This window comes from Streptomyces sp. NPDC041940, assembly GCF_055589465.1.
Genome location: NZ_JBVJBP010000022.1, coordinates 112647 through 163249, shown reverse-complemented (window position 1 = coordinate 163249; position 50603 = coordinate 112647). Strand labels below are relative to the sequence as shown.

At 70.2% G+C, this 50603-nt stretch carries 44 protein-coding genes (1 of these 44 only partly in view); 31 read left to right on the top strand and 13 right to left on the bottom strand.

The genetic code is table 11. The features are described from left to right. Positions 1-119 precede the first annotated feature (119 nt). From ACZ6I3_RS30995 to ACZ6I3_RS30970, 6 genes are all read right to left on the bottom strand, one after another. A complete protein-coding gene (locus tag ACZ6I3_RS30995) occupies positions 120-1142 on the bottom strand; it encodes a PAC2 family protein (protein WP_469419085.1) in 1023 nt (340 codons plus the stop codon). 157 nt (positions 1143-1299) lie between these two features. Continuing rightward, on the bottom strand, positions 1300-1971 hold the full coding sequence (locus ACZ6I3_RS30990; RefSeq protein WP_184597459.1) for a FadR/GntR family transcriptional regulator: 672 nt from the start codon (positions 1969-1971) through the stop codon (positions 1300-1302). A gap of 121 nt (positions 1972-2092) precedes the next feature. Next, a complete protein-coding gene (locus ACZ6I3_RS30985) occupies positions 2093-3709 on the bottom strand; it encodes a glycerol-3-phosphate dehydrogenase/oxidase (RefSeq protein WP_469419084.1) in 1617 nt (538 codons plus the stop codon). Positions 3710-3717: 8 nt separating this feature from the next. Further along, positions 3718-5256 (bottom strand): glycerol kinase GlpK, encoded by a 1539-nt coding sequence (gene glpK / locus ACZ6I3_RS30980; RefSeq protein ID WP_469419082.1) that lies wholly within the window; start codon positions 5254-5256, stop codon positions 3718-3720. Between the two features lie 76 nt (positions 5257-5332). Continuing rightward, positions 5333-6127, bottom strand: a complete 795-nt coding sequence (locus ACZ6I3_RS30975; RefSeq protein ID WP_469419080.1) for an MIP/aquaporin family protein — start codon at positions 6125-6127, stop codon at positions 5333-5335. Between the two features lie 266 nt (positions 6128-6393). Then, positions 6394-7167, bottom strand: coding sequence for an IclR family transcriptional regulator (locus ACZ6I3_RS30970; RefSeq protein ID WP_399021134.1), 774 nt, complete (start codon positions 7165-7167; stop codon positions 6394-6396). A 305-nt stretch (positions 7168-7472) separates the two neighbouring features. Here ACZ6I3_RS30970 and metH point away from each other — a divergent pair, with 305 nt between their 5' ends. The 4 genes from metH (at position 7473) to ACZ6I3_RS30950 (ending at position 15521) form a co-directional block, all read left to right on the top strand. Next, the gene (metH, locus tag ACZ6I3_RS30965) at positions 7473-10988 is read left to right on the top strand and encodes a methionine synthase (protein WP_469419079.1); all 3516 of its coding nucleotides are present in this window, start codon (positions 7473-7475) and stop codon (positions 10986-10988) included. Between the two features lie 126 nt (positions 10989-11114). Continuing rightward, complete coding sequence (locus ACZ6I3_RS30960; RefSeq protein WP_469419077.1) at positions 11115-11816, top strand: HAD family hydrolase; 702 nt, start codon at positions 11115-11117, stop codon at positions 11814-11816. Between the two features lie 408 nt (positions 11817-12224). Then, complete coding sequence (locus ACZ6I3_RS30955) at positions 12225-13829, top strand: ABC transporter substrate-binding protein (RefSeq protein WP_469419075.1); 1605 nt, start codon at positions 12225-12227, stop codon at positions 13827-13829. 108 nt (positions 13830-13937) lie between these two features. Then, positions 13938-15521, top strand: a complete 1584-nt coding sequence (locus ACZ6I3_RS30950) for an ABC transporter substrate-binding protein (protein ID WP_469419073.1) — start codon at positions 13938-13940, stop codon at positions 15519-15521. A 76-nt stretch (positions 15522-15597) separates the two neighbouring features. Here ACZ6I3_RS30950 and ACZ6I3_RS30945 read toward each other — a convergent pair whose 3' ends face one another. Further along, a complete protein-coding gene (locus ACZ6I3_RS30945; protein ID WP_018570356.1) occupies positions 15598-16269 on the bottom strand; it encodes a response regulator in 672 nt (223 codons plus the stop codon). A gap of 14 nt (positions 16270-16283) precedes the next feature. After that, the gene (locus tag ACZ6I3_RS30940; protein WP_469419071.1) at positions 16284-17276 is read right to left on the bottom strand and encodes a RecB family exonuclease; all 993 of its coding nucleotides are present in this window, start codon (positions 17274-17276) and stop codon (positions 16284-16286) included. 198 nt (positions 17277-17474) lie between these two features. Between ACZ6I3_RS30940 and ACZ6I3_RS30935 the strand changes: the two genes are divergently transcribed. From ACZ6I3_RS30935 to ACZ6I3_RS30925, 3 genes are all read left to right on the top strand, one after another. Continuing rightward, the gene (locus tag ACZ6I3_RS30935) at positions 17475-19082 is read left to right on the top strand and encodes a site-2 protease family protein (RefSeq protein WP_469419070.1); all 1608 of its coding nucleotides are present in this window, start codon (positions 17475-17477) and stop codon (positions 19080-19082) included. Between the two features lie 40 nt (positions 19083-19122). After that, on the top strand, positions 19123-20025 hold the full coding sequence (locus ACZ6I3_RS30930) for a tRNA (adenine-N1)-methyltransferase (RefSeq protein ID WP_033311897.1): 903 nt from the start codon (positions 19123-19125) through the stop codon (positions 20023-20025). Between the two features lie 357 nt (positions 20026-20382). Continuing rightward, entirely contained in the window at positions 20383-20961 is a 579-nt protein-coding gene (locus ACZ6I3_RS30925; protein ID WP_469419068.1) for a hypothetical protein, read from the top strand. 59 nt (positions 20962-21020) lie between these two features. On the opposite strand, the gene ACZ6I3_RS30920 is transcribed toward ACZ6I3_RS30925, so the two are convergent. Next, positions 21021-21326 (bottom strand): ferredoxin, encoded by a 306-nt coding sequence (locus ACZ6I3_RS30920; RefSeq protein ID WP_469419066.1) that lies wholly within the window; start codon positions 21324-21326, stop codon positions 21021-21023. A gap of 246 nt (positions 21327-21572) precedes the next feature. Here ACZ6I3_RS30920 and arc point away from each other — a divergent pair, with 246 nt between their 5' ends. The 5 genes from arc to prcA all read left to right on the top strand — a co-directional run bounded on the left by arc (position 21573) and on the right by prcA (position 27450). Next, a complete protein-coding gene (arc, locus tag ACZ6I3_RS30915; protein ID WP_469419064.1) occupies positions 21573-23339 on the top strand; it encodes a proteasome ATPase in 1767 nt (588 codons plus the stop codon). A gap of 234 nt (positions 23340-23573) precedes the next feature. Continuing rightward, on the top strand, positions 23574-25085 hold the full coding sequence (gene dop, locus ACZ6I3_RS30910) for a depupylase/deamidase Dop (RefSeq protein WP_469419062.1): 1512 nt from the start codon (positions 23574-23576) through the stop codon (positions 25083-25085). A 178-nt stretch (positions 25086-25263) separates the two neighbouring features. Then, the gene (locus ACZ6I3_RS30905) at positions 25264-25482 is read left to right on the top strand and encodes a ubiquitin-like protein Pup (protein WP_019757212.1); all 219 of its coding nucleotides are present in this window, start codon (positions 25264-25266) and stop codon (positions 25480-25482) included. 301 nt (positions 25483-25783) lie between these two features. Continuing rightward, positions 25784-26629 (top strand): proteasome subunit beta, encoded by an 846-nt coding sequence (gene prcB / locus ACZ6I3_RS30900; protein ID WP_469419060.1) that lies wholly within the window; start codon positions 25784-25786, stop codon positions 26627-26629. A gap of 59 nt (positions 26630-26688) precedes the next feature. Next, the gene (prcA, locus tag ACZ6I3_RS30895; RefSeq protein WP_469419059.1) at positions 26689-27450 is read left to right on the top strand and encodes a proteasome subunit alpha; all 762 of its coding nucleotides are present in this window, start codon (positions 26689-26691) and stop codon (positions 27448-27450) included. A 78-nt stretch (positions 27451-27528) separates the two neighbouring features. Here prcA and ACZ6I3_RS30890 read toward each other — a convergent pair whose 3' ends face one another. Further along, positions 27529-28545, bottom strand: coding sequence for a LacI family DNA-binding transcriptional regulator (locus ACZ6I3_RS30890; RefSeq protein ID WP_469419058.1), 1017 nt, complete (start codon positions 28543-28545; stop codon positions 27529-27531). A gap of 89 nt (positions 28546-28634) precedes the next feature. On the opposite strand from ACZ6I3_RS30890, the gene ACZ6I3_RS30885 reads away from it, so the two are divergent. The 17 genes from ACZ6I3_RS30885 to ACZ6I3_RS30805 all read left to right on the top strand — a co-directional run bounded on the left by ACZ6I3_RS30885 (position 28635) and on the right by ACZ6I3_RS30805 (position 46065). Continuing rightward, positions 28635-29894 (top strand): MFS transporter, encoded by a 1260-nt coding sequence (locus tag ACZ6I3_RS30885; protein WP_469419057.1) that lies wholly within the window; start codon positions 28635-28637, stop codon positions 29892-29894. A gap of 9 nt (positions 29895-29903) precedes the next feature. Further along, positions 29904-31265, top strand: a complete 1362-nt coding sequence (gene pafA, locus ACZ6I3_RS30880; RefSeq protein ID WP_391106859.1) for a Pup--protein ligase — start codon at positions 29904-29906, stop codon at positions 31263-31265. 130 nt (positions 31266-31395) lie between these two features. Next, positions 31396-32403 carry an FKBP-type peptidyl-prolyl cis-trans isomerase gene (locus tag ACZ6I3_RS30875; RefSeq protein ID WP_469419055.1) on the top strand — a complete coding sequence of 336 codons (1008 nt, stop codon included), beginning with the start codon at positions 31396-31398 and terminating at the stop codon, positions 32401-32403. Between the two features lie 61 nt (positions 32404-32464). Continuing rightward, positions 32465-32836: an FKBP-type peptidyl-prolyl cis-trans isomerase gene (locus ACZ6I3_RS30870; RefSeq protein WP_189726573.1), complete on the top strand. Its 372-nt coding sequence runs from the start codon at positions 32465-32467 to the stop codon at positions 32834-32836. Between the two features lie 126 nt (positions 32837-32962). After that, positions 32963-33940 carry a helix-turn-helix transcriptional regulator gene (locus tag ACZ6I3_RS30865; protein ID WP_469419053.1) on the top strand — a complete coding sequence of 326 codons (978 nt, stop codon included), beginning with the start codon at positions 32963-32965 and terminating at the stop codon, positions 33938-33940. Between the two features lie 18 nt (positions 33941-33958). Then, on the top strand, positions 33959-34996 hold the full coding sequence (locus ACZ6I3_RS30860) for a helix-turn-helix transcriptional regulator (RefSeq protein WP_469419051.1): 1038 nt from the start codon (positions 33959-33961) through the stop codon (positions 34994-34996). A 207-nt stretch (positions 34997-35203) separates the two neighbouring features. Further along, positions 35204-35497 carry a hypothetical protein gene (locus ACZ6I3_RS30855; RefSeq protein WP_469419049.1) on the top strand — a complete coding sequence of 98 codons (294 nt, stop codon included), beginning with the start codon at positions 35204-35206 and terminating at the stop codon, positions 35495-35497. Positions 35498-35541: 44 nt separating this feature from the next. Continuing rightward, positions 35542-35736, top strand: coding sequence for a hypothetical protein (locus tag ACZ6I3_RS30850; protein WP_469419047.1), 195 nt, complete (start codon positions 35542-35544; stop codon positions 35734-35736). Between the two features lie 260 nt (positions 35737-35996). Then, positions 35997-36281 (top strand): Sec-independent protein translocase subunit TatA, encoded by a 285-nt coding sequence (tatA, locus tag ACZ6I3_RS30845; protein WP_399021114.1) that lies wholly within the window; start codon positions 35997-35999, stop codon positions 36279-36281. Positions 36282-36328: 47 nt separating this feature from the next. Beyond that, positions 36329-37291 carry a twin-arginine translocase subunit TatC gene (gene tatC, locus ACZ6I3_RS30840; protein WP_469419045.1) on the top strand — a complete coding sequence of 321 codons (963 nt, stop codon included), beginning with the start codon at positions 36329-36331 and terminating at the stop codon, positions 37289-37291. Between the two features lie 31 nt (positions 37292-37322). After that, positions 37323-38213: a diacylglycerol kinase gene (locus ACZ6I3_RS30835; RefSeq protein WP_469419043.1), complete on the top strand. Its 891-nt coding sequence runs from the start codon at positions 37323-37325 to the stop codon at positions 38211-38213. A gap of 56 nt (positions 38214-38269) precedes the next feature. Next, positions 38270-41119 carry a DEAD/DEAH box helicase gene (locus tag ACZ6I3_RS30830; RefSeq protein ID WP_469419041.1) on the top strand — a complete coding sequence of 950 codons (2850 nt, stop codon included), beginning with the start codon at positions 38270-38272 and terminating at the stop codon, positions 41117-41119. Between the two features lie 329 nt (positions 41120-41448). Further along, positions 41449-43089 (top strand): ATP-binding protein, encoded by a 1641-nt coding sequence (locus tag ACZ6I3_RS30825; RefSeq protein WP_469419040.1) that lies wholly within the window; start codon positions 41449-41451, stop codon positions 43087-43089. Beyond that, a complete protein-coding gene (locus ACZ6I3_RS30820) occupies positions 43086-43493 on the top strand; it encodes a roadblock/LC7 domain-containing protein (protein WP_030848665.1) in 408 nt (135 codons plus the stop codon). Before ACZ6I3_RS30825 ends, ACZ6I3_RS30820 begins: the two co-directional genes overlap by 4 nt. Beyond that, positions 43490-43888: a DUF742 domain-containing protein gene (locus ACZ6I3_RS30815; protein ID WP_469419038.1), complete on the top strand. Its 399-nt coding sequence runs from the start codon at positions 43490-43492 to the stop codon at positions 43886-43888. Before ACZ6I3_RS30820 ends, ACZ6I3_RS30815 begins: the two co-directional genes overlap by 4 nt. After that, positions 43869-44489: a GTP-binding protein gene (locus tag ACZ6I3_RS30810; protein WP_469419036.1), complete on the top strand. Its 621-nt coding sequence runs from the start codon at positions 43869-43871 to the stop codon at positions 44487-44489. Before ACZ6I3_RS30815 ends, ACZ6I3_RS30810 begins: the two co-directional genes overlap by 20 nt. A 76-nt stretch (positions 44490-44565) precedes the next feature. Continuing rightward, positions 44566-46065 carry a cytochrome P450 gene (locus tag ACZ6I3_RS30805; protein WP_469419035.1) on the top strand — a complete coding sequence of 500 codons (1500 nt, stop codon included), beginning with the start codon at positions 44566-44568 and terminating at the stop codon, positions 46063-46065. Here the strand turns inward: ACZ6I3_RS30805 and ACZ6I3_RS30800 are convergent. Next, on the bottom strand, positions 46059-47045 hold the full coding sequence (locus ACZ6I3_RS30800; protein WP_469419034.1) for an RluA family pseudouridine synthase: 987 nt from the start codon (positions 47043-47045) through the stop codon (positions 46059-46061). The two genes, ACZ6I3_RS30805 and ACZ6I3_RS30800, sit on opposite strands and share 7 nt — an antisense overlap. Positions 47046-47126: 81 nt before the next feature. On the opposite strand from ACZ6I3_RS30800, the gene ACZ6I3_RS30795 reads away from it, so the two are divergent. Further along, positions 47127-47708, top strand: a complete 582-nt coding sequence (locus ACZ6I3_RS30795; RefSeq protein ID WP_469419031.1) for a GNAT family N-acetyltransferase — start codon at positions 47127-47129, stop codon at positions 47706-47708. A 22-nt stretch (positions 47709-47730) separates the two neighbouring features. Here ACZ6I3_RS30795 and ACZ6I3_RS30790 read toward each other — a convergent pair whose 3' ends face one another. Continuing rightward, positions 47731-48573 carry a siderophore-interacting protein gene (locus tag ACZ6I3_RS30790; protein WP_469419029.1) on the bottom strand — a complete coding sequence of 281 codons (843 nt, stop codon included), beginning with the start codon at positions 48571-48573 and terminating at the stop codon, positions 47731-47733. Between the two features lie 123 nt (positions 48574-48696). Continuing rightward, a complete protein-coding gene (locus ACZ6I3_RS30785; protein ID WP_469419109.1) occupies positions 48697-49626 on the bottom strand; it encodes a 5'-3' exonuclease in 930 nt (309 codons plus the stop codon). Positions 49627-49824: 198 nt separating this feature from the next. On the opposite strand from ACZ6I3_RS30785, the gene ACZ6I3_RS30780 reads away from it, so the two are divergent. Next, positions 49825-50603, top strand: partial view of a quaternary amine ABC transporter ATP-binding protein gene (locus ACZ6I3_RS30780; RefSeq protein WP_469419028.1) — the 5' portion only. It continues 313 nt past the right edge of the window; only the first 779 of its 1092 coding nucleotides appear in the window; the start codon lies at positions 49825-49827; its stop codon lies off the right edge, out of view.

Here is a 50603-nt window from a genome sequence, read left to right as displayed (position 1 = left end):
AGCTCCCGGTGTCTTCTCCCGCGCGGGGGACCCTCCCCTCGCGCTCGCGCCGCGCCCAAGAACCGAAAGAGGGGGCGCCTCCCGGCAGGAAACCCCCCCTTCTGCTGTGCCTACGTGCCTCAGTCCTCCGACGACTCCTCGTCGTCCGTCCCCGGCTTGGGCTGGGCCGACGACTCCCCGTCGTCCGTGCCCGGCCTGGGCGGCTTCGGCGGTCGCGTACGGCCGCCGGGACTGTCCCGCAGATACGACGTGCTGTCGCTGCCGTCCGCCGTCGCGTGCCCGCCGGAGGCGGTCGGTCCGCCGCCGTCCCGGCGTCTCAGATAGCGCTCGAACTCGCGCGCGATGGCCTCGCCCGAGGCCTCCGGCAGCTCGGCGGTGTCCCGGGCCTCCTCCAGCGACTGGACGTACTCGGCGACCTCGCTGTCCTCGGCGGCCAGCTGGTCCACGCCCACCTGCCAGGCGCGCGCGTCCTCGGGCAGCTCGCCCAGCGGGATGCGCACGTCGATCAGGTCCTCCAGGCGGTTCAGGAGAGCCAGCGTGGCCTTCGGGTTCGGCGGCTGCGAGACGTAGTGCGGCACCGCCGCCCACAGCGAGACGGCGGGCACGCCCGCGTGTGTGCACGCCTCCTGGAGGACGCCCACGATGCCCGTGGGGCCCTCGTACTTGGTCTCCTCCAGGTCCATCCGGCGGGCCAGGTCCGCGTCGGACGTCGTCCCGCTGATCGGAACCGGACGGGTGTGCGGGGTGTCACCGAGCAGGGCGCCCAGGACGACCACCAGTTCCACGCCCAGTTCGTGTGCGAAGCCCAGCAGTTCGTTGCAGAACGAGCGCCACCGCATGGACGGTTCGATGCCCCGGACGAGGACGAGATCGCGGGGCTTGTCCCCGCCGACCCGGACCACCGACAGCCGTGTCGTCGGCCAGGTGATCTTGCGAACGCCCGCTTCCATGAACACCGTGGGGCGGTTCACCTGGAAGTCGTAGTAGTCCTCGGCGTCCAGCGCCGCGAACACCTCGCCCTTCCATTCCCTGTCGATATGAGCGACCGCGGTGGAGGCGGCGTCGCCGGCATCGTTCCAGCCCTCGAACGCGGCCACCATGACCGGGTCGACCAGCTCGGGAACCCCCTCGAGCTCGATCACCCAGTGCCTCCTTCCGACGTACCCTCGCGAACATCCCAACCTTACGGCGTGCCAGGGAGACGCCCGCAGCCCCCTCGCAGGGGGAGTGACCCCATCACTGCCCCGTGATCCGCCCCTGAACACCCCGGATTCATCCGAGCTGTCCGTGAGGCTCCGGTCACAGCGTGGAACGCAGCCACTGCTCCACGCTCGCGATGTGCACGGTCGCCCACGAGCGCGCCGCCTCGGCGTCCCGGTCGCGCAGGGCCGCGAGGATCGCCCGGTGCTCGCGCAGGGTGCGGGCGACGGCGTCCTCCTGGGTGAGGCCGCGCCAGATCCGCGCCCGGGTGGTGGGGCCCGAGAGACCGTCGAGCAGCGAGCAGAGCACGGAGTTGCCCGAGCTGTGCACGATGCCCCGGTGGAACTCCAGGTCGCAGGCGACGAGATCCTCCACGGACGGGGCGTCGCCGAGCTTGTCCAGCTGAGCCGTGAGCGCGTCCAGCTGCTGCTCGCTGATCCGCAGCGCCGCCATGGCCGTCGCGGCCGGCTCCAGGATGCGGCGTACGGCGAGGAACTCCAGGACCGTGTCGTCGCGGTGGAAGTCCACGACGAAGCTCATCGCCTCCAGCAGGAGTTGCGGGTCGAGACTCGTCACATAGGTGCCGTCGCCCTGCCGGACGTCCAGGATGCGGATCAGGGACAGCGCGCGGACGGCCTCCCGCAGGGAGTTGCGGGACAGGCCGAGGTCGGCGGCGAGTTCGCTCTCCTTGGGCAGCCGGTCGCCCGGGCGCAGCGCGCCGGAGACGATCATTCCCTTGATTTTCTCGATCGCCTCGTCGGTGACTGCCATGGCCGGCCTCCTGTCGCTTAAGACCTCCGACGTATCACGTCATTATGCGGGGACGGACACGCGGAGGGGGCGGCTCCGTCGGCGTGGAGCCGCCCCCTCGGGTACGGGTCGAGAATTCGGCCTACTTCTTGTCGAGCAGATCCTGGACCTTGGCGCGGACGTCGTCCGTGGCCAGGCCGCGGATCGTGAGCGTCGTCCGGCGGCGCAGCACGTCGTCCTGCGTCTCGGCCCACTCGTGGTCCCGGGCCCAGGCGACCTGCGCCCAGATCTCCGGGGCGTCCGGGTGCACGCGCTCGGCGAGCTCCGGGTTGTCGTTGGCCATGCGGGCGATGTCGAACGCCAGCGAGCCGTAGTGCGTGGCCAGGTGCTTGGCGGTGTCGGCTCCCATGCGGGGGCCGGGCGCCGGGCGGTCGGTGAGCAGCCGGTGGGCGACCGCGCGCGGGTTGGCGATGCCGGGCAGCGGCAGCTTCTTCGGCAGCGAGCTGATCGGCTCGAAGTCGTCGCCCAGCGGGTGGCCCGGCAGTGACTCCAGCTTCTGCATGATCGTACGGCCGATGTGCCGGAAGGTGGTCCACTTGCCGCCCGCGACGGACAGCATGCCGCCCTTGCCCTCGGTCACGACCGTCTCGCGCTTGGCCTTGGAGGTGTCTCCGGGGCCGCCCGGCAGCACCCGCAGGCCCGCGAAGGAGTAGGTGATGAGGTCGCGGCTCAGCTGCTGGTCGCGGACGGAGAAGGCGGCCTCGTCGAGTATCTGGGCCGTGTCCTTCTCGGTGACGGAGACATCCGCCGGGTCGCCCTCGAACTCCTCGTCGGTGGTGCCGAGGAGCAGCATGTCCTCCCAGGGGAGGGCGAAGGTGATGCGGTACTTGTCGATCGGGGTGGCGAGCGCGGCCTTCCAGGGGGAGGTGCGCTTCAGGACCAGGTGGGCGCCCTTCGACAGCCGGATGGACGGCGCGGCGTTCGCGTCCTCCATCTTGCGCAGGTGGTCGACCCACGGGCCGGTCGCGTTCAGCACCAGCCGGGCGCTGACGCCGAACTCGTCGCCGGACAGGCGGTCCTTCAGCTCGGCGCCCGTGACGCGGCCCTGGGTGAAGCGCAGGCCCGTCACCTCGGCGTGGTTGAGGACGACCGCGCCCGCCTCCACGGCGCCGCGGACCGTCATCAGCGCCATGCGCGCGTCGTTCATCTGGTCGTCGCCGTACACGGCCACGGCCTTGAGGTTCTCGGTGCGCAGCTCCGGCACGTCCTGCGCGGCCTTGGCCGGGGAGAGCAGGTGTCCGACGCCGTCACCGAAGGCGGAGAGCGCGGAGTAGGCGAAGACGCCCGCTCCGAGCTTCGCCGCGCCGTGCGGCCCGCCCTTGTACACGGGCAGGTAGAACGTGAGCGGGTTCGCCAGGTGGGGGGCCACCTGGCGGGAGACCGCACGGCGCTCGAAGTGGTTCTCCGCCACCAGCTTCACCGCGCCGGTCTGCAGGTAGCGCAGACCGCCGTGGAGCAGCTTGGAGGAGGCGGAGGACGTGGCACCGGCGAAGTCGCCGGCGTCGACCAGAGCCACCCTGAGGCCGGACTGCGCGGCGTGCCAGGCGGTGGAGATGCCCAGGATGCCGCCGCCGATCACGAGAAGGTCGTACGACGCCTTGGCGAGCTGCTCCCTGGTCTCGGCTCGGCTCGGGTTCGAGCCGGAGGCCGGGCGCGTCCCCAGGGCAGGTACGGACTGCAGGGTGGACTGAGTGGTCATGCTGTTTCTTACTCCTCGTCCTCGAGCCAGCCCATGGTCCGCTCGACGGCCTTGAGCCAGCTCTTGTACTCACGGTCGCGGTGCTCCGCGTCCATGCGGGGGGTCCACTCGGCGGCCCGGCGCCAGTTGGCGCGCAGGTCGTCGGTGCTGTTCCAGAAGCCGACGGCGAGGCCGGCGGCGTAGGCGGCGCCGAGGCAGGTGGTCTCGGCGACCATCGGGCGCACCACGGGGGCGTCCAGGAAGTCCGAGAGCGTCTGCATCAGCAGGTTGTTGCTGGTCATGCCGCCGTCGACCTTGAGGGCGGTCAGCTCGACGCCGGAGTCCTTCGTCATGGCGTCGGCGATCTCCCGGGTCTGCCAGGCGGTGGCCTCCAGGACGGCGCGCGCGAGGTGCGCCTTGGTGACGTACCGGGTCAGGCCGGCGATCACACCGCGGGCGTCGGAGCGCCAGTACGGGGCGAACAGGCCGGAGAAGGCCGGCACGAAGTAGGCGCCGCCGTTGTCCTCGACCGACAGGGCGAGGGTCTCGATCTCGGCGGCGGTGGAGATCAGGCCCATCTGGTCCCGCATCCACTGCACCAGCGAGCCGGTGACGGCGATCGAGCCCTCCAGGGCGTAGACCGTCTTCTGCTCACCGATCTTGTAGCCGACGGTGGTCAGCAGGCCGCTGTACGAGTTGATGATCTTGTCACCGGTGTTCATCACCATGAAGGTGCCGGTGCCGTACGTCGACTTGGTCTCGCCCTCGGCGAAACAGGTCTGGCCGAACAGGGCCGCCTGCTGGTCGCCGAGCGCGGAGGCGACCGGGATGCCGCCGAGCAGGTCGCCCAGCTTGCCGCCGGTGATCTCGCCGTAGACCTCGGCGGAGGAGCGGATCTCGGGCAGGATCCGCGTCGGCACGCCGATGGACTCGCAGATCTTCTCGTCCCACTGCATGGTGTGCAGGTTCATGAGCATCGTGCGGGAGGCGTTGGTGACGTCCGTGACGTGCTTGCCGCCGTCGACACCGCCGGTCAGGTTCCAGATGACCCAGGTGTCCATGGTGCCGAAGAGGATGTCGCCCGCCTCGGCGCGCTCCTGGAGGCCCTCGACGTTCTCGAGCAGCCAGCGGGCCTTGGGGCCGGCGAAGTAGGAGGCCAGAGGGAGGCCCGTCTCGCGGCGGAAGCGGTCCTGGCCGACATTGCGGCCGAGCTCGCGGCAGAGGGCGTCGGTGCGGGTGTCCTGCCAGACGATGGCGTTGTGGACGGGCTCACCGGTGTTCTTGTCCCACAGCACGGTCGTCTCGCGCTGGTTGGTGATGCCGATGGCCTTGATGTCGTCGCGGGTGATGCCGGCCTTCGCGATGGCCCCGGCGACGACCTCCTGGACGTTCGTCCAGATCTCGGTGGCGTTGTGCTCGACCCAGCCCGGCTTCGGGAAGATCTGCTCGTGCTCCTTCTGGTCGACGGAGACGATCCGGCCGTCCCGGTCGAAGACGATGCAGCGGGAGGAGGTCGTGCCCTGGTCGATGGCGGCGATGAAGGGGCCGGCGGTGTGCGCGTCGGTCACTGTGTGCTCCTGGAAGTTCCGTGTTTATGGGGCTTTACGTACGGCGCGTGCTGAGAGTTTCGCGAGGAAGCGCGCTCTAGGCGAATGCGACGTTGTAGATGCCTGCGGCGATGGCCCCGCCGATGAGCGGACCGGCCACCGGGATCCAGGCGTAGCCCCAGTCGGAGCCGCCCTTGTTGGGCAGCGGCAGCAGGGCGTGCACGATACGCGGACCGAGGTCACGGGCCGGGTTGATCGCATACCCCGTCGGGCCGCCGAGGGACAGACCGATGGAGACCACCACGAGCGCGGTGATCAGGGCACCCAGGGTGCCCAGGCCGTTGCCCTCGTCGTTCAGGCCCTGGGTGAGCACGGCGAGCACCAGCACGACGGTGCCGATGATCTCCGTGGCCAGGTTCTGCCAGGCGACCCGGACCTCGGGCCCGGTGGAGAAGACGCCCAGCACGGGGCCGGCGCCCTGCTCCTGGGCCTCGACGGCCTTGGCCGCGGTGTCCTGCGCACCCGGACCGCCGACGATCTCGCGGTCGGTGAGGTGGGCGTGGAACTGACCGTAGTAGGCGATCCAGACCAGGCCCGCGCCGATCATGGCGCCGAGCACCTGTCCGGCCCAGTAGACCGGGACGTTCTTCCAGTCGCCGTCCTTGATGGCGATGGCAAGTGTCACGGCCGGGTTCAGATGGGCGCCGGACAGCGGCGCCGAGGTGTAGACCGCCGTGAGCACCGCGAAGCCCCACCCGAAGGTGATGGCGAGCCAGCCGGCGTTACGGGCCTTGGAAGCCTTCAGTGTGACGGCGGCGCAGACTCCGCCGCCGAGGAGGATGAGTATGGCGGTACCGATGGTCTCGCCGATGAAGATGTCGGAGCTGGACACCCGCGACTCCTTTGTCCTTCGTCCAGGGGGGAAGTTCGATACCGGCCTGGCGTTGTCCCACTCTAACGCGTATTGCCGGTAGCTGTTCGACAATGTCGACCGATGGACGGGAGTCTTGCTTCGGGGTTACGAGCACGTCAAGGGCTCTGATGTCGAAAACACGATCGTTACTGATCGCTGCCCGTTCCGTGGGTCTCCGACGCCCGTGATCGCGGACATGCCGAAGACCGGAACGCCGTACGACGCCCCGGTCCCGCTGTGTCCCGTCAGAACCGCCCGGCGCCCAGGTCCCGCGACACCGCGCGGGCACAGTCCCGGACGGCCGCGATCAGCTCCGGTCGCACCACGCCCTCCTCGTCGGACCGGCACAGGCGCTCCACGGCGCCGGTGATGCCGACCGCGCCGACGGGCATGCGCCGCCGGTCGTGGATCGGCGCGGCCAGGGAGGCGACGCCCTCCCAGGTCTCCTCGACGTCCGCCGCGTAGCCACGCGCGCGGGTGAGGTCGAGGAGGTGCTCGAAGTCCTCCGGGTCGCACACCGTCCGGTCGGTGAACGCCTTGCGGTCGTTCTCCAGGGCCTCGCTGTGCGCCACCGGGTCGTAGGCGGACAGCACCTTGCCCAGGGCCGTGGAGTGCAGCGGCTGCATGGCCCCGATCTCCAGGACCTGCCGGCTGTCGTCGGGCCGGAAGACGTGGTGCACGATCAGCACGCCCTGCTGGTGCAGGACGCCCAGGTAGACGCTCTCGCCGCTGGAACGGGCCAGGTCGTCGGCCCACACCAGGGCGCGCGCCCGCAGCTCGTGCACATCGAGGTAGGTGGTGCCGAGGCGCAGCAGCTCCGCGCCCAGCTGGTAGCGCCCGGAGGCGTCGTCCTGCTCCACGAAACCCTCCTGCTGGAGGGTGCGCAGGATGCCGTGGGCGGTGCCTTTGGCCAGGCCCAGCGACGAGGCGATGTCCGACAGGCCGAGCCGTCGCTCGCCGCCCCCGAGCAGCCGCAGCATCGCGGCCGCCCGTTCGAGCGACTGGATGTTCCGTGCCATCGCCGTACTGCCTCCGTCCCCTTCGACCGCCGACAAGCGGCGCCGCAGCCCTTGTTCGGCAATGTCGAACACTACCGGTCGTTGCCGACCTCTCGCTAATGGCCGGACGCCATTTGTTGCGGCACAGAGGGTTCATCGGACGCCCGACATCCGCCCCGCCGCCATCGGCGTCCGCGTCGTGGACGCGCTGCCCATCCAAGCCGACTCCCGGTTACGCTGGCGCGGTGCGCCCTTCCCCGGATGCCCCTCCGGATGTCCGGGAAGCCGCAAAGCCGACAGCCGTCGCATCCGAGGGAGCCCTTTACATGGCCTCGTTGCCGCTGACCCCTTCCGCAGACAGCCGGACCCGCGTGTCCGCCCTCAGAGAGGCCCTGGCCACCCGTGTGGTGGTGGCCGACGGAGCCATGGGCACCATGCTCCAGGACCAGGACCCCACGCTCGAGGACTTCGAGAATCTCGAGGGCTGCAACGAGATCCTGAACCTGACCCGGCCGGACATCGTCCGGTCCGTCCACGACGCGTACTTCGCGGTGGGCGTGGACTGCGTCGAGACCAACACCTTCGGCGCCAACCACACGGCCGCGGCGGAGTACGAGATCTCCGACCGCGTCCACGAGCTGTCCGAGGCGGGGACCCGGATCGCCCGCGAGGTGGCCGACGAGTACGCGGCCCGGGACGGCCGGCCGCGCTGGGTGCTCGGCTCCGTCGGACCCGGCACCAAGCTCCCCACGCTCGGCCACGTCGCGTACGCCACCATCCGCGACGGCTACCAGGCCAACGTCGAGGGCATGCTCGCCGGCGGCGCCGACGCGCTGCTCGTGGAGACCACGCAGGACCTGCTCCAGACGAAGGCGTCCATCCTGGGCGCCCGCCGGGCCATGGAGGCCACCGGCGTCGACGTGCCCCTGCTGTGCTCGATGGCCTTCGAGACCACCGGCACCATGCTGCTCGGCTCCGAGATCGGCGCGGCGCTGACCGCGCTGGAGCCCCTCGGCATCGACATGATCGGCCTGAACTGCTCCACCGGCCCCGCCGAGATGAGCGAGCACCTGCGCTATCTGACGCGCCACTCGCGCATCCCGCTGCTGTGCATGCCCAACGCCGGCCTGCCGATCCTGACCAAGGACGGCGCCCACTTCCCGCTCGACGCGGAGGGCCTGGCCGACGCCCAGCAGACCTTCGTCCAGGACTACGGCCTGTCCCTGGTCGGCGGCTGCTGCGGCACCACCCCCGAGCACCTGCGCCAGCTCGTGGAGCGCGTCCGGGACGTCACCCCGGGCGAGCGCAGCCCGCAGCCCGAGCCGGGTGCCGCCTCCCTCTACCAGAGCGTGCCGTTCCGGCAGGACACCTCCTACCTGGCCATCGGCGAGCGCACCAACGCCAACGGCTCGAAGAAGTTCCGCGAGGCCATGCTGGAGGCCCGCTGGGACGACTGCGTGGAGATCGCCCGGGAACAGATCCGCGAAGGCGCGCACATGCTCGACCTGTGCGTCGACTACGTCGGCCGGGACGGCGCCGCCGACATGGAGGAACTGGCCGGCCGCTTCGCCACCGCCTCCACCCTGCCGATCGTGCTGGACTCCACCGAGATCGACGTCATCCAGGCCGGCCTGGAGAAGCTCGGCGGCCGCGCGGTGATCAACTCGGTGAACTACGAGGACGGCGACGGCCCCGAGTCCCGCTTCGCCAAGGTCACCCGGCTCGCCAAGGAGCACGGCGCCGCCCTCATCGCGCTGACCATCGACGAGGAGGGCCAGGCCCGCACCGCCGAGAAGAAGGTCGAGATCGCCGAACGGCTCATCGACGACCTGACCGGGAACTGGGGCATCCACGAGGAGGACATCCTCGTCGACTGCCTGACCTTCACCATCTGCACCGGCCAGGAGGAGTCCCGCAAGGACGGCATCGCCACCATCGAGGGCATCCGGGAGCTGAAGCGGCGCCACCCGAAGGTGCAGACCACCCTCGGCCTGTCCAACATCTCCTTCGGCCTCAACCCGGCCGCCCGGATCCTGCTGAACTCCGTCTTCCTCGACGAGTGCGTCAAGGCGGGCCTGGACTCGGCGATCGTGCACGCGTCGAAGATCCTCCCGATCGCCCGCTTCAGCGAGGAGGAGGTCCAGACGGCCCTCGACCTCGTCCACGACCGCCGTGCCGAGGGCTACGACCCGCTCCAGAAGCTGATGGCCCTGTTCGAGGGCGCCACCGCCAAGTCCCTCAAGGCCGGCAAGGCCGAGGAGCTGGCCGCCCTGCCGCTGGACGAGCGCCTCAAGCGCCGCATCATCGACGGCGAGAAGAACGGCCTGGAAACCGACCTCGACGAGGCCCTCCAGGACCGCTCGGCCCTCGACATCGTCAACGAGACCCTGCTGGACGGCATGAAGGTCGTCGGCGAGTTGTTCGGCTCCGGCCAGATGCAGCTGCCGTTCGTCCTCCAGTCCGCCGAGGTCATGAAGACCGCGGTGGCCCACCTCGAACCGCACATGGAGAAGTCCGACGACGACGGCAAGGGCACCATCGTCCTGGCCACCGTCCGCGGCGACGTGCACGACATCGGCAAGAACCTCGTCGACATCATCCTGTCCAACAACGGCTACAACGTCGTCAACCTCGGCATCAAGCAGCCGGTCTCCGCGATCCTGGACGCCGCCGAGGAGCACCGGGCCGATGTCATCGGCATGTCCGGGCTCCTGGTCAAGTCCACCGTGATCATGAAGGAGAACCTGGAGGAGCTGAACCAGCGCGGACTGGCGGCGAACTTCCCGGTCATCCTCGGCGGCGCCGCCCTCACCCGGGCCTACGTCGAGCAGGATCTGCACGAGATCTACGAGGGCGAGGTCCGCTACGCCCGCGACGCCTTCGAGGGCCTGCGCCTGATGGACGCCCTGATCGGCGTCAAGCGGGGCGTGCCGGGAGCGAAGCTGCCCGAGCTGAAGCAGCGCCGCGTTCGCGCCACCGCCCAGGCCGTGGTCGAGGAGCGCCCCGAGGAGGGGCACGTCCGCTCCGACGTCGCCACCGACAACCCCGTCCCCGAGCCGCCCTTCCAGGGCACGCGCGTGATCAAGGGCATCCAGCTCAAGGAGTACGCGAGCTGGCTCGACGAGGGCGCCCTGTTCAAGGGCCAGTGGGGCCTGAAGCAGGTCCGCAGCGGCGAGGGCCCGTCGTACGAGGAACTCGTCGAGAGCGAGGGCCGGCCCCGGCTGCGCGGGCTGCTGGACAAGCTCCAGACGGAGAACCTGCTGGAGGCGGCCGTCGTCTACGGCTACTTCCCGTGCGTCTCCAAGGACGACGACCTGATCCTCCTGGACGAGCGGGGCAATGAGCGCACCCGCTTCACCTTCCCGCGCCAGCGCCGGGGCCGTCGCCTGTGCCTGGCCGACTACTTCCGCCCGGAGGAGTCCGGCGAGACGGACGTCGTGGGCCTCCAGATCGTCACCGTCGGCTCGCGCATCGGCGAGGAGACCGCCCGGATGTTCGAGGCCAACGCCTACCGCGACTACCTCGAACTGCACGGGCTGTCCGTGCAGTTGGCCGAGGCGCTCGCCGAGTACTGGCACGCGCGCGTGCGGTCCGAACTCGGCTACGCCGCCGAGGACCCGGACGAGATGCAGGGCATGTTCGAGCTGAAGTACCGGGGCGCCCGCTTCTCCCTCGGCTACGGCGCCTGCCCCAATCTGGAGGACCGCGCCAAGATCGCCGACCTGCTCCAGCCGGAGCGCATCGGCGTCCACCTGTCCGAGGAGTTCCAGCTGCACCCCGAGCAGTCCACGGACGCCATCGTGATCCACCACCCGGAGGCGAAGTACTTCAACGCCCGCTGAGCCGCCCCACCGGGCACTCGGGCAAAAACAGGCGCTTCGTGCGCGCACGACGTAGACTGGTCGGTCCACCGCAGGCCGGTTCCCCTCGTGGGAACCGGCCTGAACGTCCCTCAAGGAGGTACGTGGATGACCAGTACGGTCCCCGCGCTCGGAACCCGCACGGCCGAGGGCTCCGCCCTGCAGGCGGTGCTCCTCGACATGGACGGCACTCTGGTGGACACGGAGGGCTTCTGGTGGGACGTCGAGGCGGAGGTCTTCGCCTCCCTCGGCCACACGCTCGACGAGTCCTGGCGCCATGTCGTGGTCGGCGGCCCCATGACCCGCAGCGCGGGGTTCCTGATCGAGGCCACCGGCGCGGACATCACCCTCGACGAGCTCACCGTGCTGCTCAACGACGGCTTCGAGGCCCGCATCGACCGTGCCCTGCCGCTGATGCCGGGCGCCGGCCGGCTGCTGGCCGAGCTGTACGAGTACGAGATCCCGACGGCCCTGGTCTCGGCCTCGCACCGGCGCATCATCGACCGGGTGCTGACCTCGCTGGGCGCGCACCACTTCCGTCTGACGGTGGCCGGTGACGAGGTGACGCGCACCAAGCCCCACCCCGACCCGTACCTGGCGGCGGCCGCCGGACTCGGCGCGGACCCGGCCCGGTGCGCCGTCATCGAGGACACCGCGACCGGGGTCGCCGCCGCCGAGGCCGCGGGCTGCCGGGTCGTGGCGGTGCCTTCCCTGGCACCCATCGCCCCGGCCCTCCGCCGTACGGTCGTCACCTCCCTCGAAGAGGTCGACCTGACATTTCTGCACGGGCTGATGACGGAAATGCGCTAGCCGTTCACCCAGCGTGCAGCGGAGTTAAGACGGCAATTCCGCAGATGAATTCGGCCCTCTCCGGGTGATCTCCGGACGGTCGAATTACCGTACTCCGGAACCCGTTCGCAGTGTGACGTTCCCCACGCGGCCAGGGGTCGACAGTGGCTCCCGCGTGTGCGTTGAAGGGCTGCTGACGTGTCCTTGTGTCCTGATTGGTGGAACGCTGTACCAAAGCTTCCGCCATCGGGTTTTCGGTGTGTCCACGCCCGGTTCCGCAGCGTGATGAGGGCTCAACTCCGGTCGCTGCGAACCTTCCTGCCGGGCCGGACTAATCTCGTTGCGAGAACATCGCCCCACCCCCGTGATCCGCTGCGCCACCCCTGCATGCCGGGTACACGGAGTCGACAGCTCTGGAGAAACTCGAGCATGAACCGCAAGACTTTGGTGCTGCCGGCCGTGATCGGCCTGCTCGCGCCGGTGCTCGCCGCCTGCGGCGGGTCCGACAGCGGGAGCGGCGACGGCGGCGCGATCGTCGTCGGCACCACCGACCGGTTCACCGCCTCGAAGGACGCCCCCGCACCCCTCGACCCGGCGTACGCCTACGACGTCGGCACCTGGAACATCCTGCGCCAGACCGTGCAGACCCTGATGATCCAGCCGCGCGGCGAGGGCGAGCCGGTACCGGAGGCGGCCGAGAGGTGCGGCTTCACCGACACCGGCAACGAGCGCTACGCCTGCACCCTGCGCGACGGCCTGAAGTTCGCGAACGGCGACCCCGTCACCGCGTCCGACGTGAAGTACTCCATCGACCGCGCCCGCTCCCTCAAGGCCGACAGCGGCGTGTTCGCGCTGCTGTCCACCATCGACACCGTCGAGGCGCAGGGCGAACGCGACATCGTCTTCCACCTGAAGACCGCCGACGCCACCTTCCCGTACAAGCTGTCGACCCCGGTCGCCGGAATCGTCGACCCCGACGACTACCCGAAGAACAGGCTGCGCGACGGCTTCGACCTCGAAGGCTCCGGCCCGTACACCCTCAAGGCCGACGTCGAGAACGACGAACTGGTCAGGGCCGAGTTCACCCGGAACCCCGACTACAAGGGGAACCTGAAGGTGAACAACGACAAGATCGACATGGTGTCCTTCAAGGACGCCGACGACATGGGCGAGGCGCTCGACAAGGGCGACATCGACCTGATGACCCGCGCCATGTCGCCGGACCAGATCCGCAAGCTCTCGGGCGACGCGGACACCGGCGTCGACCTCGTCGAGATGCCCGGCCTGGAGATCCGCTACCTGGGCTTCAACACCGACGCCCCGAGCGTCGAGTCCAAGGCCGTACGGCAGGCGATGGCCCAGGTCGTCAACCGCAGCGAGCTGGTGTCCAAGGTCTACGGCTCCCAGGCCGAGCCGCTGTACTCGCTGGTCCCGGCCAGCGTCACGGGCCACTCCAACTCGTTCTTCAACAAGTACGGCGACGCGAACGTCACCAAGGCCCGCTCCCTGCTGAACCAGGCGAACATCACCAGCCCGGTGAAGCTGACGCTGCACTACACGACCGACCACTACGGTCCGGCCACCAAGAAGGAGTTCGAGGTCCTGCGCGACCAGCTGAACTCCAGCGGCCTGTTCGACGTAGCTATCAAGGGAACGCCGTGGGACACCTTCCGCCCGGCCGAGAAGAAGGGTGAGTACGACGTCTACGGCATGGGCTGGTTCCCCGACTTCCCGGACGCCGACAACTTCCTCGCGCCGTTCCTCGACAGGGACAACACCCTTGGCTCGCCCTATGACAACAGCCAGATCCGCAACACCCTGATCCCGGAGTCCCGCCGCGAGGCGGACCGGTTGTCCGCCTCCACCAGCCTGACGGACATTCAGGACATCGTCGCCTCCGACGTGCCGGTGCTGCCGCTGTGGCAGGGCAAGCAGTACGTCGCCGCGCGCGACGACATCACGGGTACCGCCTACGCGCTCAACTCCGCGTCGACGCTCCAGTTGTGGGAGCTCGGCCGGGGCGTGAGCGGCTGACGTACCCGCTGGAACCCCGGGGCCTGTGACCGCGGCCCCCGGGGAGCCGTGCCCCGGAGCCAGGGACATGCTCCGGGTGTTCTCGAGAACCGACGACAAGGCACACACGTGAACATACGCAACCAGTGGCCGGTCCTGCCGATCGTGGCGGGGCTCGCCTCCGGCCTGCTGACCGGCTGCGGCACGGAGAGCGGGGACTCCGCGGGGGAAGGCTCCAACGTGGTGGTGGGGATGTCCGACGACGTCCTGGCCACCGACCCGGCCTCCGGCTACGACCCCGGCTCCTGGCTGTTGTTCAACAACGTCTTCCAGTCGCTGCTCAGCTTCCCCAAGGGCGCGACGGAACCGCAGCCCGAGGCCGCCGAGAGCTGCGCCTTCACCGACACGCAAAGCTCGGTCTACCGGTGCACGCTGAAGGACGGCCTCAAGTTCAGCAACGGTGACGACCTCACCTCGGAGGACGTCAAGTTCTCCTTCGAGCGGATGCTGAAGATCAACGACCCCGACGGGCCCGCGATCATGTTCCCCACGCTGGACGAGGTGGAGACCCCGGACGAGACGACGGTCATTTTCCACCTCAACACGTCCGACGCCACCTTCCCCAGCAAGATCGCCTCCGGCGCCGGCTCCATCGTCAACCACGACGAGTACGACGCGGGCAAGCTGCGCAAGGACGGCGAGGCCGTCGGCTCCGGCCCCTACAAGCTCGACTCGTTCGACGACGGCCAGGCCGTCTTCTCCGTCAACGAGAACTACAAGGGCACCGCCAAGGTGAGCAACACCGGCGTGACGCTGAAGTTCTTCGACGGCGACCAGACCGCGCTGAAGCAGGCCATCCAGAACGAGGAAGTCGACATCGCCTACCGCGGTCTCACCGCGGGCGACATCGCCGACATGGAGAAGGCCGACGACGGCACCGGCACCGAGGTCGTCGAGGGCAGCAGCGCCGAGGTCCAGCACCTGGTGTTCAACATGGACGACCCCGTCGCAGGGAAGCTCGGCGTACGCAAGGCCATCGCCCACCTGCTCGACCGCGAAGCCCTCATCAGGGACGTCTACCAGGGCACCGCGACCCCGCTGTACTCGATCATCCCGGCCGGTGTCGCGGGCCACAACACGGCCTTCTTCGACACCTACGGCGCCCGCCCCTCCCGGTCCAAGGCGGCCGACGCGCTGCGTGCCGACGGCATCACCGGCAAGGTGAAGCTGACCCTCTGGTCGACGCCGTCCCGCTACGGCCCCGCCACCGACCAGGAGTTGACGGCCATCGCCGGCCAGCTCAACGCCAGCGGCCTGTTCGACGCGGACGTCAAGTCGGTCTCCTTCGCCCAGTACGAGAAGGACATCGCGGCCGGCAAGTACGGCGTCTACGTGAAGGGCTGGGTGCCCGACTACCCGGACGCCGACAACTTCACGGCCCCCTTCTTCGGCAAGGGCAACGTGCTGGGCAACAACTACGACAACGACACCATCACCGGCACGCTGATCCCGAGCACCGCGGCCCTGACCAACCGCGCCGCCACCGACAAGGAGTTCGGGGAGCTGCAGGACATCGTCGCCGACGAACTCCCCGTGCTGCCGGTGTGGCAGGCCAAGCAGTACGCCGTCGCGCGCGAAGGTGTCTACGGACTGGAGTACTGCCTCGACGCGTCGACCGTGTTCCGCTTCTGGGAGCTGAGCAAGGACGCGTGACGCAGACAGACGCGTGACGCACACACGTGAAGGGCGCCCCCCGCCTCGGCGGGGGGCGCCCTTCACGTTGCCGGCGTCACTGCGCGCCGGGGCGCACCAGCCCGCTCTCGTACGCGTACACCGCCGCCTGCACACGGTCGCGCAGGCCCAGCTTGGTCAGCACATGCCCGACGTGCGTCTTGACGGTGGTCTCGCTGACGAACAGGTCGGCGGCGATCTCGGCGTTGGACAGCCCGCGCGCCACCAGCTTCAGCACCTCGACCTCGCGGTCGGTGAGCGTGTGCAGCGTGTCCGGCACCGGCTCGTCACCGGAGGGCAGATGCGTGGCGTACTTGTCGAGCAGCCGGCGCGTGATGCTCGGCGCGAGCATCGCCTCGCCCGCGGCCACGACCCGGATCGCCTGCACCAGCTCGTTGGCCGGGGCGTCCTTCAGCAGGAAGCCGCTGGCACCGGCGCGCAGCGCCTCCACCACGTACTCGTCGAGGTCGAAGGTGGTCAGCACCAGCACCTTCGCCGGGCCGTCCCGCTCGGGGCCCGTGATCTGCCGGGTCGCCTCCACACCGTCCATCCGCGGCATGCGGATGTCCATCAGGACCACGTCGGGCTGCAGGGCCCGTACTTGGTCGAGCGCCTGGAGGCCGTCTCCGGCCTCGCCGACGACCGCGATGTCCTGCTCGGCCTCCAGAATCATCCGGAAGCCCGTGCGGAGCAGCGGCTGGTCGTCGACCAGTAGGACACGGATGGCCACGTAAGTCTCCTTAGCTAGTCCGGCCCCATTCTGCCCTGCGCGGGCCCGCCGGACTCCGCCGCCCTCACCGGCAACGGATAGGGCGGGGGAGTGCCGCCGAACTCCGGGCAGTGGGCCTGGTGGTCGCACCAGCCGCACAGCTTCGTGGGGCGCGGCCGCCAGTCACCCGTCTCCGTCGCCAGCCGGATCGCCTCCCACAGCGCCAGCAGCTTGCGCTCGACCCGCTCCAGGTCGGCGAGGACCGGGTCGTACGTCAGCACCTGACCGTTGCCCAGATACACCAGCTGGAGCCGCCGCGGCACCACGTTCTTCAGCCGCCAGACCACGAGGGCGTAGAACTTCATCTGGAACAGGGCGCCCTCGGAGTACTCGGGCCTGGGGGCCTTCCCCGTCTTGTAGTCGACGATCCGGACCTCACCCGTGGGGGCCACGTCGACCCGGTCGATGATCCCGCGCAGCCGCAGCCCCGAGTCCAGCTCGGTCTCGACGAACAGCTCCCGCTCGGCCGGCTCCAGCCGGCTGGGGTCCTCCAGGGAGAACCAGCGCTCCACGAGCTGCTCCGCCTCGCCCAGCCAGCGCGCCAGCCGCTCGCCCTGCGGATCGTCGGCGAACAGCTCCACGACCTCCGGCCGCGACTCGCGCAGCCGGTCCCACTGGCCGGGGATCAGCGACTTCGCCCGGGGCGCCGTGCGCTCGGCCGCCGGGGCGTCGAAGAGCCGCTCCAGGACCGCGTGCACCAGCGTGCCCCTGGTCGCCGCCTCGCTGGGCTTCTCCGGCAGCCGGTCGATGACCCGGAAGCGGTAGAGCAGCGGGCACTGCATGAAGTCGCTCGCACGCGAGGGGGACAGCGCCGAGGGCGGTATGGCGGTGGGCGCGGTCCCGGTCGCGGTCGCCGTCTCCATCGCCGTCTCGATGGCCGCCTCCACGGACCCTGCCGGGACCGGCGGATCCACCGCCGCGGCAGGGCTGCTGTCGGGCTGTGCCGCGCCCTCGGTGCTCGTCTCCATGCCCCAGACCATACGGCCCGCCACTGACAGTGACCCAGCCGCGGCCGGGGCGTGTGCGGCGCCGGGAGCCGGGAAGGGACGGGACGGACGGGAAACACAGGGGTGCCGGGGCGGAACGCGCCTCGACGGACGCATACCATCGACTCGAGACCCTCCCGGCCGGCAGGCGCGGGAGACGCTTCGAACGAGGGGACACCGGTGGACGAGAGCGGCGGGCGCGGGCAGCCGCGGTCCGGCAACGACGAGTCGGCCGAGCGCCACGCGGGGGCTCCGGCCCGGGCCACCGACCCGACCGCCGCCGAGGAACAGCCCACGGACGGACGGCGTTTCCCCTCCGAGCAGCACGACGACGCCCCGGAGGCAGGACCCGCGGCGACAGGGCCGCCGGCCGGGCCCGAGGGCGACTCCGCGGCGCACCAGGACTCCGGCGCGGCCGAAGGAGACCGTCCGTCGTTGCGGAAGCCCGGCCCGACGGGAGACCCCGCGACCGGCCAGAACCCCGGTGAGGCCCCGGACCCCGGCGTCCCGGACCACCGGCAGCAGCCCTCCACCCCTGACCCGAACAGCCGCACCGAGCCTGAGGCGGCCGACCCCGGCGACCGCCCCTTCGCCCACTCCGCCGACGGCAAGGGACCCGCCCCCCAGCGGCCTCCGGAGCCCCGGGGAGGACTGCTCATGGGACGGCCCTTCGGGGTGCCCGTGTACGTCGCGCCCAGCTGGTTCCTCGTCGCGGCGCTGATCACCTGGGTTTTCGGCGGGCAGCTGGAGCGCGTCCTGCCCGAGCTCGGCGCCGCCCGGTACCTGGTCTCCCTGTTCTTCGCGGTCGCCTTCTACGCCTCCGTGCTCGTCCACGAACTGGCCCACACCATCGCCGCCCTCCGCTTCAAGCTCCCGGTCCGCCGTATCCAGCTCCAGTTCTTCGGCGGCGTCTCCGAGATCGAGAAGGAGGCCGAGACCCCCGGCCGCGAATTCGTCCTCGCCTTCGTCGGGCCCCTGCTCTCCCTCCTGCTCGCGGGCGTCTTCTACCTCGCCATGCAGACCGTGGACCCCGGCACCGTCCCTGGCGTCCTGCTGGCCGGCCTGATGATCTCCAACCTCATCGTGGCCGCGTTCAACCTCCTGCCCGGCCTGCCCCTCGACGGCGGCCGCATGCTCCGCGCCGTCGTCTGGAAGATCACCGGCAAGCCGATGGCCGGCACCGTCGCCGCCGCCTGGATCGGCCGCGCCCTCGCCGTCTCCGTCCTCATCGGCCTGCCGCTGCTGACCCATTCCGGCGCCCTCGGCTCCGACGCCGTCGACAACGTCGGCATGGACACCGTCCTGGACGCCCTGCTCGCCGCCATCCTCGCCGCGATCATCTGGACCGGCGCCGGCAACAGCCTGCGCATGGCCCGGCTGCGCGAGCACCTCCCCGAGCTGCGCGCCCGCGCGCTCACCCGCCGCGCGGTACCCGTCGAGACCCACACCCCGCTCTCGGAGGCCCTGCGCCGCGCCAACACCGCCGGCGCCCGCGCCCTGGTCGTCGTCGACGCCGACGGCAAACCCCTCTCGCTGGTCCGCGAGGCCGCGATCGTGGGCGTACCCGAACACCGCCGCCCCTGGGTCGCGGTCAGTGGCCTCGCCCAGGACCTCACCGACGGCATGCGCGTCTCGGCGGAACTGTCGGGGGAGGAACTGCTCGACGCCCTCAGGGCGACGCCCGCCACCGAGTACCTCGTCGTCGAGGAGACCGGCGAGATCTACGGCGTCCTGTCGGCGGCCGACGTGGAGCGGGCCTTCGTGAAGGCCATGGCAAGGCCCAGCTGAAGTGGTCGGAGCCCCCTCCGGGGACCGGTAGGCTGTTCACATGTCCGAACCGACCGGTGCCGCCCGCAGGCGCGGGCCCTTCAAGGTCGGGGACCAGGTACAGCTGACCGACCCCAAGGGCCGCCACTACACGTTCACGCTCGAGGCCGGGAAGAACTTCCACACCCACAAGGGTTCCTTCCCCCACGACGAACTGATCGGCGCTCCCGAGGGCAGCGTTGTCCGCACCACCGGGAACGTCGCCTACCTCGCGCTGCGCCCCCTGCTCCCCGACTACGTCCTGTCCATGCCCCGCGGGGCAGCCGTCGTCTACCCGAAGGACGCGGGGCAGATCCTCGCCTTCGCCGACATCTTCCCCGGCGCTCGCGTCGTCGAGGCCGGCGTGGGCTCCGGCTCGCTCAGCAGCTTCCTGCTGCGCGCCATCGGCGACCAGGGCATGCTGCACAGCTACGAGCGCCGTGCGGACTTCGCCGAGATCGCCCAGGCGAACGTCGAGCGCTACTTCGGCGGCCCGCACCCCGCCTGGCAGCTCACCGTGGGTGACCTCCAGGACAACCTGTCCGACGCCGACGTGGACCGCGTCATCCTCGACATGCTCGCCCCCTGGGAGTGCCTGGAGGCCGTCTCCAAGGCGCTCGTCCCCGGCGGCATCCTGTGCTGCTACGTGGCGACCACCACCCAGCTCGCCCGGACCGTCGAGTCCATCCGCGAGATCGGCTGCTTCAACGAGCCGAGCGCCTGGGAGTCGATGATCCGCAACTGGCACATCGAGGGCCTGGCCGTCCGCCCGGACCACCGGATGATCGGCCATACCGGCTTCCTGCTCACCGCCCGCCGCCTCGCCGACGGCGTCGAGCCGCCCATGCGCCGCCGCCGCCCCGCCAAGGGCGCCTACGGCGAGGACTACGCCGGACCCAACGCCGACGGCGGCAGCGGTCGCTGAGGCGACACGCCGCCGCACACAACGCACGGGCGCCGTGGCGGAGTTCCCCGATCCACTCCGGGAACTTCGCCACGGCGCCTTTCCGTTGCCCCTTACGGCGCCGCCGCGGGTGAACCATGGCGTTCATCGGTTGACCTGACAGATCACTGTCGCGGCCGGCCCCGCCGACGCGATGCGCGGCGGCAGCGGCCCGTGCCGCGGCAGGCCTGCTGACACAGCGGCAGGAACCGCAACTCTTCTGACTTCCCCGGCACAGGACGTACACACCCCGCCGTTCCCACGTGGTGTGACGTGTGGCACCATCTTGGCCATCCCCCTTGGCCAACCCACCGGCACAGCCCTCAGGAGACACTCCTAGTGCAGCCTTCCGCCGTCCCGGAGCTCGCCCACACCCACACCCGCCCCATCCACTGGCTCGCCACCGCCACGGCCGTCGCCGGCGTCGTGGCCCTCTCCTCGTTCCTCCAGCCGGGTGCGGCGACGGCGGCCCAGGCGGCCGCCCCCGAGACCAGAAGCGCTCCGGCGGCCGTCGCGCCGCCCGACCCGGCCGCGGTGACGTTCCCGATCGAGTGCGGCCCGGTGAAGGCCGTGGTGAAGGAGCGGGCTTCCGGAGACCTCGACGGCGACGGCTCCCCCGAGACGGTGGCCGTGGTCCACTGCGACTCACCGATGGGCACCCCGCCGGACGGCGTCTACGTCCTCACCCGGGACGGCGACGGCGGCAAGCCGCGTGTGGTGGCCACCCTGCTCGACCCCAGGGACGGCAACACCGTCAGTGACTTCGCCGTACGTCAGGGCGCCGTCACGGCCACGCTCTTCGGCTACTCGTCGGCCGACGTGCCGCGTTGCTGCCCCGACGTGAAGAGCGACGTGAAATGGCGTTGGCAGAACGGCGCGTTCGTCCGCTCGGCACCGTCCGGCGCCCGCAGCGTGTGAGGCGCCCGCGCCCCCACGTGTGAGATATCAGACAGGAGTGACGGAGTGTACGGAAGGAGTCACTCCGCGTCCGGACCGTAGACCTCTGCCCTGTCCGAAACTCGACGTACGTGGATGCACTCGCCCGGACACTCCTTCGCGGAGTCGACCACGTCCGTGAGAAGCGGCAGCGGTACGGGCGTTGTGGCGCCCTTGTCCTGGAGCAGCTCGTCGTCGGCGCTCTTCACGTAGGCCAGACCGTCGATGTCCAGCTCGAACACCTCGGGCGCGTACTGGGCGCAGATGCCGTCGCCGGTACACAGGTCCTGGTCGATCCAGACCTCCAGAGCCTCGTCGCCGACCCCGGCCTCCTGCTGCACGCTCATGTCTCCTGCCGTTTCATGCGTCGAGCCGTATCGGGAATCCGGCCAGCTCTGACGGGTGTTGAACGCTTCGACCCTACCTCCGGCTGGGTTCCATTCATGTTCGGTGGGTATTCCCCTGGCGTGAGGGAGAGCGCAAGGGTGAAGATCGGACACACCCCGACCGTCTTTGTGATCTAGGGGTTTCAATCGACACCCGCCCAGGTAGGGTCTGGAAGCGTCCAGCTCCCCTTGGAGGAGGTGAGGACCGTGGCAGCCCACGACGACGACATGAACCGCGGCATCCGCCCGGGACGCGGGTCCGACGACCCGGCCGGGCAGATCGCCTACCTTGAGCAGGAGATCGCCGTCCTGCGACGCAAGCTCGCCGACTCTCCGCGACACACGAGGATTCTCGAAGAGCGGATCGTCGAGCTGCAGACCAATCTGGCCGGCGTGTCCGCGCAGAACGAGCGGCTCGCCAACACGCTCCGTGAGGCCCGTGACCAGATTGTGGCCCTCAAAGAGGAGGTCGACCGGCTCGCGCAGCCGCCGGCCGGCTTCGGGGTCTTTCTGCAGGCGAACGAGGACGGCACCGCCGACATCTTCACCGGCGGCCGCAAGCTCAGGGTGAACGTCAGCCCCAGCGTCGAGCTCGACGAGCTCCGGCGCGGCCAGGAATTGATGCTCAACGAAGCGCTCAACGTGGTCGAGGCCATGGAGTACGAGAGCGTCGGAGACATCGTCACCCTCAAGGAGATCCTCGAGGACGGTGAGCGGGCCCTGGTGCTCGGGCACACCGACGAGGAGCGGGTGGTGCGGCTCGCCGAGCCGCTGCTGGACGTCACCATCCGCCCCGGCGACGCCCTCCTGCTCGAACCGCGCTCCGGCTACGTCTACGAGGTCGTGCCGAAGAGCGAGGTCGAGGAGCTCGTCCTCGAAGAGGTCCCCGACATCGGCTACGAGCAGATCGGTGGTCTCGGCGGCCAGATCGAGGCCATCCGCGACGCGGTCGAGCTCCCGTATCTCTACCCGGACCTGTTCAAGGAGCACGAACTGCGGCCGCCGAAGGGCGTCCTGCTGTACGGGCCCCCCGGCTGCGGAAAGACCCTGATCGCCAAGGCCGTGGCCAACTCACTGGCCAAGAAGGTCGCCGAGGTGACCGGCCAGGCCGCCGGCAAGAGCTTCTTCCTCAACATCAAGGGCCCGGAGCTGCTGAACAAGTACGTCGGTGAGACGGAGCGGCAGATCCGCCTCGTCTTCCAGCGGGCTCGTGAGAAGGCCAGCGAGGGCACCCCCGTCATCGTCTTCTTCGACGAGATGGAGTCCCTCTTCCGCACCCGTGGCTCCGGTGTCAGCTCGGACGTGGAGAACACCATCGTCCCGCAGCTGCTCGCCGAGATCGACGGTGTGGAGGGCCTGCAGAACGTGGTCGTGATCGGCGCCTCCAACCGTGAGGACATGATCGACCCCGCCATCCTGCGGCCCGGCCGGCTCGACGTGAAGATCAAGATCGAGCGTCCGGACGCCGAGGCGGCCAAGGACATCTTCGGCAAGTACCTCACCGAGCGCCTCCCGCTGCACGGCGACGACCTCGCCGAACACAGCGGCTCCAAGGCCTCCACGGTCCAGAGCATGATCCAGACGGCTGTGGAACAGATGTACGCCGAGTCCGAGGAGAACCGCTTCCTGGAGGTCACCTACGCCAATGGTGACAAGGAAGTCCTCTACTTCAAGGACTTCAATTCCGGCGCCATGATCGAGAACATCGTCGGCCGTGCCAAGAAGTCGGCGATCAAGGACTTCCTCGAGAAGAACCAGAAGGGTCTGCGCGTCTCCCACCTCCTCCAGGCATGCGTGGACGAGTTCAAGGAGAACGAGGACCTGCCCAACACCACCAACCCGGACGACTGGGCCCGGATCTCCGGAAAGAAGGGCGAGCGGATCGTGTACATCCGTACGCTCATCACCGGAAAGCAGGGCGCGGACACCGGACGCTCCATCGACACGGTGGCGAACACCGGTCAGTACCTGTAAAAGGCAGGGCGGCTGCGGGTGCCCTCGGCGGGTACCCGCAGCCGACTGTTTTTCAGGCCACGGCTGGAGCAACGCAATGACGCAAATGATCTCCCCACCAGCGCAAAGGCGTTCTAGGCTCTTCCGTACCGCCGAGTCGCGCAGTGCGGGGACGGGCACCGCACACGCAACCGAGCGCCAGCGGTATCTGAGTGGCGCCCACGACCGAGGGTGCCGCCGGGCAAGGAGGGCCGCATGACCGTACGGCGAGTAATGGGCATCGAGACGGAGTACGGGATCTCCGTCCCCGGCCACCCCAACGCCAATGCCATGCTCACCTCGTCCCAGATCGTGAACGCCTACGCGGCTGCGATGCACCGGGCCCGCCGGGCTCGCTGGGACTTCGAGGAGGAGAACCCGCTGCGGGACGCGCGAGGCTTCGACCTCGCCCGCGAGTCCGCCGACTCCAGCCAGCTCACCGACGAGGACATCGGCCTGGCCAACGTGATCCTCACCAACGGTGCACGGCTCTACGTGGACCACGCGCACCCCGAGTACAGCGCCCCCGAGGTGACCAACCCCCGGGACGCCGTCCTCTGGGACAAGGCCGGCGAGCGGATCATGGCCGAGGCCGCGGAGCGGGCCGCACAGCTCCCCGGTGCCCAGCCGATCCACCTGTACAAGAACAACACCGACAACAAGGGCGCGTCCTACGGCACGCACGAGAACTACCTGATGAAGCGGGAGACCCCCTTCTCGGACATCGTGCGCCATCTGACGCCCTTCTTCGTCTCCCGTCAGGTCTTCACCGGGGCGGGCCGCGTCGGCATCGGCCAGGACGGGCACGAGCACGGCTTCCAGCTCAGTCAGCGGGCCGACTACTTCGAGGTGGAGGTCGGCCTCGAGACGACGCTCAAGCGCCCGATCATCAACACCCGCGACGAGCCGCACGCGGACGCCGAGAAGTACCGCCGCCTGCATGTGATCATCGGCGACGCGAACCTGTCGGAGATCTCGACGTATCTGAAGCTGGGTACGACGGCTCTCGTCCTGTCGATGATCGAGGACGGCTTCATCGCGGTGGACCTGGCCGTCGACCAACCCGTGCGGACGCTGCACCAGGTCTCGCACGACCCGTCGCTCAAGCGCCTGGTCACCCTCCGTAGCGGCCGGACGCTCACCGCGGTCCAGCTGCAGATGGAGTACTACGAGCTCGCCCGCAAGTACGTGGAGGAGCGGTTCGGGGCCGACGCCGACGACCAGACCAAGGACGTCCTGTCGCGGTGGGAGGACACCCTCACCCGTCTGGAGCACGACCCGATGAGCCTGGCCGGCGAGCTGGACTGGGTCGCCAAGCGGGAGCTCATGGAGGGCTACCGGCGCCGGGACAGCCTCGACTGGGACGCGGCGCGCCTGCACTTGGTCGACCTCCAGTACGCCGACGTGCGGCCCGAGAAGGGCCTCTACAACCGTCTGGTGGCCCGTGGGCGCATGAAGCGGCTGCTGACCGAGGCGGACGTCGAGCGGGCCCGTACGGCGCCGCCCGAGGACACCCGCGCGTACTTCCGCGGCCGCTGCCTGGAGCAGTACGCGGACGACGTGGCGGCGGCCTCCTGGGACTCGGTGATCTTCGATCTGCCGGGCCGCGACTCCCTGCAGCGGGTTCCAACCCTGGAACCGCTTCGCGGAACGCGTAATCACGTCAAGGAGCTCCTGGACCGCTGCCGCACGGCGGAAGACCTGGTCAGGGTCCTGTCCGGCGGATGATCGCGTTCCGTGGGTACCCGGGAGGAGACGGCCGGACAGGGTGGAAAATCCCGGGTCCGGGAATCATCGAGATGGTCCCCGTACGTTGGAGCAACTGCGGGGCCATTGTCAGACCCGGCGAGTAGGGTCTGATCTTGACCGAGCAACTGTGTCGGGCGAACCGAGCGGGGTGAGGGATATGGCGACCAAGGACACCGGCGGCGGACAGCAGAAGGCCACCCGGTCCACCGAGGAGGTCGAGGAGCAGGCGGCGGAGACGCAGGCTTCCGAGGACCTCAAGGAGCGTCAGGAGAAGCTGAGCGACGACGTGGACTCGGTCCTGGACGAGATCGACGACGTCCTCGAGGAGAACGCCGAGGACTTCGTGCGCTCCTTCGTTCAAAAGGGTGGCCAGTAAGGCGCCTTTGCCTTCATTCCGAAGGTGAGCGGGTCTGGGTGACGGACGGGCGGGGCGCGGAGCGCTGTGCGCGGGGCAGTGAGTGACGTGATGCCTTCGTGTGCGGCGCTCCGGGCGTCGCCGGAGTCCGGCAAGTGCGGCGTCGATCCGGTGGAGTTGGTCCCGCCGGACATGTGGATCACCGCCGAAGGACGGGTAGGGTCCGAGGCATACCGTGCCCCCGGTCGCAACCGGACCGGGGTTGTTCCAAGGATCGGCCCGACGTCACAGGGCGGGCTGTCGCATACGTGGAAGGAATCGCGTGGAAGCCAACACTCGTAGCACCGGGCGTCTACCAGCTGCCTTCCTGACGCCAGGGTCCTCCTCCTTCATGGACTTCCTGTCCGAGCACCAGCCGGAGATCCTGCCCGGCAATCGGCAACTGCCTCCCACCCAGGGCGTGATCGAGGCGCCGCACGGGACCACGATCGTCGCCGTGACGTTCCCCGGGGGCGTCGTGCTGGCCGGTGACCGCCGGGCGACGATGGGCAACGTCATCGCGCAGCGGGACATCGAGAAGGTCTTCCCGGCGGACGAGTACTCCGCGGTGGGCATCGCCGGTACGGCGGGTCTGGCCGTGGAGATGGTGAAGCTGTTCCAGCTGGAGCTGGAGCACTTCGAGAAGGTCGAGGGCGCGCAGCTGTCCCTGGAGGGCAAGGCGAACCGGCTGTCGACGATGATCCGCTCCAACCTCGGCATGGCCATGCAGGGCCTGGCCGTGGTGCCGCTGTTCGCGGGGTACGACGTGGGCCGCGACAGCGGCCGGATCTTCTCGTACGACGTGACGGGCGGCCGTTCCGAGGAGACGAACTTCGCGGCCACCGGCTCGGGCTCGATCTTCGCGCGTGGCGCCATGAAGAAGCTCTTCCGTGACGACCTGAGCGAGGAAGAGGCCACGACCCTGGTGGTCCAGGCCCTGTACGACGCGGCCGACGACGACTCGGCGACAGGCGGTCCCGACGTCGCCCGCCGGATCTACCCGATCGTCACCGTGATCACCGAGGACGGCTTCCGCCGGCTCACCGAGGAGGAATCCTCCGAGATCGCCCGCTCGATCCTGGCGCGGCGCCTCGAGCAGCCGGACGGCCCGCGGGCCGCGCTGCTCTAGCAGCGGCCGTTTCTTGTCAAGGTGATCCAGTGACTTCCACAGAAAGGGACGGATAACCGGTGTCGACGCCGTTCTATGTTTCACCTCAGCAGCAGATGGCCGACCGGGCGGAGTACGCCCGCAAGGGCATCGCCCGTGGCCGCAGCCTGGTCGTGCTGCAGTTCGCCGACGGCATCGTGTTCGTCGGCGAGAACCCGTCCCGTGCGCTGCACAAGTTCAGCGAGATCTACGACCGGATCGGTTTCGCGGCCGCCGGCAAGTACAACGAGTACGAGAACCTGCGCATCGGTGGGGTGCGGTACGCCGACCTGCGGGGTTACACCTACGACCGCGACGACGTGACGGCCCGTGGCCTGGCCAACGTCTACGCGCAGACCCTGGGCACGATCTTCTCCTCCGCGGCCGAGAAGCCGTACGAGGTGGAGCTGGTGGTCGCCGAGGTGGGGGAGAGCCCGGAAGGTGACCAGCTCTACCGTCTCCCGCACGACGGCTCGATCGTGGACGAGCACGGCTCGGTCGCGGTGGGAGGCAACGCGGAGCAGATCAGCAGCTACCTGGACCAGCGCCACCGGGACGGTATGACGCTGGCCGAGGCCCTGAAGCTGGCGGTGCAGGCGCTGTCGCGCGACACCAACGGCAGCGAGCGGGAGATTCCCGCGGAGCGGCTGGAGGTGGCGGTGCTGGACCGTACGCGGCCGCAGAAGCGCAAGTTCAAGCGGATCGGGGGGCGTCAGCTGTCCCGTCTGCTGGGAGCGGAGGGAGGCGGGGGCTCCGACGAGACGACCTCCGAGTCGTCCGAGTCCTCCGAGGACGCCGAGTAGCCCGGCTCGATCGTTCACGTCGCGCGCCTTGGCCGCTGTTGTGGCCGGGGCGCGCGTCGCGCTTGTTCTGCGGAGTGGCTACGGCAGCCCCGGCGGTGCCGTGGAGCCCCGTACCACCAGCTGCACCGGGATGTCCCCGCCCTCGGGCGCCCGGCCCTCCATGACGGCCAGCAGGGCCCGCATGCCCCGTTCCCCGAAGAGCTCCGCGTCCAGGCGGACCGTCGTCAGTTCCGGGTCGATGGCCGTGGCCAGGGCCAGATCGTCCAGGCCGGTGACCGAGACGTCGTCCGGGACGCGCAGGCCGAGGCGGCGGATCGCCTTGTACGCTCCGGCGGCCAGTTTGTCGTCGTCGCACACCAGGACCGTGGGGCGCGGCCCGGGCAGGGAGAGGGCGGCCTCCGTGGCCGTCACGGCGCCCTCGATGGAGATCGGCGCGCGGGTCGTGCGTACCGATGTACCGGGCACATCCCTCAGCCGACCCGCCAGCTCCCGGGCCCGTACCTCGAAGGTCCAGGACGGTACGTCCGCCGCCAGATGCAGGAAGCGGCGGTGGCCCAGGGACAGCAGGTGTTCCGCGATCTGGCGGACCCCGTCGGCGATGTCCAGGTTCACGGTCGCCGCACCCAGGCTCCCCTCAGGATCGCTGTCCAGCATCACCAGGGGCAGCTGGTCGCCGCGGATCGCGGTGAGCGCGTCGGCAGCCATGGAGGAGGCGATCACGCCGTCCAGGGCGGCCTGGGCGGAGGCGAAGGGGTCGCGGGCGGGGCCGACGCCCTCGGGGGAGGGGTAGAGGACGACGCCGAATCCGTGCTCGGCGGCGACGCGTGCGGCGCCCGTGTAGACGCCCGCGAAGAACTCCGTGGTGAGGGCCGGGACCACCAGGAGGACCGTGCGGGTGCGGCCCAGGCGCAGGTTGCGGGCCGCGAGGTTCGGGCGGTAGCCCAGCTCGCGGGCGGCCTCACGGACCCGCTCCGCGGTCGCCTCCGAGACCCGGCCGCGCCACTTGTCGCCCAGGACCAGGGAGACCGCCGCCTGGGAGACGCCGGCGGCCTGGGCGACGTCCCTGCTCGTGGGGCGGGTGCTGCCTCGTGCCACCGTCGGGGCGCTCCTTCGTCTGGACTCGTGAACAGCGGACATGGTACGTATGAAACGTTGACGTTATACGTAAAACCTAGGGCGGGGACATGGCTACGGGATACCTGGAGATCCTTCGGGCGCGACACGCCGCCCGGCTGCTCGTCGGCACGCTCGTGGGACGGCTGCCCAATGCCACCGGCGCCATCGCGATCCTGCTGTTCGTGCGGGCGGAGGGCGGTTCGTACAGCCTGGCGGGGGCGCTCGCGGGTGTGTACGGCGTCGCCAACGCCGTGGGGCAGCCGGTGCTGGGCAGGCTCGTGGACCTGCGCGGGCAGCCGCGCGTGCAGCTGCCGGCGGCTGTGCTGTCCGGGCTCGCGATGGCCGTGTTCGCCTTCGCCGGGATCGGGTCACTGACGGTCGCGTATGCCGCCGTCGCGGCCGCGGGGCTCTTCACGCCGCCCCTGGAGGGCGGGCTGCGGGCCCTGTGGTCCTCGGTTCTCCGGAAGGAGGACCAGGTGCACACGGCGTACGCCATGGACGCCGTGGCCCAGGAGGTGATGTTCACCGTCGGGCCGCTGCTCGTGACGCTGTGCGTGTCCCTGTGGTCGGCCCAGGTCGCGCTGCTGGTGCTGAACGTGGTCGGGGTGCTGGGGGCGCTGTCCGTGGTCGTGTCGCCGCCCTCGCGTGCCTGGCGGTCGGCGCCGCGGGAGGCGCACTGGCTGGGCGCGCTGCGTTCGGCCGGGCTGCTGGCACTGCTCGCGGCCTTTCTGTTCATCGGGATGGCGCTCGGGTCCATCACCGTCGCCTCGGTGCCCTACGCCGACGCGCACGGCGGTGACGCCGTGTACGGCTGGATGATGGCGGCTCTGGGATTCGGGGCACTGGTCGGCGGCGCCGTCTACGGGGCCCGGCAGTGGGCCGGTGAGCCCGCGCGGCGACTGCAGGTGCTGGTAGCCCTTCTGGTGGTGTGTTACCTGCCGCTGCTTCTCATGCCGGACGCGGTGCCCATGGTGGCGCTGACCGCGCTCGCCGGTGTCTTCCTCGCGCCCGCCATCGCCTGCGCGTTCGTCCTGGTCGACCGTCATGCCCCGCGCGGCACGGTCACCGAGGCGTTCTCCTGGCTGGTGACGACGTTCACGGTGGGTCACTCGGTCGGAGCGGGCGTCGCGGGGCCCGTCGTGGAGACGGGCGGGGCCCTGTGGGGCTTCGCCGTGCCGGGCGTCGCGGGTGGCGTGTCCCTGCTGGTTTTGGCCGCCACAGGACGGGTACTCGCAGTTCCCGGCGGGGGAGCGGTTGTTGTGTCCGGTTCGGAAAATGATCCAAACCGTGCCCCCGAACCCCGTTTCAGTTCAGGGGATCGGGCGTAATGTTCCCTCATGGACCGCCGCATTTTCGGGCTGGAGAACGAGTACGGCGTCACGTGCACGTTCAGGGGACAGCGCCGCCTGTCTCCTGACGAGGTGGCGCGGTACCTCTTCCGCCGTGTCGTGTCATGGGGCCGCAGCAGCAATGTCTTTCTGCGAAACGGCGCCCGCCTCTATCTCGACGTGGGCTCACATCCGGAATACGCCACACCGGAATGTGACAACGTGACCGAACTGGTCACCCACGACAAAGCGGGCGAGCGCATTCTCGAAGGACTCCTGGTGGACGCCGAACGACGCCTGCACGAGGAGGGAATCGCGGGCGACGTCTACCTCTTCAAGAACAACACCGATTCGGCGGGCAACTCCTACGGCTGCCACGAGAACTATCTGGTCGCCCGGCACGGGGAGTTCTCCCGGCTCGCGGACATTCTCATTCCGTTTCTGGTGACGAGGCAGCTGCTGTGCGGTGCCGGCAAGGTGCTGCAGACGCCGCGCGGTGCCGTCTACTGCGTCAGCCAGCGTGCCGAGCACATCTGGGAGGGCGTCTCCTCGGCGACGACCCGCTCCCGGCCGATCATCAACACGCGCGACGAGCCGCACGCGGACGCCGAGCGCTACCGCCGCCTGCACGTGATCGTGGGCGACTCCAACATGTCCGAGACGACCATGCTGCTCAAGGTCGGCGCCACCGACCTGGTGCTGCGCATGATCGAGGCGGGCACCGTGATGCGCGACCTGACCCTGGAGAACCCGATCCGGGCGATCCGCGAGGTCAGCCACGACATCACCGGCCGGCGCAAGGTGCGCCTGGCCAGCGGCCGCGAGGCCTCCGCCCTGGAGGTACAGCGCGAGTACTACGAGAAGGCCGTGGACTTCTGCGAGCGCCGCGGCATCCGCACCGGCACCGTCGAGCAGGTCCTGGAGCTCTGGGGCCGCACGCTGGACGCGATCGAGGCCGAGGACCTCGACCGTATCGGCACCGAGATCGACTGGGTCATGAAGTACAAGCTCATCGAGCGGTACCGGGCCAAGAACAACATGACCATGTCGCACCCGCGGGTCGCGCAGATAGACCTCGCCTACCACGACATCCACCGCCGTCGTGGCCTGTACTACCTGCTCGAGAAGAAGGGGCAGGCAGCACGGATCTGCAACGACTTGAAGATCTTCGAGGGCAAGTCGGTGCCGCCGCAGACCACTCGGGCCCGGCTGCGCGGCGACTTCATCCGGCGCGCCCAGGAACAACGGCGTGACTTCACGGTCGACTGGGTTCACCTCAAGCTCAACGACCAGGCCCAGCGCACGGTCTTGTGCAAGGACCCGTTCCGTTCGGTGGACGACCGGGTGGAGAAGCTGATCGCCGGAATGTGAGGAATTGCGCCGGCGGGTAATTAGCCGGAACGCCACACGGGCGCCGTACGTTACAAGTACGGCGCCCTGCTCACGCCGTAGAGTTGCGCGCACGCCATCAACGAGATCGATCGATTACGAGGCCCCCACAGTGCGCCGACGCTCACTTCTCATCTCTGTACCCGCAGGACTGGCCACACTCGCCGCGTGCGGCGACGACAAGTCGGATTCGAGCAAGGCCAGCGACAGCCCGTCGCCCTCGCCCTCGGCATCGGCCCCGTCCTCGGCGCCGCCGCCGAAGATCGTGGACGGTCCGCTGCCGGCGGTCACCGCGGGCACCAAGTTCGACGAGAAGCCGACGATCGCCAAGGGCAGCGGAGAGCCGTCGAAGCAGCTCGCGGTGAAGACGCTGATCGCGGGCAGCGGCAAGGCCGTCGCGGAGAACGACTTCGTCGTCGCGAACTACCTCGGCCAGGTCTGGAGCACCGCCAAGGTCTTCGACAACTCCTACGACCGCAAGACCCGCCTGGCCATCCAGCTCGCCCAGGGCCAGATCATCGACGGCTGGCGGTACGCGCTGGCCGGCAAGAAGGCCGGCAGCCGTGTCGAGATGGCCGTCCCGCCCACCTGGGGCTACGGCGCGCAGGGCAACCCGCAGGCGGGCATCAAGGGCACCGACACGCTGGTCTTCGTCGTCGACGTGCTGGACACGTTCAACGCCAAGAGCTCCGCCGACGGCGAGAAGGTCGCCCAGGACGACGCGGACCTGCCCAAGGTCGGCACCAACACCGACGGCAAGGCGCCCTCCATCGAGGTGCCCAAGGCGGCGGCCCCGAAGAAGCTCGTCGCGGAGTACGTCCTGGAGGGTGACGGCGAGAAGGTCGCCGCCGACGACAGCGTCCTCGTGCAGTACAAGGGCGTGCTCTGGGACGGCGGCAAGGAGTTCGACTCGTCGTACGCCAACAAGCAGCTGGTGTCGTTCTCGCTCCAGCAGGTCGTCAAGGGCTGGGCGCAGGGTCTGACCGGCAAGAAGGTGGGCAGCCGGGTCCTCATCGTCATCCCGCCCGCGCTGGGCTACGGCGACAACCCGCCGCAGGGCAGCGGCATCAAGAAGGACTCCACGCTGGTCTTTTCGGTGGACATCCTCGCGAAGCTGTGAGGCGCGTGGGATGTAAGACTGTGCGTGTTCGCCTTTTCGCAGACAAGCAGGAGCCAGAAACGTGAGCATCGACAAGCCCGAGGTCGACTTCCCGGGCGGCGAGCCCCCGGCGGACCTCGAGATCAAGGACATCTGGGAAGGCGACGGCCCGGTCGCGCAGGCCGGCCAGACCGTCACCGTGCACTACGTCGGTGTCGCCTTCAGCACGGGCGAGGAGTTCGACGCCAGCTGGAACCGCGGCACCCCGTTCCGCTTCCCGCTGGGCGGTGGCCGGGTCATCCAGGGCTGGGACCAGGGCGTCCAGGGCATGAAGGTCGGCGGCCGCCGCCAGCTGACCGTCCCCGCCCACCTGGCTTACGGCAACCAGAGCCCGACCCCTCTGATCAAGCCCGGCGAGACGCTGATCTTCGTGGTCGACCTGCTCGGGGTCTGAGCAAGGTCCGACAGACTCGATCACCTGGGGCCCATGCCTGTTCGGCATGGGCCCTCGGCTTTGCCGGGCCACCGCGGGGCGGTACGGTCATCGGTCGTAAGCACCATAGGGAGGCGAAGGGCGTCGATGGCCATTGCCAAGGCCGAGCGGCTGATGAACCTGGCGCTGTGTCTGCTCGGTACGCAGCGGCCGCTCAGCAAGCGTGAGCTGCGCGACTCCATCGAGGCCTACGTCGAGGCCTTCGGACCGGGGAACGGCGCCACCGGCTCCGACGACTCCTTCAATCGCATGTTCGAGCGCGACAAGGACGACCTGCGCGAACTCGGACTCGTCATCGAGACCGTCGAGAGCCTCGAAGGCGAGATCGGCTACCTGGCCCGGCGTGACAGCAACCGCCTCCCGCCCATCACCCTGGACGCCGAGGAGGCAGCGGCCCTCGGGGTCGCCGCCAAGGTGTGGCAGCAGGCCCGGCTCGCCGGCGCGGCCAGCGGTGCCCTGCAGAAGCTGCGCGCGGCGGGCCTGCCCGAGGACGTCGACCCCTACGGCCCGCACGGCGCGCTGGAGCCGCGGATCCCCGTGCACGAGGCGGCGTTCGAGCCGCTGATGCTCGCCTGCCGGGACCGCCGCCCCGTGGTCTTCGACTACCGCAAGGCCACCGCCGCCCAGCCCGAGCAGCGGCATGTGGAGCCGTGGGCGCTGGAGTGCTGGCGTGGTCACTGGTATCTCGCGGGCTGGGACCGCGACCGGGGCGCCGAGCGGGTCTTCCGGCTCTCGCGGATCACCGGCAAGGTCCGCTCGCGCGGTGGCCGGTACACCGCTCCCGTGCCGGACGTCGTCACCGTCCGGGAGACCGTGGCGAGCTGGGCCGGGGAGATCGCCGACCGCTCCGCCCGGATCCGGCTGCGCTCGGGCTCGGGGTACCCCCTTCGGGCGAAGGCAACCGCCGTACGGGAACTCGGCGACGGCTGGGACGAGTTGGAGATTCCGTACGGCCACGGGCTGGACGCCTGGCTGGTGGAGTTCGGGCCGGACGTGGTGGTCCTGGAGCCCGCCGAGCTGCGGGCAGACGTGGTGGACCGGCTGCGGGCCGTGGCCAAGGGCTGAGGGGGAGCGGACGAGACAGTGGCAGGCAAACCGGTCAGGCCCGTGAACGCCATCGACCAGACCCGGCGGATGCTCTCGCTGGTGACGTATCTGAAGGAGCGTCCCGGCGCCCGCGTCGAGGACGTCGCGCGCGCCTTCGGCATCACCGAGGACGAGCTGGTCTCCGACCTCGACGTGCTGCCCATGTGCGGCACCAGCTTCCGCGGCGGTGACCTGCTCGACATCGACACCGACGGCGAGCGCATCTGGTGGCACAACTCGGCCGCCCTGGCGGACGAGGCCGCCGAGCCGCTCCGGCTCGCCGCCGACGAGGCCACCGCCCTGCTCGTCGCCGCCCGGGCCGTGGCCACGCTGCCCGGACTGCGCGAGAGCGACCGCCAGGCGCTGCTGCGGGCGACGGCCAAGGTGGAGACCGCGGCCGGCGAGATGGCGGGCGCCAGCTCGCGCCTGTCGGTGACCTTCGAGTCCGAGGGCGGAGTCTTCGCAGACGTCGACCGGGCCATCGCCGAGCGCCGCCGCCTGTGGATCCGCTACTACTCGCCCGCGCGCGACGAGGTCACCGAGCGGGAGATCGACCCCATCCGTCTGGTCAGCGTCGGGCACACCTACGTCGAGGCCTGGTGCCGGCGCTCCGAGGCACGCCGCACGTTCCGGCTCGACCGGGTCGCCGAGATCAAGATCCTGGACGAGCCGTCGGCGCCGCCGGAGATCGAGCTGCGGGACCTGTCGGAGGCCCTGGTGCAGCCCGCGGCCGAGGACCCGGAGGTCGAGGTCGAGGTCGGGCCCGGCGGGCGCTGGGTCGCCGAGTACTACCCGCACGACAGCGCGGACGAGCTGCCCGACGGCGGCCTGCGGATCACCCTGCGCACGCCCGACCCGGCGTCGCTCCGCCGCCTGGCGCTGCGGCTCGGGCGGGACGGCCGGATCGTCTCGCCGCCGGAGCTCGCCGACAGCGCCCGGCAGGCCGCCCGCGAGGCGCTGACGGCGTACGAAGGGATCGAGGCGGCCGGGACGTCCGGCGCGGCGGAGACGGCCCAGGCCGGTGGGCCGGCGTGAGCGCTGGGCGCCCCGCCCCGGACAGACCGGACGGCGGGCGCGAGTGATGCGCGGGTGCCCGCGGCGTCGACGGCCGGGCGCGGCCGCCCTCGACACCGGCCGCGGTGCCGGGGCACGGGTCCGGCCGACGTCGGTGGTGAGCCGGCCCGCACCGGCGGCACCCGGGAGCCCCGGAGGCGTACCACCCGAGACAGAGGAGCGAGGCCTGTGAGCGAGTCGGCGACGCCCGGTGCGCGCAGCATGACGGTGGAGTCCGCGTTCGCCGGGATGACGAGCGTGTCCCCGGTGGTCTTCAGGGCGGGCTGCCCGGACTGCCGGGAGCGCTTCGAACTCACGGCGGGCGCCCTGCGCCTCGCCATCGGCGCCAGCAGCCGCACCACCTTCTACTCCTTCACCTGCCCGCAGTGCGGTGCGTCCGTCCGCAAGCCCGCGGGCGAGCGGATCGTCGAGCTGCTCACGGGCGGCGGTGTGCGGACCCTGCGGCTTGCTCCGACCCCCTGAGGGTCTGGGCGTCCGCCCCTCCCGGAGGGTCTAGGCTCGACGTCATGTTCTGGCCGATGTTCGCGATTGCCGTGGGGTTCGTGGGGCTCGCCGTGCTCGGGGTGCTCGCCGTCCGGGTCTTCGTGGAGGCAGAGCGCCTGGGCAGGCAGGTCACGGACTCCGCGCGCCGTATCAACCGGGCCGCCGAGGACCTGGAGCGGGCCGCGGGCAGCGCGGCCCGGTCTGTCGACGCCCTGTGAGCCGTTCGGCAGGCGGCTGTGAGTTGCGCTTTGGGGCACTTCGCCCTGTCACCTCTGTGGTTCGGAAAGGTACGCTGCTGGTCGCGGCCCGGTTAACGAGGCACTGGCCGCGGAGCGGGAGTACGTACAGGGGATGCAGAGGGATTGCCTCACGTTTACCCCCGAGCGTTACGATCGCTGTCAACGCGATCGTTCGGACAAATGTCCGACCGGTCGGACAGCACCCCACCCCAGCCGCCTCGGTGAGAAGGTAAAGACTTATGTTCGGAAGGCTCGGAGCCCCCGAGATCATTCTCATCCTCGTCGTCATCATCCTGCTGTTCGGCGCGAAGAAGCTTCCGGACATGGCCAGGTCGCTCGGCAAGTCCGCCCGCATCCTCAAGAGCGAGGCCAAGGCGATGAAGGACGAGAGCAAGTCGTCCACGACCCCGGCCGGCCCGCCCAACAACGACGAGCAGCCCTCGCAGCGCACCATCCAGGCCTCTCCCGGTGATGTGACCAGCTCGCGCCCGGTCAACGAGCCCACGGACACGACCAAGCGCTGAAGCCGGGCCGGTGACCTCCGGCCCGCCGCACGAGATGGGAACGTGGGTTGCTGAAGTCTGCCCGCAAGCAGGAAAGGGATCCCGAGGGGCGGATGCCCCTCGCGGAGCACCTTCGCGAGCTCCGCAACCGGCTCGCCAAGGCGATGCTGGCGATCGTCGTCATCACGGTCGTCGCCGCCTTCTTCTACAACGACATCATCAACTTGATCACCAAGCCGATCCTCGACTCGGTCGGCTGTGACAAGACCTTCGCGGAGCTGGCCAGGTCGCAGCCCGGCGGGAAGCCCTGTGCGCAGATCACCATCAACGGTCTGATCACCCCCTTCACGCTGGCGCTGAAGGTGTCCCTGATGGCCGGTGTCGTGCTGGCCTCGCCGGTCTGGCTCTACCAGCTGTGGGCCTTCGTCGCGCCGGGCCTGCACCGGCACGAGAGGAAGTACGCGTACGCCTTCGTCGGCACGGGCGCCCCGCTGTTCATCGTCGGCGCCTACTTCGCGTACACGGTGCTTCCCACCACGGCGAAGGTGCTCCTCGAATTCACCCCGGGCGGCACGTCCAACCTCCTCCCGCTGGACGACCTGCTCGACCTGGTCATGCGCATGGTGCTCGTCTTCGGCCTCTCGTTCGAGCTGCCCCTGCTGCTGGTCATGCTCAATCTCACCGGAGCACTCACCGGCAAGCGCATGCTCGGCTGGTGGCGCGGCATGATCATGGGCATCACGGTCTTCGCGGCCATCGCCACGCCCAGCACCGACCCGCTGACGATGCTGATGCTCGCCGGGCCGATCTGGATCCTGTACTTCGCGGCCGTCGGCTTCTCCCTTCTCAACGACCGCCGTCGCAGCCGTCGCGAGGCCCTGGGCCCCGACGACGACGAGGCCTCCGAGCTGGACCTCACGCCGGACGACATCGGCGAGATCGAACCCGTGACCACCGGCCGGGCCGCCCTGCCCGAGCAGGCGAGCTCGGACCGCTCGGACCGGGTCAACGGTTATGACGACGTGACCTGAAGATCGGCGGGCAGCTCATAGGGTCGGTCGCGTGACCAGCGAGATCACCCTCTTCGTCAACCCCACCGCGGGCCGCGGCCGGGGCGCCCGCGCGGCGCAGCCGGCCGCTTCCGCGTTGCGGGCGGCCGGTTTCTCGGTGCGTACGGTGCTCGGCGAGGACGCCGCGGACGCCCTCGTCCGCGCCCGTGCCGCTGTCGAGGGCGGTACCGGAGCGCTGATAGCCGTCGGCGGTGACGGCATGGCCAACCTCGCGCTCCGGGCCGTCGCGGGCACCCGCACCCCGCTCGGCCTGGTCGCCGTCGGCACCGGCAACGACTTCGCCCGCACCCTCGGCCTGCCCGTGCGCGAGCCGGCCGCCGCCGGCCGCATGATCGCCGACGCCCTCAAGTGCGGCCGGATCCACGACATCGACCTCGGTCAGGTGGGCGACCGCTGGTTCGGCACGGTCCTCGCCTCCGGCTTCGACTCCCGTGTCAACGACCGCGGCAACCGCATGCGGTGGCCCGCCGGCCGCTTCAAGTACGACCTGGCGATGATCGCCGAACTCGCCGCCTTCCGGCCCGTCCCGTACCGGATCCGGCTCGACGACGGCGAGGTCCGTGAGGTCGAGGCGACCCTGGTGGCCGTCGGCAACGGCTCGTCGTACGGCGGCGGAATGCGGATCTGCCCAGGCGCCGACCTCACCGACGGACTGTTCGACATCACCGTGGTCGGGGACTGCAGCCGTGCGACGCTGCTGCGGGTGTTTCCGAGGGTGTACCGGGGGACCCACGCCGGGCATCCGGCCGTGACCGTGCTGCGGGCGGCCCGGGTCGAGATCGCCGCAGAGGGGATCACCGGGTACGCGGACGGGGAGCCGCTCGGCCCGCTGCCGCTGAGCGCGCGCTGTGTGCGCGGGGGCGTGCGGGTCGTCGGCCCCTGAGCCCCGCTGCCCCTGAACTGCGCCGATCCCCGGTTTCACAGAAATGGATCCGGATAATGATCGTCCTGTTGTCAGTGCGGCCCGGTACGCTCGAAAGCACGATGACAGAGGACCTCTCACCGGCCGAGCGGTACGCGGCAGCCCGCAAGCGTGCTGTCGAGCAGGCCACCGCGCTCGCCTCCTTCCGCGAGATGTACGACTTCGGCCTCGACCCCTTCCAGATCGAGGCCTGCCAGGCGCTCGAGGCGGGCAAGGGCGTCCTGGTCGCCGCACCCACCGGCTCGGGCAAGACGATCGTGGGCGAGTTCGCCGTCCACCTCGCTCTCCAGCAGGGCAAGAAGTGCTTCTACACGACACCCATCAAGGCGCTGTCGAACCAGAAGTACGCCGACCTGTGCCGCCGCTACGGCACGGACAAGGTGGGCCTGCTCACCGGCGACAACAGCGTCAACTCCGACGCCCCGGTGGTCGTGATGACCACCGAGGTGCTGCGGAACATGCTGTACGCCGGTTCGCAGACCCTCCTGGGCCTCGGCCATGTGGTCATGGACGAGGTGCACTACCTCTCCGACCGGTTCCGGGGCGCCGTGTGGGAAGAAGTGATCATTCACCTTCCCGAGTCGGTCACGCTCGTGTCGCTGTCGGCGACCGTGTCGAACGCCGAGGAGTTCGGCGACTGGCTCGACACGGTCCGCGGTGACACCGAGGTGATCGTCTCCGAGCACCGGCCCGTGCCGCTCTTCCAGCACGTGCTCGCCGGGCGGCGGATGTACGACCTGTTCGAGGAGGGCGAGGGCCACAAGAAGGCCGTCAACCCCGACCTCACACGCATGGCCCGCATGGAGGCGAGCCGGCCGTCGTACCAGGACCGCCGCCGTGGCCGGTCCATGCGCGAGGCCGACCGCGAGCGTGACCGCAGACAGCGCTCCCGGGTGTGGACGCCGAGCCGGCCCGAGGTCATCGAACGGCTCGACGCCGAGGGGCTGCTGCCCGCCATCACCTTCATCTTCAGCCGCGCCGCCTGCGAGGCCGCCGTCCAGCAGTGCCTGTACGCGGGCCTCAGGCTCAACGACGACGAGGCACGCGGGCGGGTCCGCGCCCTCGTCGAGGAGCGCACGTCGTCCATCCCGACCGAGGACCTGCACGTCCTCGGCTACTACGAATGGCTGGAGGGCCTGGAGCGAGGCATCGCCGCCCACCACGCGGGCATGCTGCCGACCTTCAAGGAGGTCGTGGAGGAACTGTTCGTACGCGGCCTGGTCAAGGCCGTGTTCGCGACCGAGACCCTCGCCCTCGGCATCAACATGCCAGCCCGCTCGGTGGTGCTGGAGAAGCTCGTCAAGTGGAACGGCGAGCAGCACGCGGACATCACGCCGGGCGAGTACACGCAGTTGACGGGGCGTGCGGGGCGGCGCGGCATCGACGTCGAGGGCCACGCCGTGGTGCTGTGGCAGCGAGGCTCCAGCCCCGAGCACCTGGCGGGCCTGGCCGGCACCCGCACGTATCCGCTGCGCTCCAGCTTCAGGCCGTCGTACAACATGGCGGTCAACCTGGTCGAGCAGTTCGGCCGGCACCGTTCGCGCGAGCTGCTGGAGACGTCCTTCGCGCAGTTCCAGGCGGACAAGTCGGTCGTCGGCATCTCCCGCCAGGTACAGCGCAACGAGGAGGGCCTCGAGGGCTACAAGGCCTCCATGACCTGCCACCTCGGGGACTTCGAGGAGTACGCGAGGCTGCGCCGCGAGCTGAAGGACCGTGAGAACGACCTGGCCCGGCAGGGCGCGGCACAGCGGCGCGCCGAGGCCGCCGTCGCGCTGGAGAAGCTGAAGCCCGGAGACGTCATCCATGTGCCCACCGGCAAGTACGCGGGGCTTGCGCTGGTGCTGGACCCGGGCCTGTCCGCGGGCCGTTCGAACGGCCACCGGGGCTTCGAGCACCACGACGGGCCGCGCCCGCTGGTGCTGACCGCCGAGCGGCAGGTGAAGCGGCTGGCGTCCATCGACTTCCCGGTGCCGGTCGAGCCGCTGGAGCGGATGCGGATCCCGAAGTCCTTCAACCCGCGCTCCCCGCAGTCCCGTCGGGACCTCGCGTCCGCGCTGCGCACCAAGGCCGGGCACATCCCGGCCGACCGGCATCGCAAGCGGCGCTCCCAGGCGGCCGACGACCGCGAGATCGCCCGGCTGCGGACCGAGCTGCGCGCGCATCCCTGCCACGGGTGCGACGACCGTGAGGACCACGCCCGTTGGGCCGAGCGCTACCACCGGCTCCTGCGGGACACCTCGCAGCTGGAGCGGCGGATCGAGGGCCGCACCAACACGATCGCGCGGACGTTCGACCGTATCGTCGCGCTGCTGACCGAGCTCGACTACCTGCGCGCCGACGAGGTCACCGAGCACGGCAAGCGGCTCGCGCGGCTCTACGGCGAGCTGGACCTGCTCGCCAGCGAGTGCCTGCGCGAGGGCGTCTGGGAGGGCCTCGGCCCGGCCGAACTGGCGGGCTGCGTCTCGGCGTTGGTGTACGAGGCGCGCGCGGCGGACGACGCGATGGCGCCGAAGCTGCCGTCGGGGAAGGCCAAGGCCGCGCTGGGGGAGATGGTGCGGATCTGGGGGCGGCTGGACGCGCTGGAGGAGGAGTTCCGGATCACCCAGACCGAGGGTGTCGGGCAGCGTGAGCCGGACCTGGGGTTCGCCTGGGCCGCGTACATGTGGGCCTCCGGGGCGGGGCTGGACGAGGTGCTGCGCGAGGCGGAGATGCCGGCGGGGGACTTCGTGCGGTGGTGCAAGCAGGTCATCGATGTGCTGGGGCAGATCGCGGCGGCGGCGCCGCAGGGTTCTTCTGTGGTGAAGAACGCGCGCAAGGCTGTTGATGGGTTGCTGCGGGGAGTTGTCGCCTACTCGTCGGTGGGGTGATCGTTTGCTGCGCGAGTGTCCGCCCGGATGTGGTTGCCCGCGCAGTTCCCCGCGCCCCTGAAGGGGCGTTGTCCTGAGGCCACTCACCCGTCACGGTGAGTGGCTTTCGTACGCGCGTACGTCATTACGTACAGCATTCGAACGATCTCACAGCGTGTAAATGACCGAGCGTACTATCCCTTCGCGTCCGGTTTCTGGCAGATGCTGAATATGACACAGCGATGATCCGGTCGGACTAAGCTCGCCCGCAGCGCACCGGCTTGAGATGAATTCGTGCGCTTGTTCCCTAATTATGTGGAACTCCAGCCGACTCCTGTCAGAAGGCCTACATGGTGAGTGTCCAATCCCCTCCCGTTCGCCGTGAACTTCCCTACGCGCGTGTGCTGTTGCTCCCGGCCATAGCGATGGCCGCGGCATCCGGATCCGCCGTCGCCCTGGTGACGGAGTCGGCCCGGCTCGCCGTCGGCTGGTGCGGCGGCATCGCCACCGCTCTGGTGATCGCGACGGCGGCCGAGGCGGTCCGCCGCGGCCGTGCCCTGCGGAACCAGCGTGCCGAGCACGCCCGCCACAGCGCGCATCTGGAACAGCGGATCGCCGGCCACGAGCACGAGTTGGTCCGCTTCTCGAGGGAGATCGTCCCTGCCGCGCTCGACCTGCTGCGCACCGGGGAATCCCCCAGGGAGGCGATCCGCAAGCTCGGCCTCGCCGACCCCGCGTACCGGAACCTCCCCGAGCCGGAGGTCGAGACGCTGCTGACGGTGCTCAGGATCGTCGACCACGAAGTGACCATGCGCGACGCCGCCGCTCGCTCCTTCGTCACGGTCGCCCGCCGCGTCCAGGCGATCGCCCACCAGCAGGCAGAGGAACTCCGGGAGATGGAGGAGGACCACGGCCGCAACCCCGAGGTCTTCGACGACCTGCTGCGCATCGACCACGGCAACGCCCTGATCGGCCGCCTCGCCGACTCCGTCTCCGTACTCGGCGGCGGCCGCCCCGGCCGGCAGTGGCCCGAGGCGGTGTCCCTCTACAGCACGCTGCGCGGCGCCATGTCCCGCATCCTGGAGTACCGGCGCATCCAGCTGTCCTCCATCGCCAAGGTCAGCGTCAAGGGCATCTACGTCGAGCCCGTCATCCACGCCGCCGCCGAACTCCTCGACAACGCCACGCGCTACTCGCCACCGCAGACCAAGGTGCACGTCACCGCCACCGAGGTGCAGACCGGCGTCTGCATCGAGATCGAGGACGGCGGTGTCAACCTCAACGAGGAGGCACGGGCCCGGATCGAGGGCATGCTGGAGGCCGCCAAGGCAGGCGTCGACCTCCAGGACATCGGTGAGCACCCGCGCCTGGGCCTGGCCGTCGTCGGCCGCCTCTGCACGGCGTACAACATGCAGGTGTCGCTGCGGGCCTCCGCGTACGGCGGCGTCCGCGCCATCCTCATCGTGCCGAGCGAGATGATCACCCACGAGCCCGGCGTCGGACTCGCCCACGGGATCGGCGCCACCGGCATCCCGATGAAGGTCGGCATCCCCGAGGGCCCCAAGCGCGCGCCCAAGAGGCGCCGCCCCACCAGCCCGAAGATCCCCGACACGGTCTCCCTGGAGGACGACGACGTCCCCGAGGTCACCGAGTGGACGACGAACGGTCTGCCGCAGCGCCGCAGCAGGGTGAAGATGCCGCTCGCCGAGCGACTCGCCCAGCAGGCCGCCAACGAGAAGGCCGACCGGGAAGCCGCCGAACGAGGCGAGCACAACCCCTGGGCGACACCGGAGCCCGAGCCCAAGTCCTGGCACGACATGTCGTCCCCCGACGCCCCCGGCAAGGGCCTCGAGGCCTTCTGGGAGGGACTCAAGCAGGGCATCGAACCCGGCACACACCCGACGGACTTCATCCGGAACCCGACCAAGTACCTGCACCTGATCAACGACCCGGCCCCCACCGAGGCCGGCGACGAGGGGGATCTCAAGTGATCCAGCAGCGAGGCAACTTCGACTGGATGCTCAAGCAACTCGCCGACGGAGTGCCGGGCATCGAGATGATCGTGGTGCTCTCGGCCGACGGTCTGCGCATCGCCCGCTACGGCGGCGAGCCCGACGCGGCCGACCGGGTCGCCGCGGCCTGCGCCGGCCTGCAGTCCCTCGCGGGCAGTATCTGCCAGGAACTCACCGTGGGCGACGGCGAGATGAAGCTCGTCATGATCGAGATCGACCGCGGCTACTTCTATCTGATGGGCGCGGGCGCCAACGCGTTCCTCGCGGTGCTCTCCGACGTGCGGTGCGAACCAGGCCGGATGAGCGCGATGATGCGCGACCTCGTCGTCCGGATCGGCGGCCATCTGACCAGTCCGCCCCGGCGCAACGGGCAGATCGTATGACGCCTCCGCAACGCCAGAGGCGCGACCCCACCCCGGAACCGCCCCCGTCCCAGGAGGGCGAGGGCAAGGTCAGGAACCCCGAGCGGATGTACGTGGTGGCCGGCCCGGACGGTGAGAGGGCCGAGCTCGACCTGGTGACGTTAATCGTGGCGCGTGCCGAAGATCCGCCGCCTTCCGCCTCCCCCGAGCAGGCGGCACTGCTCCGGCTCTGCGCCGCCCCCCTGTCCGTGGCCGAACTGTCGGCCTACCTCAGCCTGCCGTTCAGCGCCATGGGCGTTCTGCTCACCGAGCTGCTGACGGCGGACCTGGTGCAGGCGCGCGCCCCGATCGTCCGCAAGGCACGCACCGACCGTTCCCTCCTCGAAGCGGTGATGAATGGACTTCAAAGGCTCTGACACCATCCCGGGCCCCCGGGCCGAGGACCAGTTGCCCCACACGGCACAGTCCGCGGCCAAGATCGTGATCGTGGGTGGCTTCGGCGTCGGCAAGACGACCATGGTCGGCTCGGTCAGCGAGATCACACCGCTGACCACCGAGGAGACCATGACGCAGGCCGGCATCGGTGTCGACGACAACTTCGGCTCCGCGTCCAAGACGGCCACCACCGTCGCCATGGACTTCGGCCGCATCAGCATCACCGACCAGCTCGTGCTCTACCTCTTCGGCACACCCGGCCAGCAGCGCTTCTGGTTCCTGTGGAACGGCCTGTTCGAGGGCGCGCTCGGCGCGGTGGTGCTGGTCGACACCCGTCGGCTGGAGGTCAGCTTCGATGTCATGGGGCGCCTGGAGGACCGCGGTGTGCCGTTCGTGGTGGCGGTCAACTCCTTCCCGGACGCGCCCCGTTACGACCTGGAGGAGCTGCGTACGGCCCTCGACCTCACCCCGGACATCCCGATCATGGAGTGCGACGTACGCCGCCGGGCCTCCAGCCGTGACGTCCTGATGACCCTCATGCGCTTCCTGCACTCGCTCGCCATGACGGGCTCGCTCACCTGATCCCGCGCCCTGCCCGCCCCACCCCCACATTTCCCCACCAGACACCTGGATCCACTTCAGTTTCGGAGCGACCACTGTGACGCCTGAATCCCACACCCCGACCGATACGGACGCCTCCCGGCTCGGCCCGCCCCCCGGCTGCCCCGCACACGGCCTCGGGCCCGGCGGACTGCACCGGCTGCACGAGTCGGAGGATCTGGGAGCGCTGTACGAGCAACTACGCGAGGACCACGGCCCCGTGGCGCCCGTGCTGCTCCACGACGACATCCCCGTCTGGGTCGTCCTCGGCCATTCCGAGAACCTGCACATGGTGCGCTCGCCCTCGCAGTTCTGCCGGGACAGCCGCATCTGGACCCCGCTCCGGGACGGACTGGTCAAGCCCGACCACCCGCTGATGCCGCACATCGCCTGGCAGCCCATCGCCTCGCACGCCGAGGGCGACGAGCACAAGCGGCTGCGCGGCGCGGTCATGGGCGCCATCTCGACCATCGACTTCCGCAGCCTGCGCCGCTACATCAACCGCAGCACGCAGGCCATCGTCAACCGCTTCTGCGAGAAGGGCGAGGCCGACCTCGTCGGCCAGTTCGCCGAGCACCTGCCGATGGCCGTGATGTGCGAGATCCTCGGCATGGCCGACGAGTACAACGACCGTCTCGTCGAGGCCGCCCGCGACGCGCTCAAGGGCACCGAGACCGCGATCGCCAGCCACGCCTACGTCATGGACGCCCTGAGCCGGCTCACCGCACGGCGCCGCGCCGAGCCGGAGGAGGACTTCGCCAGCTACCTGATCACCCACCCGGCCCGGCTGACCGACGACGAGGTCAGGGAGCACCTGCGTCTGGTGCTCTTCGCCGCCTACGAGGCCACCACCAACCTGCTCTCCAACGTGCTGCTCACGGTGCTGATCGACCCGCGCTTCCGTGCCCGGCTCAACGGCGGCCAGATGACGGTGCCGGAGGCGGTGGAGCAGTCGCTGTGGAACGAGCCGCCGTTCAGCACCGTCTTCGCCTACTTCGCCAAGCAGGAGACCGAGCTGGGCGGTCAGCGCATCCGCCGGGGCGACGGACTGCTCTTCGCCCCGGCCCCGGCCAACGTCGACCCGCGGGTACGGCCCGACCTGTCCGCCAGCATGCAGGGCAACCGCTCCCACCTCGCGTTCGGCGGCGGCCCGCACGAGTGCCCCGGCCAGGACGTCGGCCGCTCCATCGCCGATGTCGGCGTCGACGCGCTGCTGATGCGGCTGCCCGACGTCGAACTCGACTGCGACGAGGAGGAGCTGCGCTGGACGGCGTCCATCGCCTCCCGGCACCTGGTGGAGATGCCGGTGCAGTTCTCGCCCAAGCCGCCGCAGGACGTGACGGAGCCGCCGAACCACAAGCAGGTCCCGGCGCAGCGCTCCGACTGGCAGATCGGCAGCCCGCAGCCGCAGGCCACACCGGCCGCCACGCAGCCGCAGCCGGCCCCGGTCCAGCCCCAGCCGGTCGCTGCGCACCCGCCGGTTCAGCCGACGGCGCAGGAACCGGCCCGCCGCAAGGGCGCCTGGCAGCGCATCCTGAGCTGGTGGCGCGGCTACTGACCGGCTGACGGGCCGTCGTACGTCCCGGCGGCCCACCGGTCGTACGACGCCCACGCGGCCAGTTCCCGGCCGCTGCGGAACCGGTGCTCCCCGCCCGTGACCGGATCGGTGAACTCCAGGGCCCGTGCCAGCAGTTGGAGCGGGCGCCGGAAGTCACCGGGCGGCACGGGTTCGGTCACCTCCGGGTAGAGCGGGTCGCCGAGGATCGGCACGCCCAGCGCGGTCATGTGCACCCGCAGCTGGTGGGTCTGCCCGGTGCCGGGCACCAGCCGGTAGCGGGCGAGTCCGCCGGCGCCTTCCGGGCGGTGCCCGAGGAGTTCGACCCGGCTCACGGCGTTCGGCTCGCCCGCCACCTCCCGGGCCTGGAGCACCCCGCGCTCCTTCACGATCCGGCTGCGTACGGTCCGGGGCAGGGTGAGGGCGGGGTCGTACGGGGCGACGGCCTCGTACTCCTTGTGGACCCGGCGGGCACTGAACAGCGTCTGGTACGCGCCGCGCTCCTCGGGGCGCACGGTGAACAGCACGAGCCCCGCGGTGAGCCGGTCCAGACGGTGCGCGGCGCCGAGCGCGGGGATGTCCAGCTCCCTGCGCAGCCTGGCCAGCGCGGTCTCGGTGACATGGCTGCCGCGCGGGGTGGTGGCGAGGAAGTGGGGCTTGTCGACGACGACGATGTGCTCGTCCCGGTACACGACCTCCAGCGGGAAGGGCACCGGGACCTCCTCGGGGAGCTCCCGGTGGAACCACACGAACATCCCGGGCACGTACGGCGCGTCCGCCGCCACGGCCCGTCCGTCCGCCCCGACGATCCGCCCTTCGTCGAACATCCCGTCGACGACACCGGCACCCGCCCCGCTGAGCCGCTCCACCAAGTGCTCACGCACCGTGGTCCACGACCCCGCGACGGGCAGCCGCACCCGCATCGGATCCACGCCGAGGCGCTGCGGCAGGGGCGAGGGCGGGATGCGGGGCTTGCGTCTCATCGCGGCCCAGCGTACGAGGCCCGGTGCGCCGGGCGGAAAACCACTGGGACCGACCCTCGTGTCCTTGCCAGGATGCGGGGCATGCCGTTCCTCACCAGCCCGGTCCTGACCGCCGGGACCCTCGCCAGCCGCCCTCAGCCCACCCTCGCCACCGGCGACGGACTCCTCCTGCGCCCCTGGCGGGCCGCGGACGCGCCCGCGGTGTACGAGGTCTTCCAGGATCCCGTGATGCACCAGTGGCACGCCCGGGCCGCCGACTCCGAGGAGGAGGTCGCCGGCTGGATCGGTGACTGGCACCGGGCGTGGGAGGAGGAACGGGAGGCGCAGTGGGCCGTGGCCGACGCGGACTCCGGCACACTGCTGGGGCGGGTTGCGCTGCGCGAGATACGGCTCGACGACGGTATGGCGGAGGTGGCGTACTGGACCGTCCCGGCGGCACGGGGCCGGGGCGTCGCCGCGCGTGCCACGACCGCGCTGACCCGCTGGGCCCTCGACGAGACCGGCTTCCACCGCCTCGAACTGCTGCACGCCGTCCGCAACGAGGCGTCCTGCCGCGTCGCCACCAGGACGGGCTACGCCCTGGAGGGCACCAAGCGCAGCGCCGCCCTGCACGCGGACGGCTGGCACGACATGCACCTGCACGCCCACGTGAAGGGGGAGTGAGGGGCGGTCGCGCTCGCGTCGCTCAGGCGGCCGGGCTGCTCTCCTGCTCCGCTTCGATGCGCGCGTTCCAGTCCCGCTTCGAGGCCTGCCAGCCGTCCTCGTTGTGGCCGCGCCGCCAGTAGCCGGAGATCGACAGGTCCTCGCGCGCGATCTGGCGATCGACCCGGAGCAGCTGGCGCAGCTCCTTCACGAAGTGCGCCTCGCCGTGTACGAAGGCGTGCACCCGGCCCTCGGGGAACTCCAGGTTCCGTACCGCCTCGACCAGCGCCTCGCCGAGGGGCCGGTCGCCGCGGTGCAGCCAGACGACGTCCACGTCCGAGTCGATCTTCTGCTCTTCCTCGGGGCCGGAGATCTCCACGAAGGCGTAGGCCTTGGCCCCGCGCGGCAGGGCCTCCAGGGCGCAGGCGATCGCGGGCAGCGCGCTCTCGTCACCGACGAGCAGATGCCAGTCGGCGTCGGTGTCGGGCGCGTACGCCCCGCCCGGTCCCATGAAGCGCACGGTCTCGCCCGGCTGGACGCGGGCCGCCCAGGGACCGGCCAGGCCCTCGTCGCCATGGACGACGAAGTCCAGGGTCAGCTCGCGGTGCTCGGCGTCCCACTGGCGCACCGTGTACGTCCGGGTCACCGGCCACTGTTCGCGGGGGACCTCGTCACGGATGCGCTGCATGTCGAAGGGTTCCGGGTAGGTCACGCCCTCGGGCGGGAACAGCAGCTTCACATAGTGGTCGGTGCACGTGCCCGCCGCGAAGTCGGCGAGGCCCTCGCCGCCGAGCACCACACGCTGCATGTGCGGAGTCAGCCGCTCGGTGCGGACGACCTGAGCGGAATGGGGCTTGCGCGGCTGGCGTGCCGGTCGCTCTGCCATGAGGACCTCCCTGTCTCGCATAGTTAGGCTTACCTAAGTTAGCACCTCGCCCCCACTTCACACCTCCCGAATGAGAGGTTCATGAACACCGCCGGCCTCCGGAAGGCCGTCGGCCCGCCCCCGTCACACCGCCAGCGTGGTCAGCAGACGCTCCAGCGAGCCGCCCAGTCCCCAGCGCGTCGCCAGGGTCCGAAGCTCCTCCGGGTCGCGCGGGGCCCGCGGCAGCGCCGTGGTGACCTCGGGCAGGGGCACGTCCTCCGCGACCCGGACCACCTTCGGCGCGACCGCGAGATAGGGGCGCGATTCGTCGAGCCGCCTGCGCTGGGTCGGCGTGAGCTTCGACCGCCGGTCCTCGACCGCCGCCATGATCCCGGCCAGGTCCCCGTACTCGGCCAGCAGCTTGGCGGCCGTCTTCTCTCCGATGCCCGGCACGCCCGGCAGGCCGTCGCTGGGGTCGCCGCGCAGCAGGGCCAGATCCGCGTACCCGTTCCCACCGACCCCATACTTCCCGCGGAGCCAGGCCTCGTCGGTCAGCTGAAGCGTGCCCACGCCCTTCAGCGGGTACAGCACGCGCACCCCGCGCGCGTCGTCCACCAGCTGGTACAGATCGCGGTCGCCCGTGACGATGTCGACCGGGCCCTTCGCCCGCGCGGTGAACGTGCCGATCACGTCGTCCGCCTCGTACCCCGCGACGCCCACGCGCGCGATGCCCACCGCGTCCAGCACCGCCTCGATGACCGGCACCTGCGGCGACAGCGTGTCGGGCACCTCCTCCTCGTCCGGGCCGGCTGCCCGCTCCTCGGCGACGCGGTGCGCCTTGTAGGAGGGGATCAGCTCCACCCGCCAGTGCGGCCGCCAGTCGGCGTCCATGCAGGCCACGAGCTGGTCGGGCCGGTGGTCCTTGACCAGGCGGTCGATGAAGTCGAGCAGCCCGCGCACGGCGTTCACCGGCGTGCCGTCCGGGGCCCGGACCGAGTCCGGGACGCCGAAGTAGGCGCGGAAGTACAGGGAGGCGGTGTCGAGGAGCATCAGTCGTCCGGTCACGCCACGCATCATGCCGTACGCCACTGACAGCCACTTGTCGCTGTGCGGCGGGTTGCGGTGTGTGCGTCCTGTGTGAAGCGCCCCACTTGTGGGTTTGGTCTTCCGGATCGAGGGGAGGCGCCGCCCCAGAGCGAGGCTGGTTGCGCATTTCAACTGTTTGCGGCCCTGTCCTCGCTCTGTTCTGTTGCCGTCGAGATTGAGGTGCACGTGTCAGCAAGGCTGCAGGCAGAGAGCCTGTACAAAGTGTTCGGCAGAAGACCGGACCGAGCGGTCGAGCGGCTCCGCGACGGAGCCGACCGGGAGGAACTGCGCGCCGAGGGCACGACCGCCGCCGTCATCGACGCGTCCTTCACCGTGGAGCCCGGCCAGATCTTCGTCGTCATGGGTCTGTCCGGATCCGGCAAGTCCACCCTGCTGCGCATGCTGAACGGCCTGCTCGAGCCGACCTCCGGGCATGTCCGCTTCGACGGCCAGGACCTCACCACGCTCGGCGACCGCGAGCTGCGCAAGGTCCGCTCCCGGAAGATCAGCATGGTGTTCCAGCACTTCGCGCTCTTCCCGCACCGCAGTGTGCGCGAGAACGCCGCCTACGGTCTTGAAGTGCAGGGCGTGCCCCGCGCCGAGCGCGTACGCCGCGCCGACGAGGCGCTCGCCCTGTGCGGCCTGGCCGGCTGGGAGAAGTCCTGGCCCGACGAGCTGTCCGGCGGCATGCAGCAGCGCGTCGGACTCGCCCGCGCGCTCGCCACCGACGCCGACCTGCTGCTGATGGACGAGTCCTTCAGCGCCCTGGACCCGCTGATCCGGCGCGACATGCAGGACCAGCTCCTGGAGCTCCAGCAGAAGCTCAAGAAGACGATCGTCTTCATCACCCACGACCTGAACGAGGCCATGCGCCTGGGCGACCGCATCGCCGTCATGCGCGACGGCGAGATCGTCCAGATCGGCACCGCCCAGGACATCCTGCTGCGGCCGGAGAACGACTACGT

Coding starts and splice junctions, on each gene's coding strand:
- ACZ6I3_RS30790 (WP_469419029.1), bottom strand. CDS start 48,573: ATGGCAGAGCGACCGGCACGCCAGCCGCGCAAGCCCCATTCCGCTCAG.
- tatA (WP_399021114.1), top strand. CDS start 35,997: ATGTTCGGAAGGCTCGGAGCCCCCGAGATCATTCTCATCCTCGTCGTC.
- ACZ6I3_RS30785 (WP_469419109.1), bottom strand. CDS start 49,626: ATGCGTGGCGTGACCGGACGACTGATGCTCCTCGACACCGCCTCCCTG.
- ACZ6I3_RS30850 (WP_469419047.1), top strand. CDS start 35,542: ATGTTCTGGCCGATGTTCGCGATTGCCGTGGGGTTCGTGGGGCTCGCC.
- metH (WP_469419079.1), top strand. CDS start 7,473: ATGGCCTCGTTGCCGCTGACCCCTTCCGCAGACAGCCGGACCCGCGTG.
- ACZ6I3_RS30815 (WP_469419038.1), top strand. CDS start 43,490: ATGACGCCTCCGCAACGCCAGAGGCGCGACCCCACCCCGGAACCGCCC.
- ACZ6I3_RS30970 (WP_399021134.1), bottom strand. CDS start 7,167: ATGGCACGGAACATCCAGTCGCTCGAACGGGCGGCCGCGATGCTGCGG.
- ACZ6I3_RS30810 (WP_469419036.1), top strand. CDS start 43,869: ATGGACTTCAAAGGCTCTGACACCATCCCGGGCCCCCGGGCCGAGGAC.
- ACZ6I3_RS30795 (WP_469419031.1), top strand. CDS start 47,127: ATGCCGTTCCTCACCAGCCCGGTCCTGACCGCCGGGACCCTCGCCAGC.
- ACZ6I3_RS30990 (WP_184597459.1), bottom strand. CDS start 1,971: ATGGCAGTCACCGACGAGGCGATCGAGAAAATCAAGGGAATGATCGTC.
- ACZ6I3_RS30955 (WP_469419075.1), top strand. CDS start 12,225: ATGAACCGCAAGACTTTGGTGCTGCCGGCCGTGATCGGCCTGCTCGCG.
- dop (WP_469419062.1), top strand. CDS start 23,574: ATGACCGTACGGCGAGTAATGGGCATCGAGACGGAGTACGGGATCTCC.
- ACZ6I3_RS30800 (WP_469419034.1), bottom strand. CDS start 47,045: ATGAGACGCAAGCCCCGCATCCCGCCCTCGCCCCTGCCGCAGCGCCTC.
- ACZ6I3_RS30825 (WP_469419040.1), top strand. CDS start 41,449: ATGGTGAGTGTCCAATCCCCTCCCGTTCGCCGTGAACTTCCCTACGCG.
- ACZ6I3_RS30865 (WP_469419053.1), top strand. CDS start 32,963: ATGGCCATTGCCAAGGCCGAGCGGCTGATGAACCTGGCGCTGTGTCTG.
- ACZ6I3_RS30960 (WP_469419077.1), top strand. CDS start 11,115: ATGACCAGTACGGTCCCCGCGCTCGGAACCCGCACGGCCGAGGGCTCC.
- ACZ6I3_RS30940 (WP_469419071.1), bottom strand. CDS start 17,276: ATGGAGACGAGCACCGAGGGCGCGGCACAGCCCGACAGCAGCCCTGCC.
- ACZ6I3_RS30985 (WP_469419084.1), bottom strand. CDS start 3,709: ATGACCACTCAGTCCACCCTGCAGTCCGTACCTGCCCTGGGGACGCGC.
- pafA (WP_391106859.1), top strand. CDS start 29,904: ATGGACCGCCGCATTTTCGGGCTGGAGAACGAGTACGGCGTCACGTGC.
- ACZ6I3_RS30930 (WP_033311897.1), top strand. CDS start 19,123: ATGTCCGAACCGACCGGTGCCGCCCGCAGGCGCGGGCCCTTCAAGGTC.
- ACZ6I3_RS30920 (WP_469419066.1), bottom strand. CDS start 21,326: ATGAGCGTGCAGCAGGAGGCCGGGGTCGGCGACGAGGCTCTGGAGGTC.
- ACZ6I3_RS30905 (WP_019757212.1), top strand. CDS start 25,264: ATGGCGACCAAGGACACCGGCGGCGGACAGCAGAAGGCCACCCGGTCC.
- ACZ6I3_RS30885 (WP_469419057.1), top strand. CDS start 28,635: ATGGCTACGGGATACCTGGAGATCCTTCGGGCGCGACACGCCGCCCGG.
- ACZ6I3_RS30830 (WP_469419041.1), top strand. CDS start 38,270: ATGATCGTCCTGTTGTCAGTGCGGCCCGGTACGCTCGAAAGCACGATG.